Origin of the sequence: Sorangium sp. So ce693 (assembly GCF_051521375.1) — a bacterium.
Taxonomy (GTDB): Bacteria; Myxococcota_A; Polyangia; order Polyangiales; family Polyangiaceae; genus Sorangium; species Sorangium atrum.
This window is the reverse complement of record NZ_CP150347.1, coordinates 10,790,172-10,847,842: the sequence shown is the minus strand read 5'-3', so window position 1 is coordinate 10,847,842 and position 57,671 is coordinate 10,790,172. Positions and strand designations below refer to the sequence as shown.

Annotated in this window: 42 protein-coding genes and 1 pseudogene (2 of these 43 cut by a window edge); 27 read left to right on the top strand and 16 right to left on the bottom strand. The window is 70.4% G+C overall.

What is annotated here, in order from left to right:
* From WMF14_RS40420 to WMF14_RS40360, 13 genes are all read left to right on the top strand, one after another.
* A protein-coding gene (locus WMF14_RS40420; protein WP_437795297.1) for a methyltransferase crosses the window boundary here: on the top strand, nucleotides 1-1,651 show its 3' portion. Its footprint begins 512 nt before the window's first position; only the last 1,651 of its 2,163 coding nucleotides appear in the window; its start codon lies beyond the left edge, outside the window; it ends in the stop codon at nucleotides 1,649-1,651.
* 20 nt (nucleotides 1,652-1,671) lie between these two features.
* Nucleotides 1,672-3,984, top strand: a complete 2,313-nt coding sequence (locus tag WMF14_RS40415; protein ID WP_437795294.1) for a methyltransferase — start codon at nucleotides 1,672-1,674, stop codon at nucleotides 3,982-3,984.
* A complete protein-coding gene (locus WMF14_RS40410) occupies nucleotides 3,981-5,171 on the top strand; it encodes a cytochrome P450 (RefSeq protein ID WP_437795291.1) in 1,191 nt (396 codons plus the stop codon). The genes WMF14_RS40415 and WMF14_RS40410 overlap by 4 nt, the downstream gene beginning before the upstream one ends.
* Nucleotides 5,168-6,313 (top strand): Gfo/Idh/MocA family oxidoreductase, encoded by a 1,146-nt coding sequence (locus tag WMF14_RS40405; protein WP_437795288.1) that lies wholly within the window; start codon nucleotides 5,168-5,170, stop codon nucleotides 6,311-6,313. Before WMF14_RS40410 ends, WMF14_RS40405 begins: the two co-directional genes overlap by 4 nt.
* A gap of 30 nt (nucleotides 6,314-6,343) precedes the next feature.
* Complete coding sequence (locus WMF14_RS40400) at nucleotides 6,344-7,075, top strand: VOC family protein (RefSeq protein WP_437795285.1); 732 nt, start codon at nucleotides 6,344-6,346, stop codon at nucleotides 7,073-7,075.
* 36 nt (nucleotides 7,076-7,111) lie between these two features.
* Nucleotides 7,112-8,728 (top strand): (2,3-dihydroxybenzoyl)adenylate synthase, encoded by a 1,617-nt coding sequence (locus WMF14_RS40395; RefSeq protein ID WP_437795283.1) that lies wholly within the window; start codon nucleotides 7,112-7,114, stop codon nucleotides 8,726-8,728.
* 66 nt (nucleotides 8,729-8,794) lie between these two features.
* Entirely contained in the window at nucleotides 8,795-9,604 is an 810-nt protein-coding gene (locus tag WMF14_RS40390; RefSeq protein ID WP_437795280.1) for a thioesterase II family protein, read from the top strand.
* A gap of 177 nt (nucleotides 9,605-9,781) precedes the next feature.
* Entirely contained in the window at nucleotides 9,782-10,111 is a 330-nt protein-coding gene (locus WMF14_RS40385; protein ID WP_437795278.1) for a hypothetical protein, read from the top strand.
* A gap of 161 nt (nucleotides 10,112-10,272) precedes the next feature.
* A complete protein-coding gene (locus tag WMF14_RS40380) occupies nucleotides 10,273-11,508 on the top strand; it encodes a TolC family protein (protein WP_437795275.1) in 1,236 nt (411 codons plus the stop codon).
* Nucleotides 11,505-12,806: an efflux RND transporter periplasmic adaptor subunit gene (locus tag WMF14_RS40375; RefSeq protein ID WP_437795272.1), complete on the top strand. Its 1,302-nt coding sequence runs from the start codon at nucleotides 11,505-11,507 to the stop codon at nucleotides 12,804-12,806. Before WMF14_RS40380 ends, WMF14_RS40375 begins: the two co-directional genes overlap by 4 nt.
* Nucleotides 12,807-12,816: 10 nt before the next feature.
* Nucleotides 12,817-16,059 (top strand): efflux RND transporter permease subunit, encoded by a 3,243-nt coding sequence (locus WMF14_RS40370; RefSeq protein WP_437795269.1) that lies wholly within the window; start codon nucleotides 12,817-12,819, stop codon nucleotides 16,057-16,059.
* A 40-nt stretch (nucleotides 16,060-16,099) separates the two neighbouring features.
* Nucleotides 16,100-16,291 carry a hypothetical protein gene (locus tag WMF14_RS40365; RefSeq protein ID WP_437795267.1) on the top strand — a complete coding sequence of 64 codons (192 nt, stop codon included), beginning with the start codon at nucleotides 16,100-16,102 and terminating at the stop codon, nucleotides 16,289-16,291.
* Between the two features lie 194 nt (nucleotides 16,292-16,485).
* The gene (locus WMF14_RS40360) at nucleotides 16,486-17,313 is read left to right on the top strand and encodes a hypothetical protein (protein ID WP_437795265.1); all 828 of its coding nucleotides are present in this window, start codon (nucleotides 16,486-16,488) and stop codon (nucleotides 17,311-17,313) included.
* Nucleotides 17,314-18,126: 813 nt separating this feature from the next.
* Here the strand turns inward: WMF14_RS40360 and WMF14_RS40355 are convergent.
* The 3 genes from WMF14_RS40355 to WMF14_RS40345 are packed head-to-tail and all read right to left on the bottom strand — an operon-like array spanning nucleotide 18,127 to nucleotide 21,079.
* Nucleotides 18,127-20,457, bottom strand: coding sequence for a heavy metal translocating P-type ATPase (locus WMF14_RS40355; RefSeq protein ID WP_437795263.1), 2,331 nt, complete (start codon nucleotides 20,455-20,457; stop codon nucleotides 18,127-18,129).
* Between the two features lie 50 nt (nucleotides 20,458-20,507).
* Entirely contained in the window at nucleotides 20,508-20,801 is a 294-nt protein-coding gene (locus tag WMF14_RS40350; protein WP_437795261.1) for a hypothetical protein, read from the bottom strand.
* Nucleotides 20,801-21,079 carry a hypothetical protein gene (locus tag WMF14_RS40345; RefSeq protein WP_437795259.1) on the bottom strand — a complete coding sequence of 93 codons (279 nt, stop codon included), beginning with the start codon at nucleotides 21,077-21,079 and terminating at the stop codon, nucleotides 20,801-20,803. The genes WMF14_RS40350 and WMF14_RS40345 overlap by 1 nt, the downstream gene beginning before the upstream one ends.
* 200 nt (nucleotides 21,080-21,279) lie before the next feature.
* Here WMF14_RS40345 and WMF14_RS40340 point away from each other — a divergent pair, with 200 nt between their 5' ends.
* Nucleotides 21,280-21,666, top strand: coding sequence for a hypothetical protein (locus tag WMF14_RS40340; RefSeq protein ID WP_437795256.1), 387 nt, complete (start codon nucleotides 21,280-21,282; stop codon nucleotides 21,664-21,666).
* A 13-nt stretch (nucleotides 21,667-21,679) separates the two neighbouring features.
* On the opposite strand, the gene WMF14_RS40335 is transcribed toward WMF14_RS40340, so the two are convergent.
* A complete protein-coding gene (locus tag WMF14_RS40335) occupies nucleotides 21,680-22,918 on the bottom strand; it encodes a YncE family protein (RefSeq protein ID WP_437795254.1) in 1,239 nt (412 codons plus the stop codon).
* A gap of 648 nt (nucleotides 22,919-23,566) precedes the next feature.
* Between WMF14_RS40335 and WMF14_RS40330 the strand changes: the two genes are divergently transcribed.
* Nucleotides 23,567-24,412 carry a hypothetical protein gene (locus WMF14_RS40330; RefSeq protein ID WP_437795253.1) on the top strand — a complete coding sequence of 282 codons (846 nt, stop codon included), beginning with the start codon at nucleotides 23,567-23,569 and terminating at the stop codon, nucleotides 24,410-24,412.
* 285 nt (nucleotides 24,413-24,697) lie between these two features.
* Here the strand turns inward: WMF14_RS40330 and WMF14_RS40325 are convergent.
* The 5 genes and pseudogenes from WMF14_RS40325 to WMF14_RS40305 all read right to left on the bottom strand — a co-directional run.
* Nucleotides 24,698-24,931, bottom strand: a pseudogene (locus tag WMF14_RS40325) (heavy metal-binding domain-containing protein); the annotation flags it as partial.
* A 6-nt stretch (nucleotides 24,932-24,937) separates the two neighbouring features.
* Nucleotides 24,938-25,810, bottom strand: coding sequence for a CAP domain-containing protein (locus tag WMF14_RS40320; protein WP_437795251.1), 873 nt, complete (start codon nucleotides 25,808-25,810; stop codon nucleotides 24,938-24,940).
* A 75-nt stretch (nucleotides 25,811-25,885) separates the two neighbouring features.
* Nucleotides 25,886-26,359 (bottom strand): hypothetical protein, encoded by a 474-nt coding sequence (locus WMF14_RS40315; protein ID WP_272102621.1) that lies wholly within the window; start codon nucleotides 26,357-26,359, stop codon nucleotides 25,886-25,888.
* 48 nt (nucleotides 26,360-26,407) lie between these two features.
* Nucleotides 26,408-26,932: a hemerythrin domain-containing protein gene (locus WMF14_RS40310; protein WP_437795247.1), complete on the bottom strand. Its 525-nt coding sequence runs from the start codon at nucleotides 26,930-26,932 to the stop codon at nucleotides 26,408-26,410.
* 181 nt (nucleotides 26,933-27,113) lie between these two features.
* Nucleotides 27,114-27,344 (bottom strand): hypothetical protein, encoded by a 231-nt coding sequence (locus WMF14_RS40305; protein WP_272102623.1) that lies wholly within the window; start codon nucleotides 27,342-27,344, stop codon nucleotides 27,114-27,116.
* A 414-nt stretch (nucleotides 27,345-27,758) separates the two neighbouring features.
* On the opposite strand from WMF14_RS40305, the gene WMF14_RS40300 reads away from it, so the two are divergent.
* Nucleotides 27,759-29,042 (top strand): hypothetical protein, encoded by a 1,284-nt coding sequence (locus tag WMF14_RS40300; RefSeq protein WP_437795244.1) that lies wholly within the window; start codon nucleotides 27,759-27,761, stop codon nucleotides 29,040-29,042.
* 32 nt (nucleotides 29,043-29,074) lie between these two features.
* On the opposite strand, the gene WMF14_RS40295 is transcribed toward WMF14_RS40300, so the two are convergent.
* From WMF14_RS40295 to WMF14_RS40285, 3 genes are all read right to left on the bottom strand, one after another.
* The gene (locus WMF14_RS40295; RefSeq protein WP_437795241.1) at nucleotides 29,075-29,953 is read right to left on the bottom strand and encodes a class I SAM-dependent methyltransferase; all 879 of its coding nucleotides are present in this window, start codon (nucleotides 29,951-29,953) and stop codon (nucleotides 29,075-29,077) included.
* A gap of 209 nt (nucleotides 29,954-30,162) precedes the next feature.
* Nucleotides 30,163-30,672, bottom strand: coding sequence for an AAA family ATPase (locus WMF14_RS40290; protein WP_437795239.1), 510 nt, complete (start codon nucleotides 30,670-30,672; stop codon nucleotides 30,163-30,165).
* An 85-nt stretch (nucleotides 30,673-30,757) separates the two neighbouring features.
* A complete protein-coding gene (locus tag WMF14_RS40285; RefSeq protein WP_437795237.1) occupies nucleotides 30,758-31,468 on the bottom strand; it encodes a TVP38/TMEM64 family protein in 711 nt (236 codons plus the stop codon).
* Between the two features lie 68 nt (nucleotides 31,469-31,536).
* Here WMF14_RS40285 and WMF14_RS40280 point away from each other — a divergent pair, with 68 nt between their 5' ends.
* A complete protein-coding gene (locus WMF14_RS40280; protein ID WP_437795234.1) occupies nucleotides 31,537-32,289 on the top strand; it encodes a TetR/AcrR family transcriptional regulator in 753 nt (250 codons plus the stop codon).
* Between the two features lie 134 nt (nucleotides 32,290-32,423).
* On the opposite strand, the gene WMF14_RS40275 is transcribed toward WMF14_RS40280, so the two are convergent.
* A complete protein-coding gene (locus tag WMF14_RS40275) occupies nucleotides 32,424-32,696 on the bottom strand; it encodes a DUF2277 domain-containing protein (RefSeq protein WP_272102630.1) in 273 nt (90 codons plus the stop codon).
* Between the two features lie 550 nt (nucleotides 32,697-33,246).
* Here WMF14_RS40275 and WMF14_RS40270 point away from each other — a divergent pair.
* The 3 genes from WMF14_RS40270 to WMF14_RS40260 all read left to right on the top strand — a co-directional run bounded on the left by WMF14_RS40270 (nucleotide 33,247) and on the right by WMF14_RS40260 (nucleotide 40,543).
* Nucleotides 33,247-36,138, top strand: coding sequence for a trypsin-like serine protease (locus WMF14_RS40270; RefSeq protein WP_437795231.1), 2,892 nt, complete (start codon nucleotides 33,247-33,249; stop codon nucleotides 36,136-36,138).
* Between the two features lie 3 nt (nucleotides 36,139-36,141).
* Nucleotides 36,142-37,503: a hypothetical protein gene (locus WMF14_RS40265; protein ID WP_437795228.1), complete on the top strand. Its 1,362-nt coding sequence runs from the start codon at nucleotides 36,142-36,144 to the stop codon at nucleotides 37,501-37,503.
* A 265-nt stretch (nucleotides 37,504-37,768) separates the two neighbouring features.
* Nucleotides 37,769-40,543, top strand: coding sequence for a hypothetical protein (locus tag WMF14_RS40260; protein WP_437795226.1), 2,775 nt, complete (start codon nucleotides 37,769-37,771; stop codon nucleotides 40,541-40,543).
* A 95-nt stretch (nucleotides 40,544-40,638) separates the two neighbouring features.
* Here the strand turns inward: WMF14_RS40260 and WMF14_RS40255 are convergent, their stop codons facing one another.
* A complete protein-coding gene (locus tag WMF14_RS40255) occupies nucleotides 40,639-42,063 on the bottom strand; it encodes a PAS domain-containing protein (protein ID WP_437795224.1) in 1,425 nt (474 codons plus the stop codon).
* Between the two features lie 722 nt (nucleotides 42,064-42,785).
* Here WMF14_RS40255 and WMF14_RS40250 point away from each other — a divergent pair.
* The 7 genes from WMF14_RS40250 (at nucleotide 42,786) to WMF14_RS40220 (ending at nucleotide 51,260) form a co-directional block, all read left to right on the top strand.
* Nucleotides 42,786-44,000: an ATP-binding protein gene (locus WMF14_RS40250; RefSeq protein ID WP_437795221.1), complete on the top strand. Its 1,215-nt coding sequence runs from the start codon at nucleotides 42,786-42,788 to the stop codon at nucleotides 43,998-44,000.
* Between the two features lie 319 nt (nucleotides 44,001-44,319).
* Nucleotides 44,320-45,870, top strand: a complete 1,551-nt coding sequence (locus tag WMF14_RS40245) for a cation:proton antiporter (protein ID WP_272102636.1) — start codon at nucleotides 44,320-44,322, stop codon at nucleotides 45,868-45,870.
* Nucleotide 45,871: 1 nt separating this feature from the next.
* The gene (locus WMF14_RS40240) at nucleotides 45,872-46,576 is read left to right on the top strand and encodes a potassium channel family protein (protein WP_437795219.1); all 705 of its coding nucleotides are present in this window, start codon (nucleotides 45,872-45,874) and stop codon (nucleotides 46,574-46,576) included.
* A 17-nt stretch (nucleotides 46,577-46,593) separates the two neighbouring features.
* Complete coding sequence (locus tag WMF14_RS40235; protein ID WP_437795216.1) at nucleotides 46,594-47,928, top strand: c-type cytochrome; 1,335 nt, start codon at nucleotides 46,594-46,596, stop codon at nucleotides 47,926-47,928.
* An 82-nt stretch (nucleotides 47,929-48,010) separates the two neighbouring features.
* Complete coding sequence (locus WMF14_RS40230) at nucleotides 48,011-49,000, top strand: DUF2169 family type VI secretion system accessory protein (RefSeq protein WP_437795214.1); 990 nt, start codon at nucleotides 48,011-48,013, stop codon at nucleotides 48,998-49,000.
* Nucleotides 48,993-50,228 carry a hypothetical protein gene (locus WMF14_RS40225; protein ID WP_437795211.1) on the top strand — a complete coding sequence of 412 codons (1,236 nt, stop codon included), beginning with the start codon at nucleotides 48,993-48,995 and terminating at the stop codon, nucleotides 50,226-50,228. The genes WMF14_RS40230 and WMF14_RS40225 overlap by 8 nt, the downstream gene beginning before the upstream one ends.
* 846 nt (nucleotides 50,229-51,074) lie before the next feature.
* Nucleotides 51,075-51,260 (top strand): hypothetical protein, encoded by a 186-nt coding sequence (locus WMF14_RS40220; protein ID WP_437795209.1) that lies wholly within the window; start codon nucleotides 51,075-51,077, stop codon nucleotides 51,258-51,260.
* A 276-nt stretch (nucleotides 51,261-51,536) separates the two neighbouring features.
* On the opposite strand, the gene WMF14_RS40215 is transcribed toward WMF14_RS40220, so the two are convergent.
* Nucleotides 51,537-55,622 (bottom strand): DUF6531 domain-containing protein, encoded by a 4,086-nt coding sequence (locus WMF14_RS40215; protein WP_437795206.1) that lies wholly within the window; start codon nucleotides 55,620-55,622, stop codon nucleotides 51,537-51,539.
* 34 nt (nucleotides 55,623-55,656) lie between these two features.
* Nucleotides 55,657-57,671: the 3' portion of a hypothetical protein gene (locus tag WMF14_RS40210; protein ID WP_437795203.1), read on the bottom strand. 439 nt of this gene lie beyond the right edge of the window; the window shows 2,015 of its 2,454 coding nt (coding positions 440-2,454); its start codon lies beyond the right edge, outside the window — the gene reads right to left on this strand; it ends in the stop codon at nucleotides 55,657-55,659.

Here is a 57,671-nt window from a genome sequence, read left to right as displayed (position 1 = left end):
CCTGCGCCCCTGGCAGGTCCGTGAGCCGACGCCGCTCGGGAGCGGGCTTGTCGTGCTCGGAGGCAGCCTCGCGGGTGTTCCCATCGTCCTGCGCGTGCGCAACGAGGTGTCGTCAGAGGCGCAGATGGTCATCGAGCTCGCCATGGGCAGCGACGCCGGCGAGCTGAGGTTGACCGGGGTTCACGGGGACGTCCTCTGGACCGCGCGCTCCGCGGGGTCTGGCGTGCTGCTCGGCGGAACGGACGCGCCGGCCGAGCGTGAGACCGTGAGCTGGCTGCGCGCGACCCGCGGTGAGCTGGCGGCGTTCGCCAACGCGGTGGAGAGCCCGGGCGCAGCCGTCAGCGAGGCTCAGGTTCAGCTCACGTTGTGCCGCCTCCGGCACGATATCCTCGCCGCGCTCGGCTCGGCCACGGCGCGCCCTGACGCGGAGGTCGTCCCCGCCGCGGATCTGGCCGCTGCGGCGGTGGAGGCCGCCGCCGATGACGCCGACGGTGAGGCTCCCCGCGTGCCGACGGGCGATGAGACACACGAGGCTGGGCTGAGGCTCACTCGGCTGCTGGAACCAGCGCCGGGGAGAGATCCCCTGGCGCACCTCCCGGGAGCGATGCAGCGACTCGAGGCGATCAGCCTGCGGGCCCTGGGGGAGCTGCTCGTGGCGAGCGGCGCCGTGCATCCGGGAGGTGAAGCGCGCACCGCGGAGGAGATCGTCTGCGCGCTGGGCGCGGCGCCGCGACACGCATGGCTCGTCCGGCGGTGGCTCGCCGCGCTGTGCGACCACGGTGTGCTCGGCAACGTGGGGGATAAGTACGTGTGGCGACGGGCCCTGCGGGACGCCGGCGCGGCCGCCGACCTGCCCGATGCGTATGCCTCGCTCGGCTTCCCGCCGGCGATGGCGGAAGTCCACCAGGCTGCTCTGCTCCGCCTGCACGCGCTCGTGCGCGACGAGCTCTCGATTCAGCAGCTCCTGTTTCGCGAGCGGCAGGACCTCTCCACCATCGCCGCCTACCAGGACAATGTCTTCACCGCTTACCTGAGCGCCGCCGGCGCTCACCTCGTGCGCCGCTGCGCGGAGCTGCGGCACCGGCCGCTGCGCGTGCTCGAGCTCGGCGGAGGCGCCGGCCTCACCACGACAGCCGCGCTGCGGGCCCTCGACGGCGCGCCGGTCGACTATCTGTTCACCGACATCGCGCGCGCGTTCACGGCCGCGGCGCAGGAGCGGTTCGGCCGCCATCGCGGGGTGCGCACTGCCGTGCTCGACATCAACGTCGATTTCACGGCGCAGGGGGTGGAGCCGCACGCGGCGGACGTCGTGCTCGCCGGGAATGTCCTCCACAACGCCGCGCATACGGGCCGGACGCTGCGCCGCATCCGGCGCGCGCTCGCCCCCGGCGGATGGCTCATCTTCACGGACTCCACACGAGAGAACTGCGCGATCCTCACGGCGATGCAATTCCTGCTGTCTCCCGCGGCCGGCTCGCCGCTGCTGGGCAGCGAGGACCGGCGCGCCGGGACAGATCAGGTGTTCGTCGACGCGCCTGGCTGGAACGAGGAGCTCCTGGCCGCAGCCTTCGTGCCGCGGTTCGTCCTTCCTTCGCTCGAATCACCGCTGGCCGTGGCAGGCCAGCGCCTGTTCTTCGCTACCGCCGGCTGACGACCACCGGACGAGGTGCCATGACAGTGAGACAGATCATCGATGGGCTGGAGCGCCTCGGGAGCCGAGCGGCGCTGGTGTCGAGCGGGCGAGCGTGGACCGGAGCAGAGGTCCTCGACCGCACGTACCGCGCCGTCACGGCGCTGCGCCAGCGCGGAGCCATCGCGGGCCGCTCGCTGAGCTGGAGCGCCGGAGACGCACCGCAGGCCCTGCCCGTCCGGCTGGCCGCGATGCTGCTCGGCGCGCGGTTCTCCGCCGAGCAGCCAGCGGGCGACGGCGGCGATGTCCTGAAGATCACCGACGCCGACCTGCCCGCGCTCGACGGGGCGAGCGCCTGCGAGCCCCGCCTGGCGGACGACGCGCCGTTCTCCGTGGTCCGCGGATCGTTCGTGTGGTCGAGGTCCGTGTTCTGCGAGTCGGTGGCTGCCCTGCGCGACGCGCTCGGCCCTTCGCCTGCGCGCACGGCGGTGCTCTCGCCGCTGGCCGGGTTCGGCGGGGATGCGGTGTTCGCGAGCTGGAGCGCCGGCGCCGCCGTCCACCATCACGTGGTCGACGCGAGCGCCGCGAGCGCCGCGAGCCCGGCCAAGGCCCTTTCGTTCCTCGAGCGAGCGGCCCCGGACTGCGCGATCGTGTCAGCGGCGCTGCTGCGCAGCCTCCTGGCTCACCCGGCGGCCGCGCTTGCCGATCTCGGGGCGCTGCGGCGCGTCGTGTACGACGCCGGCGCAGGCGCCGGTGGAGCGCTGTCCGCCGAGTCGTCTGCGGCCGTGCGGCGCGTCTTCGGCGCAGAGCTCGTGGACAGGATCGCCGGTGAAGCCGGGCTCGTACCGGTGGAGCGCGAGCTGCGCAGAGCCGAGCAAGAAGCGGCGCGCATCGCGGAGCTCGTGATGAGCCATCCGAGCGTGGGGGCGGCGGCGGTGATCCCCTCCGACGGCGACGGCTGGGCGATCTTTGCCGTCCCCGCGAAGCGTGCCCGCGACGACGCCGACGGGGACGCGAGCGGACAGCGCCTGATCGCCAACGTGACCGCCGCGCTGGACGCCGAGCTCGCCGGGACCGACGTCAACCGGGCGATCGCGGCCGTGGAGCGCCTCGGACGAACAGCGCTGCTGTCGATGCTCAACGCGCTGGGCCGCAGCGGCCTTTTTACCGACACGGCCGCCGCGCACACCGTGGACGAGGTGCTCGCGCGGGCGCGGGTCGCCGCCGCGCATCGGCCGCTCATCCGCCGCTGGCTCAGGGTGCTCACGGAGCAGAAGCTGCTGCGCCGGGACGGAGACCTGCTGAGCGCCGTGGGCCCGATCGGCGACCACTCGGACGCCGCGCTGGCGCGCGCATGGGACGAGCTCAAGGGCGAGTGGCTGGCCACGGTCGGCGCGACCGGCACGATCGACTATGCGGTCCGCAATTCCGACCGTTTGCCTGACCTGATCTCCGGCGCGGTGCGGGCCGTCCACCTCTTGTTCCCGGAAGGGCGCACCGACCTCGCCAGGGCCTTGTACCGCGAGAGCATCGCGGCCCGGTACCAGCACCGCGCCGTCAGCCTCCTCGTGAGCAGGATTGCCAGGGAATGGCCCGGGCAGCGGCCGGTCCGGCTGCTCGAGGTCGGCGCCGGCACGGGGGCGACCTCCGAGTCGCTCTTGCCGGAGCTCTCGGGCGCCGAGGTCGACTACCTCTACACCGACGTCTCCAGGTACTTCCTTGATCAGGCTGCCCCGCGGCTCGCCGGGCACCGGTGCGTGCGCTTCGGCCTCTACGACATCAACGTCGCGCCGAGAGACCAGGGCTTCGTCCCGAACTCGTTCGACGTGATCATCGGCGGGGGCGTTCTCAACGCCGCGCGGAACACGGACGCCTCCCTCCGCTGGCTCAACGAGCTGCTCGGCCCCGGCGGCTGGCTCGTCCTGACCGAGCCCACGGTCGAAGAGTTCTGGGTGATGGCGTCCCAGGCCTTCATGCTGGACGACGCCAGCGACGGAAGGGCCGAGACGGAGTCGACCTTCCTCTCGCTGCCTCAGTGGAACGCAGCGCTGGACGGCGCTGGCCTGCAGCGCGTCCTCGGGCTGCCCCGGGACGGCCACCCGCTGGAGCGGCTCGGCCATCGTGTATTCGCAGCCCGGACCAAGATGGATCGGACGCTGCTGACCTCGGAGCGCCTCTCCGAGCATCTCGGCGAGAGCCTGGGAGCCGCCGCCAGGATCGAGATCGTGGATGAACTGCCGCTCGCCGCAGGCGGCGCGCTCGACCGCGAGCGGCTGCGGGACTGGGCCGCGCGCCGCCGGCGCTTCGATTCCCGCCCGCTTCCCGCGGCGGCATCACAAGGACGAACGCAATGACTACCGCGACGAATCCCCCCATCCAGTATCCGTTCAACCTATTCGAGGGCATCGCGCTCGCCTCCGCGTACTCCCGAGCTCAGCAAACGCCGGGGCTGCTCAAGGTCAAGCTGCCTTACGGCGAGCCGGCGTGGCTCGCGACCCGCTACGAGGACGTCCGCTTCGTGCTGTCCGACCGGAGGTTCAGCCGCGAGGAGGCCACGAAGCGCGCGGACGCTCCGAGGGCGCTCCCGCGCATCGCCGGCGGGATCGTCATGATGGACCCGCCCGAGCTGACCCGCATCCGCAACCTGGTCACCCAGGCGTTCACCAACCGGCGCGTGGAGCAGCTGCGCCCGCACGTCCGCGATCTCGCCAACGAGCTGATCGACGGGATGGTGGCCAACGGTCCCCCTGCCGATCTCGTGCGGGACTACGCGCTGCCGATCCCGATGTCCGTGATCTGCGAGCTCCTGGGCGTTCCGGTGGCGGATCAGTCCAAGTTCAAGGAGTGGAACGACTCCCTGCTCTCGACCAACACGCAGACCGCCGAGCAGACGCAGTGGAACCTCGGCGAGCTGTCCCAGTACATCATGGGGTTGGTCCGCCTGCGCCGAACCGAGCCGGGCGACGACCTGATGAGCGCGCTCATCGAAGCCCACGATGTGGACGACCGCCTGAACGAGCGCGAGCTGGTCCAGCTCTGCATCGCCATCCTGATCGCGGGGTACGAGGCAACCTCCTCGCAGATCCCGAACTTCATCTACACGCTCCTGACCCATCAGGAGCAGTTCGCGCGCCTCAAATCGGATCCTGGCCTCGTGGCGCCGGCGGTCGAGGAGCTGCTCCGTTTCGTGCCGGTCGCGTCCGCCGCGATGTTTCCGCACTACGCCACCGAGGACGTCCAGGTGGGCGAGACGCTGGTGCGCGCCGGGGAGCCCGTGTTTGCGTCGGTCGGCGCGGCCAACCACGACCCCCGCAAGTTCTCCGATCCACACCGGCTCGACTTCGATCGAGACGCGCGGGCGCACTTCGCGTTTGGCTGTGGGATGCATTATTGCATCGGCGCGTCGCTGGCGCGGGTCGAGCTCCAGGAAGCGCTGAGAGCGCTCGTGACCCGCTTGCCGGATCTCCGCCTCCACGCCGACGTCCAGTGGAAGACCGCGACGTTCTTCCGCGGGCCGCTCACGATGCAGGTGACCTGGTGAGCGCCGGCGGCGGCAAGAAGAAGCGCGTCGTCGTCGCCGGCACCGCCTTCGGGCGCATCTACCTCGATGCGGTCGCGTCGGCGCGGGACTCGTTCACGCTCGCCGGCGTGCTCGGGCGCGGCAGCGAGTTCTCCAGGAAGTGCGCCGAGCGCTACGGCGCGCCGCTCTACACCCGGGTGGAGGACATCCCCGGCGACATCGACGTCGTCTGTGTGGTGGTTCGCTCGGGGGCGACTGGCGGCCCAGGCTCCGATCTGGCCAAGTCGCTGCTCGAGCGCGGGATCCACGTGCTGCAGGAACACCCCGTGCACGCCGCGGAGATCACCGCGTGCCTGAAGGCCGCAAAGCGGGGCGGCGCGGCGTACGCGGTCAACACGCTGTACCCGAACGTGCGTCCGATCCGGCAGTTCCTTGCGGCGGCCGAGTACATCAGGCAGCGCCAGCGCATCCAGTTCATCGACGCCGCTTGCAACAGCCAGGTCGCCTATCCGTTGCTCGACGTGATCGGCCGCGCTGCAGGCGATTTGCGCCCATGGTCGTTCTCGGAATGCGGGCCGCGAGGCGACCGGCCCTCACCGACCGCGGGCCAGCCGTTCCAGAGCCTGAACGCGACCATCGGCGGCGTGCCCGTGACGCTTCGCGTGCAGAACCAGGTCCACCCCGAGGACCCAGACAATCACTCCCTGCTCATGCACCGGATCTCGCTCGGATGCGACGCCGGCGTGCTGACCCTGGCCGACACCCACGGCCCCGTCCTCTGGAATCCGCGCATGCACTCGCCGCGCGACCCGACCGGGCGCCTGATCATGAGCGGCCCCGGCACCGACCGCCTCGCCGTGGAGAGCACGTTGATCCTGGGCGACCAGCGCACGCGCAGCTATCACGACGTGTTCGCGCGGACGTGGCCCGACGCGGTGGTCGTCGCCTTGCACGACCTGTGCGACGACATCGCCGACCCGGCCCGCCGTGTCCGCAGCGGCCAGTGGGCCCTGGGCGTGACGCTCGCGTGGCGTGATCTGACGGAGCGGATCGGGATGCCCGAGCTCATCCGTCCAGAGACCCCGGAGCCGCTCCCTGTCGACGAGCTGCGTGCGGCGGCGCGCGCTGCCGCCTTCGATGCGGCAGCGAGCGGCGCGCATTGAACGAGCGCCTGGTGCTCGGGAGAACTGAACATGGCGACTTCTTGCAGCCACGTATTGGTATGGGTGCGCGACATTCATCAAGCCGTGCGCGACTACAGAGAGCTCGGGTTCAATGTCGATTACGCGACGCCCGAGAGGAAGGCCCAGCACGCGCACATCTGGTTCACGGAAGGCCCCATCGTCGAGCTGCTCACGACGCCGCGCAGCGCGAGGTGGTTCAAATGGCCGATCGAGCTGATGGCGGGGCGCGGCTCGGGCCGGCGGATGATCCGCTGGTCCGAGGGCGGTGAGGGCTTCTGCGACGTGGCGGTCGTGGTGGACACGCACGCTCTCGACCGTGAGCTCGCCGCGCTGCGGGGAGCAGGGGTCCCCGTCGGCAGAGCCATCGGGTGGCGACGGACGAAGCCCGATGGCCAGGAGATCCGCTTCAAGTTTGCCTATCCGGCGAACGATCGTCTCCCGTTCATCGTGACCCCGTACGACCCGCCTCAACATCCAGGGGAGAACCGCCATCGGAATGGGGCCAGGAGGCTCAGCCGGGTGCGCATGGGTGTCCGCGCGGAGCATCGAGAGGCGGTGCGCCGGATCGTCGGTGACGACCCGACGTTCGCGCTCGATCCCGCCGAGGTGACGGGGGTCCGCGCCATCGAGATCGCCGGCCTGACCGCCGATCTCGACCCGACCCTCCTGCACGGCGCGGCCGTGCTGCCCGCCCGCCCGAACGCTGACCCGAGCCGCGCGCACCGAAGCGCAGGACAGTGAGCGCCGACGAACGTCGGTGGAAGCGAGGGAGCTCCTATGTTGACTGGATGTGTCGATTGGCCCGCTGAATTCGTGGATCGTTATCGAGGAGCGGGGTACTGGCGAGGCGAGCGCCTCGGAGAGATGCTGCGCACGCGGGCCCGAGCGACGCCGGCGCGCGTGGCCGTCGTCGACGGAGCGCGTCGCTGGACCTACCATGAGCTCGACGAGCGCGCGGATCGCATGGCCGCGGGGCTGCGCCGGCTCGGTATCGCGGCGGAGCAGCGCGTCCTGGTTCAGCTGCCCAACATCGCCGAGTTTCTGCCCCTGTGCTTTGCGCTGTTCCGGATCGGGGCCATCCCGGTGCTGGCGCTGCCGGCGCATCGAGAGACGGAGATCGTGCATCTGGCAGAGCTCTCCCAGGCGGTCGCGTACGTGATCGCCGACATGCATGTCGGCTTCGATTACCGGGCGCTCGCCCGTTCGGTATGCAAGCGGGTGGCGAGCCTCCGGCATGTCCTCGTGGTGGGCGATGCGGAGGAGTTCGTGCCGCTCTCCGAGATGGACGCGCCGGCGGAGATCATGGCCGGGCCGGACGCGCGCGATGTGGCCCTGCTCTTGCTGTCGGGAGGCACGACCGGCGCTCCCAAGCTGATCCCGCGCACCCACGACGACTATGTCTGCAATGTCCGCCTCAGCGCCGATGTGACAGCCCTCGACGCGAGCACCCGGTACCTGGTGAGCCTCCCCATCGCGCACAACTTCGCCCTGGGGTGCCCAGGCGCCCTCGGCACCCTGTACGCCGGCGGTACCGTGGTGTTCTGCAAGGACCCGAGCCCCGAGGCGGCTTTTCGATTGATCGAGCAGGAGAAGATCACGGTGACCGCCCTCATCCCGCCGCTCGTCCTGCTGTGGCTCGAGGCGGCGGAGTGGGTGCAGGCCGATCTGAGCAGCTTGAAGTGGATCCAGGTGGGGGGCGCTCGCCTCAAGGCCGAGACGGCCGCGCGCGTACGACCCGTCCTCGGCTGCGGGCTGCAGCAGGTCTACGGCATGGCAGAAGGGCTGCTCAACTTCACGCGGCTCGACGACGGCGAGTCCGCCGTGATCAACACGCAAGGCCGGCCGCTCGCCGAGGACGACGAGGTGAGGATCGTCGACGCCTCGGATGTCGAGGTGGCGGACGGCGAGGTCGGTGAGCTGCAGGCCCGCGGTCCTTATACAATCCGAGGATATTATCGCGCGGAGGAGTACAATCGTCGGGCGTTCACCGCCGACGGCTTCTATCGGAGCGGGGATCTGGTGCGGCGGCTCGCCAGCGGACATCTGGTGGTGGAAGGCCGGAGCAAGGACGTGATCAACCGGGGAGGGGAGAAGGTCCCGGTCGAGGAGCTCGAGAACTACCTCATGGCTCACCCGGCGATCCGTGACGTCGCCATCGTCGGCGTCCCCGACGCCACCCTGGGGGAGCGCACCTGTGCCTGCATCATCGCGCGCGGTGAGGCGCCCACGCTCGCCGAGGTGAACGCCTATCTCAGCCGTCTGGGGGTGGCCGCGTTCAAGCTTCCCGATCGTTTGAAGGTCCTGGAGAGCTTTCCGCAGACGAGCGTGGGCAAGGTCAACAAGCGGGCCCTGGCCAACCAGGTCTGTGGCGCCTCGCCCGCCATATCCACCTAGTGGACGGCTTTGCCTCGGTTCAGATGCCGATCGTTCCTCGAGACATCAACACCGACCCGAGTGACCATGAACAGATCTACCCGAAGTTTGCGCCGCATCTTGAGCGCGTCTGCGCAGTCCAGCCCGCACCTGATCCTGTGCCCCTTTGGTGGTGCGAGCCAAACGGCCTTCCGCAGCTGGAAGGCGCTGTCGCATGTGGACGTCTCGGCGTCCCTCGTGACCTACCCGGGGCGCGACCATCGCCTGCACGAGCCCGGCATGAAGAGCGTTCAGCACAGCGCGTCCGAGCTGGCGCACGAGCTGTGCGCGGAGCCCCCGAGCGGCCAGTGGCTTCTGATAGGCCACAGCGTGGGGGCGCAGATCGCGTTCGAAGCATGCCGCCTGCTCGAGCAGTGGGGCCGGGCGCCCGCCGGCCTCGTCCTGTCCGCTTGCCACGCTCCCCATCTGATCCCACGCCGCATGCTCAGCCCGCTCGATGACGAAGGGTTCGTCGAGGAGCTGGTCCGCCTGGGAGGATGTCCCGCGGAGTTCCGCACCGACGCGCAGCTCAGAGAGGTGTTCATGCCGATGCTGCGCGGCGACTTCCTTGCCTCGGAGAGCTACCGCCTCGCGCTGGATCGCTGTACCAGGCGCCTCCGGACGCCGACGCTCTTGCTCCACGGATCCGCCGACGATGAAGCTCGTCAGGACGAGGTGGAGGCGTGGAAGCACTGGCTGGAGGGGCGGGTCGAGCAGCGCGCGCTGGCTGGCGATCACTTCTACATCACGCAGGATCCACGGGCGTTCGTCGCGGAGGTGCTGCGCATGTTCCGGCTCCCTTCCAGGTCGACGGCGCCCCTCGGACAGGCGCAGATGCCCTGGAGCTATTTCCCCTGAGATCTCTCCAGGCCGGTGGCAACGTGGGTGAACCGTTGAACCGCGCCGCCTCGCATCTCCTCGGCGAAGCAGGGGCTTCCTTGACGGTTGCCCTGGTTTCCTCCAATCTCGCGGAAGATGTCCCGCGTCCGGCGACCCCACCGTCCACGCAGCGCGATCCTTCGCTGGATCTGCGCCGTGCTCCCGGTGTTCCTCGTCGTCGGCCTCATCGCTCAGGGCCACACCCTCCAGGCGCTCGGCATTGCGATCGCCTGCGAGCACCCGATGCTCGCGTCGTCCTCGGCGGAGGAGCGTCACGACGAGGCGCCGGATCGCCCGCACCGCGAGTGTCCGCCGAGCTGCCACGACTGCGCTTGCGGGCGCATCCCGATGACCCTGCCCCTGGCCGAGGTGCTGCCCTACGTGCTCCTCGAAGCCTTCGAGATCGTCGCATCGACACCGCCGGAGATGCCAGGGCGATCCCTCACCTACCGCCTCGAACGGCCACCCCGACGCCCGCGCGCTTGAGGCGCCCGCGTCAGGTTCGCATCCACGAGCACGGCCGCAGCGCAGGCGCGCGTGAGCGCCTCTGCGCCGCGCGGGCGTGGCTCGGCCCCCTCACGCGATCCTGACCGGGCAGAACCGCGGTTCTTCGCGCGAGCGCTCGAAGCGCTCGAGGGCTGCCGTCCATGTTCCGTACGCATTTACGTCGTCTGCTGGTCATTTCCTCGACTGCTCTCCACCTCTTGATGCCGAAGGCGGCGGCCGCCGAGGCCCCGCTCACGCGCGCTCGGATCGCCGAGCTCGTACGCGCTGCGCCGGCCGCGCGCGCCGCCGCTTCCGAGGCTGCGGTCGCCGGCGCCGCCGTTACCGCCGCCGGGGTCATTTCGCTCGAAAATCCGGTCCTGTCCGGGATGGGAGGGATCCGATTCAACCCCGACGGGGGCAGGCCGGCCGCCGCCGTGGCCTCGCTGTCGTGGCCGCTGGAGCTGGGCGGCCGGCGCGGCACGCGCGTCGAGGCCGCGAAGGCGGAGCAGCGCGCCGCGCTGGCCACCGCCGGCGAGGCGCAGCGGCGCCTCCTGCTGGCCGCGCTCCTCCAGCACGCGCTCGTGCTGCGCGACGAGGCGCAGGTCGCCCTCGCGGCCGAGCGCCGCGCGCTCGCCCAGCGGCTCGTCGCCGCGTCGGAGAAGCGCAAGAGGGCGGGGGAGGTGCCGGAGATCGACGTGGCGCTCGCGCGCCTCCAGGAGGGGCGCGACGCCGCCGCCGAGGCGACCGCCCGGGGAACGCGCGAGGCCGACCTGCTGGGGCTCCGGTCGATGCTGGGTCAGGCGTCGAAGGACGGCGCGGTCACGGGCGCGCTGGTGCCCGAGGAGGCCCCGCCGCCGCTCGCGACGCTGCTCCGCGAGGCCGATCAGCGGGCCGACGTGCGCGCCGCCCTGGCGACGGTGGAGGCGGCCAGGGCCAAATCGGATCGAGAGCAGGCCGGACGATGGCCGACCGTCAACGTGGTCGCCCAGTACGAGCGGGACGACCAGGCGAACATCGGGATGATCGGCCTCGCCTTGCCGGTGCCGATCCTGAACGCGAACCGGGCAGGGGTGGCGACGGCCGCGGCCGAGGTCGACGCCGCGACCGCCCGCCTCGCAGCGAGCCGGGCCAGCGCGGCGGGGGAGATCCAGGGGCTCTACGCGCGCTACGAGGCGACGAGGAGCGCGCTCGCCCACCTCGCGCCCGCCGCGGGTCTCTCGACGCAGGCCGTTGCGCTGTCGACGAGGGGGTACGAGCTCGGGGAGAACGACCTCGCCAGCGCCCTGCTCGTGCGCCGCGAGGCGCTCGATGCCCAGGCGGCGCTCCTCGACGCCGAACACGCCCACGCGAACGCCAAGATCGAGCTCCTGGTCGCGGCGGGGAGGTCTCCGCAATGAGCGCCGCGAAGGTGAAGATCGAGCTGACGCGCGCGAAGATCGCGGCGCTGGTCGGGGGACTCCTGCTGCTCTTCGCCGCAGCGGTGAAGGGGGCGCTGCTCATCGACCACGCGGTTCACGACCACGGCGCCGACGAGCACGAGGGACACGACCACGGCGAGCCGGCAGAGGCCGCCCATGGCCATGGCGAACACGACCACGGCGAGCACGGCCACGGAGAGCACGAAGAGGGCGAGCACGAGGAGGGCAAGATCAAGCTGTCGCCCGAGGCGCTCGACAACGCGCGGCTCGAGATCCTCGCGGCCGGCCCGGGCCAGGTCGCGGAGACCGTGTCGCTCCCGGGAGAGGTGGCGCTCAACGCCGAGGCCCTCGCCCACGTCACGCCTCGGGTCTCCGGCACGGCGCGCGAGGTGAGGAAGCAGCTCGGCGACACCGTGAAGAAGGGCGACGTGCTCGCGATCCTCGATAGCCGCGAGTTCGCGGAGCTCCAGCGGGAGCTCCTGACCGCGAAGGAGCGGCTCGAGCTCGCGGAGGCCAACTTCAACCGCGAAGAGGCGCTCTGGAAGGAGAAGATCGCCGCCGAGAAAGAGTTCCTCGCCGCGAAGCAGGCGCTCGCCGAGGCGAAGATCGAGCACCGCAGCGCCGCCCAGAAGCTCCAGGCGTCGTCCGGCGCGGGCTCCGGGGCCAAGGGGGGCGCGTACGCGCTCATCGCGCCGATGGACGGCACGATCATCGAGAAGCACATCAACGTCGGCGAGGTGCTCAAGGACGACACGCAGACGTTCGTCGTCGCCGATCTCTCGACGATCTGGGTCAACGTCACCGTGTACGCGAAGGATCTCGCCCGCGTCCGCGCCGGCCAGACCGCCCGCGTGCGGGCGGAGGGCATCGAGGAGCCCGCGGACGGCGAGATCACGTATGTCGGCCCGGTCGTCGGCGAGAAGACGCGCTCGGCGACGGCGCGCGTCGTGCTGAAGAACCCTGGCGCGGCATGGCGGCCCGGCTTGTTCGTGACGGCCGACGTGGCCGTCGATCGGGTCGACGCGCCGGTCGTCGTCTCGTACGAGGGGGTGCAAAGGGTCGAGGGGAAAGACGTCGTGTTCGTCCAGGAGGGCGACGCGTTCGAGGCCCGCGCCATCAAGCCTGGCCGCCAGGGGAAGGCTCCAGGCGCTCCGGGCGCCGAGCTCGTGGAGGTGCTGGACGGCATCGCCGCGGGGGAGCGCTACGTCGGCAAGAACAGCTTCATCCTCAAGGCCGAGCTCGGGAAATCCGAGGCAGGCCACGACCACGCGCACTGAGGAGGAAACGATGCTCACCCTCCTCGCGAAGATCCTTGCGTTCTCCGTCCGCCATCGCTGGCTTGTGGTGGTCCTCACGCTCGCGGTCGGGGCGCTCGGCGTCTACAACTGGAGCCGTCTGCCGATCGACGCGGTGCCCGACATCACCAACGTCCAGGTGCAGATCAACACCTCGGTCAAGGCGCTGTCGCCCGTCGAGGTCGAGCGGCGCGTCACCTTCCCCATCGAGTGGGCGATGGGCGGCATCCCCAGCGTCGAACAGGTCCGGTCGCTCTCGCGTTACGGCCTGTCGCAGGTGACCGTCATCTTCAAGGACGGCACCGACATCTTCTGGGCGCGCCAGCTCGTGGGCGAGCGCCTCGCGGCGGCCAAGGAGAGCCTGCCACCGGGCCTCGGCGAGCCGCAGATGGGCCCGATCGCGACCGGGCTCGGCGAGATCTACATGTGGACGCTCGAGGCCTCGCCCGAGGCCCGGCGGCCCGACGGCAAACCCTACGAGCTCACCGATCTGCGCACCATCCAGGACTGGATCGTGCGCCCGCAGCTCCGCACGGTGCCGGGCGTCACGGAGATCAACTCGATCGGTGGTTATGAACAGCTCTATCAGGTCTCGCCCGATCCGGCGAAGCTCGTCGGCTACGGCCTGTCGTTCCGCGACGTGCTGGAGGCCGTCGCGCGCAACAACGCCAACGCAGGCGGCGGCTACATCGAGCACAAGGGCGAGCAGTACCTGATCCGCGCGACAGGGCTCGTTCAAGGCGAGGACGATATCCGTCGCATCCTCGTCGGCCATCACGACGGGGTCCCGATCCGCGTCGGGGACGTCGCCGAGGTGGGCGTGGGCCGTGAGCTCCGGACCGGCGCGGCGACCGAGGACGGGCGCGAGGTCGTCATCGGCACGGCCATCATGCTCGTCGGCGAGAACAGCCGGTCCGTCTCGCAGCGCGTGAGCGAGCGGATGCAGTCGGTCAACAAGTCGCTCCCTGAAGGGGTCACGGCCAAGACCGTCTATGACCGCACCTACCTGGTCGAGGCGACCTTGAGCACCGTGCAGAGGAGCCTGCTCGAGGGCGCGGCGCTGGTCGTCGTCGTCCTGTTCCTCTTGCTCGGCAACGTCCGCGCCGCGCTGATCGCCGCGCTCGCCATTCCCTTCTCGATGCTCATCGCCATCACCGGCATGGTCGAGGGCAAGATCAGCGGCAACCTGATGAGCCTCGGGGCGATCGACTTCGGCCTCATCGTCGATGGCTCGGTGATCATCGTCGAGAACTGCGTCCGGCGCTTCGCCGAGGAGCAGCACCGGCTCGGGCGGGTGCTTACCAGGGATGAGCGCATCGAGCTGGCGTACGAGGCGTCGCAGGAGGTCCGGAAGGCGACGATCTTCGGCGAGATCATCATCGCCATCGTCTATCTGCCGATCCTGACGCTCACGGGCATCGAGGGGAAGATGTTCCGGCCGATGGCGGAGACGGTGGTCCTCGCGCTCGCCGGCGCGACGATCCTGTCGATGACGTTCATCCCCGCGCTCGTGGCGCTCCTCCTGACCGGCAAGGTGTCCGAGAAGGAGAATTTCCTCTTCCGGCACGCGAAGCGCGGCTACGAGCAGATCATCGGCTGGGCCCTCGCCCACCGCAGCGCGGTGGTGATTGGCGCGACCGCCCTGCTCGCGGTCTCGGGGCTCGTCGCGACGCGGCTCGGCAGCGAGTTCGCGCCCAAGCTGAGCGAGGGCGCCCTCGCGCTCCAGCCGGCGAGGATCCCGTCCATCGGGATCACCACGAGCGTCGAGATGCAGATGCAGCTCGAGCGCGTGCTCAAGGAGCGGTTCCCCGACGAGATTGAGCACATCTTCGCCCGGACCGGGACGGCCGAGGTCGCGACCGATCCGATGGGCCCGAACGTCTCCGACACCTACCTGATGCTGAAGCCACGGAGCGGGTGGAAGAAGGCGAAGACGCAGGAGGAGCTCGCGGAGGCGATCGAGGAGGTGATCAAGGACCTGCCCGGGCAGAACTACGAGTTCAGTCAGCCCATCGAGCTCCGGTTCAACGAGCTCATCTCGGGCGTGCGGAGCGACGTCGCCGTCAAGGTCTTCGGCGATGATCTCGACGTCATGCTCAAGCAGGCGCAGAAGATCGGCGGCATCCTCGGAAAGACGCCGGGCGCCGCCGACGTCAAGGTCGAGCAGGTCACCGGCCTGCCGGTGCTCACCATCGACGTCGACCGGGACGCCGCCGCCCGCTACGGGCTCAACATCGCCGACGTGCACGCGGTGATCGAGGCAGCGGTCGGGGGCATCAGCGCAGGCGAGGTGTTCGAGGGAGACAAGCGCTTCGACCTCGTCATCCGCCTCCCCGACGCGATCCGCGGCGACATCCGCGCGCTCCAGAACCTGCCTGTTCCGCTCCCGGAGGCGGACCGCCCGGAAGCCGCCACGCGGACCGTCTCGGCGACGGACCGGCCGGAGCAGCACGCGGCGTTCGTTCCGCTCGGCTCGGTGGCGAAGATCGCCGTCGAGGAGGGGCCCAACCAGGTGAGCCGGGAGAACGGCAAACGCCGGGTCGTGGTGCAGGCGAACGTGCGCGGGAGGGATCTCGGGAGCTTCGTGGCCGACGCGCAGCAGCGGATCGACGCGGAGGTGAAGCTCCCGGCCGGCTACTGGACCGCGTGGGGCGGGCAGTTCGAGAACCTCATCGCTGCACGCCAGCGGCTCGCCCTTGTCGTGCCGGTCGCGCTCGGGCTCATCTTCGGGTTGCTCTTCCTGTCCTTCGGGACGCTGAAGAACGCCTTGTTGATCTTCACCGGTGTCCCGCTCGCGCTGACCGGAGGCATCTTCGCGCTCTGGATCCGCGGGCTGCCCGTCTCGATCTCCGCGGCGATCGGGTTCATCGCCCTCTCGGGCGTCGCCGTGCTCAACGGGCTGGTGATGGTGACCTTCATCGAGAACATGCGCCAGCAGGGCGAGTCGCTCGACGATGCCGTCTTCCATGGCTCGATCGCGCGGCTCCGCCCCGTGCTCATGACGGCGCTCGTCGCGGCCCTCGGCTTCGTCCCGATGGCGCTCGCGACCGGCACCGGCTCCGAGGTGCAGCGGCCGCTCGCGACGGTCGTGATCGGCGGCATCCTCTCGTCGACGGCCCTCACGCTTCTGATCCTGCCGACCCTCTACCGCTTGTTTCATGCGAGGGAGGCGACTGCCGCTCCGGCGCCTCCCCTGGCCGAACGCATCATCGAGAGAGGAGATCCTCCTGCTTGAGCAACATCGGTATCCCCTCGTGCTGGCGGTCATCGTCGCCATGGCATCGGCTGCGAGCGCCGTCGGCTGCGGCGGCGACAACTGCCATGAGGGCCATGAATGCGAGGAGGTCGAGGGAGGCGGGCAGGAGGGCACCGGGGGGGCCGGTGGTGAATCGAAGGATGCCAAGGGGCACGATCACAAGGAAGGCGACGGCCACGACCACAAGGAGGGCGACGGCCACGACCACTGAATCGTTGCTCATGGCCCGTCCAGAACAAGCGCCGATACTCATCCGCCCCGACCGGCACCAGGCCGCCTCAACCGCGATCGAGGGCGACTCGCCTACGCCTGGAACGGCGCTCTCCTGACGCCGCACCCTCAGCGCTCGTCCCGCGCTTCCCATCCCAGCTGCGATGCACAATGGATCGGCGCTGGGGGGCATCCATGTCGCTCACACTCGGCATTTTTCTCCTCGTGCTCGCGATCGCGCTGGGCGGGTTCCTGGCGGTGCTTCGCGGCTGGGACAGCGGCCTCATGCCAGCGATACGCACATTCGCGGTCGTTGCCGCGGCGTCGATCGCGTTTCTCCACCTTCTGCCCGAGGCGCTCGGCGAGCTGGGCTGGCGCGCGCTGCTGCCGGCTGCGGCCGGATTGCTGGCGCCGACGGTGATGGAGCGCCTCGTGGCCGGGGAGGACTCTGCCCATCGTGCACCGAGGATGGCGCTCGCGCTGGGATACGCGGCGGTGCTCGTGCACCAGTTTGGCGATGGCGCGGCCGTCGCGTCGCTCGCTCGGGCCGGGCTGCTGTCCACGCCGGTCGTGCTGGCTCTCGCGGCGCACACGGTGCCGCTCGCCATGGTGGTCTCGCTGCTGACGCGCGAGACCAGAGCGGGGGCCGATGGCTTCCACGTCACGTGCGCTGCGCTCACAGGCGTAGCGCTCGCCACCGTCCTGGGTTCCCTGACGCCGCGGCTCATCGGTCAGCATCGCTTCGAGAGCGCCGAACCCTGGGTGCTCGCCACGATCGCAGGGCTCCTCGTCCACGCGGTGTCGCATGAGGCGCTCGCGAGCCGCGCGGTGACGCCCGCGAGCCGCGCCGGCGAGGCCGCAGGAGGGCTGCTCGGCCTGGCGCTCGGGGTGCTAGGCATCGACGACGAGGCGTGGGTGCGACGCTTGCCGTCCGGCTTCAGTGGCGCTGGGCTGGTCCTCGTGGCGGCGCTCGTGCTGCTGCGCAGCTACGGCCCCCGGCGCGCCGTGCAGCCTCGCCTCTGACATCGACCCTTGCGGCCGGGTGGACCGTTCACGACATGACCGCGGCGCTGGAGGGATTGGGGCCTGAAACGGGCATGTCTCAGGAGCGTTGAGCCGGCGATGCCCGCGTGGAAATCACGCTGTTACCATCGCCACGGATTCCCGCCTTGACACCCATACGGCGGGCGGCCGCCATAGTAACCACCGAAGGGCGGACGGCCACCGCCACCGTAGTAACCGCCGAAGGGCGGGCGGCCACCTCCACCGTAGTAACCGCCGCCCCAGCCCCAAGGGGCGTTGTAGCCGCTTCCCCAGGGCCGGCGACCGGGGTAGCCAGGCCTACAGCCTCCGCCTGGACGCCCCCAGCTGCGCGCCCCGCTCGTCGCGGTCAACCCGCTTCCGTCGCTCTCTCCACCATGCTGCTCCGACGTCGGTCCCGACGCTTCGAGACCGGCCTGGTCGGCGTCCCCATCGTCCGCATCGCCGGCTTCGACGGCGCACCCCATTGCCAGGGCAGCCATCATCGTTGCAGCTCCCATGATCCACTTGCTCATCGACTTCTCCTCTGTCGCCCTGGAGTGGTCTTGGTCCCCAGCGCGATCCAGCCCTGCATCGAGAGCGAAGCGTGTGCCGTAGGCCTGTGTGCATGTGTTGCCGCAAAAGGCCCACACAGGAAGACCAAAACCGTACGGATCGGGAGATGCGCGGCGAGACAGAGGATATCGCGCCGGCAGAACCACCGGGTAGTGGCCGATCCGCCCCGATGCCAGTCGCCGCGGTGCGGGCCTGAGCAGCACGCCCCCAGGACGCGGGCCGCAGCCATGCGACCGGCGCTCAGGACCCCGCGGTGGCCGGCGCGCCGCGAGGTGCGCACGGGTCGCCGCGCTCGGCGTCCGGCGGACCAGGCGCGGGCCTCGCGCTTCTCCGCGACGCGCGCCGCGGTCGCGCGGTGGCCGCGCTCGCGCCGGCGGGGAGCGTCGGCTCGTAACCGATGAGGCGCGCCGAGTTGAACACGACGAGGAGCGTGCTCAGGTTGTGGAGCACCGCCGCGATGAACGGGTTGAGCGCTCCCATCGCCCCGACCACCAGGCCCCCTGCGTTGACGCCCAGCGCGATGCCGTAGTTCTGGCGGATGACGTCGAGCGCCTGGCGGCTGAGCCGCAGCGTCGTGACGACGCCGGCGATGTTGTCGGCCGCCAGCGCGATGTCCGCCGCTTCGATCGCGACATCGGAGCCGGCCGTGCCCATGGCGATCCCGACGTCGGCCAGCGCGAGCGCCGGCGCGTCATTGATGCCATCGCCCACCATCGCGACGTGGAACCCCGCCGCCTTCAGGTCGCGGATCCACTCGTACTTCTGCTCGGGCAGCAGCTGGGCACGCCACTCCGTGAGCCCCACCGCGCCGGCGACCGCGCGGGCTGACTCCTCGATATCACCAGTCAACATGGCGATCCGCTGCACGCCCTCCCGGCGGAGCTGCGCCAGCGACGACGCCACGTCCGGACGGAGCTTGTCGCGCACGCCGATCAGCCCGACGAGGCGACCCTGGTGGGCCACGTACATCTCGGTCTCGCCCTCGGCCGCGTGCTCCGCGTAAAGGGCCTCGGCCTCGGCGGACACCGCGATGTCGAACTGCTGCATGAGCCGACGGTTGCCCACCAGCACGATGTTGTTCTGCCAGTCCGCGCGCATCCCCCGCCCGACAAGGATCTCGCATGCGTCGTGGGGCTGGACCGTGATCTCACGCTCCGCCGCGTGGCCCACCACGGCCAGCGCCAGCGGGTGCTGGGAGTGCAGCTCGCCGGTCGCCGCGAGCGAGAGGACCTGCTCGGCGGTGTAGTCGTCCACGAGCGAGATCACCCGCTGCACGGAGGGAACTCCTTGCGTCAGCGTCCCCGTTTTATCGAAGACGATCACATCCAGCTTCGCCGCGGCCTCGAGGTGGGTGCCGCCCTTGATGAGCACACCGCGACGCGCACCGTTCCCGATCGCCGCGCTCACCGCGGTGGGCGTCGCGAGACCCGCCGCGCACGGGCATGCGATCAGCAGCATGGTCAGCGCCCTGGTCGCGTCGCCCGTCAAGGCGAGGACCGCGATCGACAAGGCGAACGAGGCAGGAACGAACCGTCTGGAGAACCGCTCCCCCACGGTGTGGATAGGGGCTTGCAGCTCGCGCGCCTGCTCCACGCGCTGGATGAGGCGCCCGACGGCCGTATCGCTGCCGACCCGCTCCACACGCGCGCGCAGGCCGCCGGAGAGGAGCACGGTGCCAGCGTAGACGGTATCTCCGCTCACCTTCATCACGGGCACGCTCTCGCCGGTGATGGGAGCCTCGTTGATCGTGCCCTGGCCCTCCACGATGACGCCGTCGATGGGGATGCGCTTGCCCGCGTAGACCGCGATCAGGTCTCCTGGCTGGAGCTCTGCTACGGGGCGGCGCACCTCCTGCTCGCCGAGGACTTGCCAGATCTCCTCGTCCGGCATCTCGAGAAGATCGCGGATCGCTCGCTCCGTGCGCCTCAACGTCAGCGCCTGCAAGTACTCGCCCAGGTTGAGGAGCCACAGCACGGTCAGCGCGGTGACGTTCTCGCGCAACAGGAGGCTGGCGATCGTCGCCGACCCGACGAGCGTATCCGTGTTCATCCCCGTCTGGCCGGAGATCGAGCGCCACCACCCCTTCAGGAAGGGATACCCCGAGATCAGCGTGGCGGCGATGTTGATGCCGCCGACGATCGGACTCGACGCCAGCGCGCCGGCGCCGAACGCGAGCCTCTTGATGCCGAGGCCGAGGAGGACCGAGCCGCCGAGGACGAGGTTACGCACCTGCACGTCGAGATCCCCGTGCTCGTGGTCCTCGTGCTGATGATGCCCGCCTCCCTGGCGCGCCTCGCGTGTGGCCGCCCGCTGCTCCCGCCACTGCCGGTAGGCGTCGTCCTCCAGCGCGGGAGACGAGAGGGCGGCGCAGAGCTTCGCCCGGATAGCGGTCGGGGTGAGCCCAGGATCGCAGCGCAGAAGCAGGCGCCCCGTCACGGGATTGGCCTGGACCTCCTCGATGCCCGCTTCTTCCTGCAGCGCGGACTCGACGGCGGCGGCATAGCGGAGATTGTTCTTCAGGCCCCGCGCCTCCCACCGCATCCGCCCCCCGACGACAGAGCGCAGACGCAAGCGAGCGTCCCGCTTCGTGCTGGGAGGATGTGAGCTCGCTCCAGCAAGGCTCACGCGCCTGCCCGCTGGTGTGCGTGGGCATGGTCATGAGCATGCCCGTCGTCGCCCGAGGCCGGCTCGGACAGATCGCCAAGCTGAGCCTTTGCCTCGGCGACGATGTCCTGCAGCTCCTCGCGGAGCCCCTCCACGATGCCCACGAGCTCCCGTTGCGCGACAATGCCGCCCTTGACGGCGAGGAGCGCCAGGGGGCGCACAGCGCGCCCCACGAGAGGGGCGAAGAGGGCACCGGCGGCGAGGGCCGAGAGGGCGACGATCAGCTTCGATTGAGCCAATTGCAGCGACATCAGGGGTGCCTTTCACTCGGCAGGTAGCGGTTCACCAGAACACCGCCGTTCGGCTTGAGCTGAGCAATAGTCGTCGCCGCTCGCTCTGCAAGCCGTTCACCGGAGATATATTCCCCATCTTCGTCGTCCTTGAGACCATCCTGATTGAGCCGCGTTTCCAGCGCTTCGACGCGTCGATAGGAGGAGAGCGACGCGGCCGCGGGAATCACACATGAGCGGGTGACAGAGCATATGAGCTGAGCTTCGGAGCGCACCTGGAAGCGCGGATGTTCATCCAAACACTCCCATTTCGCGCAGCGCGCGGCGCCCAGCTGGCGTCTCCGACAGAGCGCGCCTGTCGGGCTCGGCTGCCCCGGCGCCGCGTCCGCCGCGGATGCCGCCGGAGCCCTACGCCGCCTACAGCGCGAAGGTGGGGCGCTTCCTGCCGGGCCTCGGCCTCGCTCGAAAATAACTAGCAATTCCAGTGGCTTACGCGTTTGTGTGCGCGCTGTCCCGATCGTTCGCCGAGCGGCCTAAAGGGGGAAAGGAGCTCGAGATGTCCACCGTTCTTCCGAGGCGCTGGCCGCTGCCAGCCATTACATTGGGTCTCGGCGAGGCCGCTCGCGCCGCCTGCTGCGCGATTCCTTTGCTGGGCCTGAGCATCGGCGCTGGCGGGCTCGGCGCCTCGTCGCCCTCGGAGAGCCGCTCGGCTAAGCAGCGGCAACGTCGCCGCGAAGCGGCCAGCGTCGAGCTGGGCTCCGTTCAGGACCCGGCGCCGACCCAGGAAGAGCAGATCGTCGCCGACGATCTTCGCGCCGCCGTCCGCGCCGTCCTGGGCGAGCTGCCCGAGCGAGACCAGGCCGCGCAGGCGAGCGCGGCCGCGTGACCTGCTCGCGCCCTCATCGCGCCCCCGCCGCGACGCGGGCGAACGCGTCGGGATAGAGGCCCACCTCGGCCTCGCTGCGCATCTCCAGCGTCTCGGGATCGAGCCGGAGCACCTTGCCCGGCGTCACGGTCTGGTCGCCCTCGCAGACGACGAAGAGCCCGTGCTCCTCGTCGAGCTCCGCGAGGTGCGGCCTCATGCATTCATCCCTGATGTTCTGGGAGATGGCGCCGTTGTCGTCCGGGTTCATGCCGATCCGCGCGATCATGTCGGGCACCTGCGTCGGCACGTAGACGGCGCTCCCGTCCGGCGCCCACGCGGCGAAGTAGGGCGCGCCGATCGTGAGGATCGTCTTGGACTCGTCGAACGTCTCCGACTCGACATCGAAGAAGCGCACGTCCCGGCTCGCCGTATTGCTCACGGCGATGGTCTTCCCGTCGGGCGACATGACGGCGGTGTAGGGCCCGTAGCCCGAGGAGTGGGCGTCGGGCGCCAGGGGCGGGCCGACGGGGACGAGCTTTACCTCGGCGTCTGGGTCCGTCAGGTCGACGATCGCGAGCGCGTCATCGCCATAACAGGCGACGTAGGCCCGGGCGCCGTCCGGCCGCGAGAGGGCGATCCCATGCGCGGCTTTGCAGACCGGGATGAGCCTCGGCGTGGCCGAGCCCTGAAGCAAGACCGCGTCGGGATCCACGACCGCGAGCGATGAGCGCGCCGCCTCGGGGTCCTTCGGGTTGTCGAGCGCGCGCTTGAGATCGAAATGAGAGACGACCACGCGCCTGCCGTCCTCCGAGATCACGATGTCGGCCGGGTTGGGCTCGACGCGCACCTGCCCGAGGAGGCGCAGGTCGTCGAGCGCGAGCTTCTGGACATAGCCGGCCACCGAGCTCCCGCCGTGGACCGAATGCGAGCCGATCGCGCCCGCGGTGGCAGGGTACGACAGCGTGATGTAGAGCGCGCCGCCCGCGGCGTCCACGGCCGCGCGGTGGGGCCCATCGATCGTCACGGGATCGCGGCCCACGGGGCGGGCGCCGAACCGCTCCCCGGTCGCGAGCGCGACGAGGGAGATCGTATCGGAGAGGCTATCGGTCACCACGCCCATGCCGCCTTCCGGAATCACGATCTCCGGAAGCCGGTTCGGATAGGGGTCGCCCTCGTAAGCACTGTAACGGTATTCGATGAGGGTATCGGGATCGCTGCAGCTCGCCAGCATCGCCGCCGCGAGCGCGCAACCCAGGAATCGCGCAATGACCATGGATGACCTCGAGACGAGCGTCGCCTGCCGGGGGACGCCGCATCCTAGCATCCGCCCGCGCTGGGCGAGGCGATGAATCGATTAGGCGTCGGCCGGAGGCAGAAAATTCCAAACTGACAGCTTTGCCCGATGGACCTTCCGGTGGTGCCTGCTGCGTCCGTGGCCCGCGGTTCTTACCGAGCAAGCTTGTCGGTGATGAGGAGGGGCGAACCAGCGGTTGACCGCGCGCGGTCGATCTCCGCGAGCCCGCTGCCGTGAACCGTGAAGATCTCGTGCGTCTCCATCCGACGATCGGTCATCCCCACATTGCCGACCTCCGAGGTTCGCCCGGAGATCCGGGATGACCAGCCTCGGCGTTCGCCGGGGTACGCGCTGCGGCCACCCCGGTGACCCCTACGGTCACCGCGCCGTGACCGCGCCGGTCAGAAGTCAGGAGCACCGAGCCGCGCTTCGATGGACGAGAACTGATACCGCATCAGGATCGTCTGTGACCGTGGAAGGCACAACGAGGCGGTCGCTTCGTTCCTCCGCCGGGGCCATCGAACCTGGCAATGGGATTTTCGTGCTACCGGCGGCCTTGGAGCCCTGGCATGGCGCTTGCGCAGTAATGGGTAGTTGGCCCGGATCGGCCCGAGCAAGGAGCTCACCATGTTCATCCCTCCATCTATTCACCGTTCTCTCCTCCTTTTGTACGCCTCCGTCCTCGCGGCGGCGGGCTGCGTCGCTGACCCGTCGTCCGATGCGGGCGAGCCCGTCGGTGATACTTACGAGAGCTTCGATGAATGGAAGGCCAGCCTCCCGCGCGATCCGAACGACGGCGCTTATCTCGTCGACGGCGACATCGGCGTTCACGATGACGTGACCCTGAAGGAGCTCTCCGCCGAGTACCAGCAGCCGGGGGCGCTCATCGTCAACACGCGCGACGACGGGAGCGATGACCGCTGGAGCGACGAGCAGAAGATGAACCTGACGTATTGCGTCTCTCCGCGCTTCGGCGACGATTACGACGCGGTGGTCGCCGCGACGGGGGCGGCTGGGTCCGCCTGGGCGAGCGCCGCCGCCGTGCGCTTCGTCTACGAGCCCGACCAGGACGAGGCCTGCGAGCACGAGGAGCATCCCGCGCTGTTCGAAGTCGTCCCCGCCAGCGGCACCACGTACAACGGGCGAGCTTTCCTTCCGAGCATGGTCGCGCGGGGGTATCACCAGGTCTTCATCGATCTAGAGAACATCGCGCGGGCCGCCTCGAAGACCCTGACCGGGGTCCTCCGGCACGAGCTCGGGCACGTCCTCGGCTTCCGGCACGAGCACGTCCGGCCGGAGAGCAACGGCGCCTGCACAGAACGCCCCGGTTGGCGGGCGCTCACGCCTTATGATCCGGGGTCGGTGATGCACTACAACGCGGAGAGCCGGTGCGAGGGCACCAACGAGGGAGACTACGTGCTGACCTGGCTCGACGAGGCAGGGGCGGCGAAGCTGTATGGCGAGCCTCGATGAGCTCCTCCGCGGCGGGTGACCGCCCGCGGCCGGTCTCCACGTCGCGCCGTCCGCAGCGCGAAGGATGTAATTATTGCACGCGTACTCTCCCACCGTGCAGTCGCTGCCTCTCTTGGGGGGGCGAATCGCGGCGGGCATCTCGCACGTGGAGACGTCGCCGGTTGGCGGGCATGACAGGGCGCTGAGAGGCCAGGCGCCGCACAGACTCAGCAGCTCTCTGGCTTCCCGGAGGGTGATGCCGAATTCCTGGGCGCGCTTGATGAACGCAGCGAACCCCACGGGCGCGAGCTCCGGGTTCGGCGCGTCCTCGAGCGTCACCGTGCGCGGCTCGAGGGCCATCCCGCAGATCGGGCAGGAGCCCGGCTCCGTGCGGACGACCTCGGGGTGCATCTGGCAGGCGTACTCGACACGCATCGCCTGGGCCGGAGCGAGCGGCTCCAGGGCCATTCCGCAGGAGGGGCATGTTCCCGGTCCGGTCTGTCGGACCTCGGGGTGCATCGGGCACGGACGAATGCTTCCGAGTCGTCACCGGAAGTTCTGCACCGCCCACACGCTGCCGTCAGGGAAGGTGTGGAACCCGCAAGCCACCTTCGTGTACCGGGTGCTGCTCATGTTGATGTAGTGGCCGTGCTTCTCGAAATCCTCGCCCGGCCCCTCGTCCCACATGAGCTGCAAACACGGGACGATCATCGAGTCCGGTGGGCCTCCCCACCCGGGGCACTCGTTCTGGGCGTTCTCGTCGCACGTGCCGAACGCGCCGTGAAACTCGCCGGTGTTCCCATCGGACTCGGCCTCTTCATCGGAGCACGACTCCGCCTCGACCCAGCGCGCGAGGGGCGGCAAGCCGAGCGTGGCGCGGTGCTCGTTGATCGTATCGACGCACAGCTGCGCCGCGCCCGTGGCGCCGCCCGAGCCGCCGGCGCCGCTCCCGGAGCCCTCGCCGCTCGAGCCTCCGGTGCCGGCCGTGGCCGACCCCCCGGCGCCCTGCGCAGAGGAGCCGCCGGCACCCTCGGCGGACGAGCCTCCGGCGCCTGCCGTGGCCGAGCCTCCGGCGCCGCCGGCGCCTGCCGTGGCCGAGCCCCCGGCGCCCTGCGCAGACGAGCTTCCGGCGCCGCCGGCGCCTGCCGTGGCCGAGCCGCCGGCGCCTGCCGTGGCCGAGCCGCCGGCGCCTGCCGTGGCCGAGCCACCGGCGCCCGCCGTGGCCAAGCCGCCGCTGCTGGTGCTCGGCCCGCTGCCGGAGTCTCCGTTGTGGACCTCGACCCCGGCGCCGCTCGACGGCCCGCCGCCTTCGCCATCGATCGACGCGTCGCCCACCTCACCGACGCAGCCCGACAGCACAGAACCGATGAACGCCGCGGCGAGCGCGACGACGCATGAAGGCGTCCAAGTGGTAAGCATCCGTCGAGTCTATGGGGCATTCGACGCATGCTCAACATCGACCGATCCTGCTTCACTTTTGCATGCTTGAGCTGTTCAGGCTCGATTGGCGGGCTTCCCGCGCGCCTGTGCGGAGAGAAGCGCGCGTGTCGCATGGAGTTGTGTTCGTTTGCTTCGAATTCCACTCGTGCGAGACAGGACACCGCACGCCAGCGAGCGGCGACCGCCTCTCAGATGTCGCCCCCGCGGGCCGGCGGCGCGCGGAAGCTTGAACGCCCGCCGGGCCCTGGCCTCGTCTTCCGCCGATCGAGGCGCGCCGCGCCTCCGCTGGAGATAGACGATCGTCGCGCCGGCGAGCGCGTTCGCGACCATGAGCGAGTTCGTCGCCACGAAGACCCAGCTCTCGAGCATCCAGCTGTAGACGACGAACCCGATCGACGCGGCCAGCTGGCCGACGAAGAGCCACCTGGAGACGCCCTGGCTCGTCTTGCTCTTCCACTGCTTGTAGACCTGATTGCCGACTGTCAGGACGAGGATGCCAGAGCTGACCCAGCCGATCGCGTCTTCCATGTCTCACCGCCGGACCGTCGCTCGACCTCTCCCCTCGAGCGGGCCTCGTCAGGCCCGGGCCACGCCGTTCGCGTGGCCCTCGTGGATCGTGTGGCTCGCCTGGTCCGCGGACGTCTTCTTGTAGCCCGCCGGCAGCAGCGTCTCGTAGCCCTCGGCCCGCCGCTGCTCGAACTCCGCCTTCATCGACTTGCCGAGCTCGGTGAGGCGCTTCTCGTCCACAACCTTCTCGACCGCCGGGAAGAGCTCCCCTTCCTCCTCCTCGACGTGGTGCTGGATGAGCTCCTTCAGCGTCGTCACCCGCGCCTTGAACGAGAGATCCTCCGGGGAGGTCGAGAGCAGCCGCTTCAGCGCGAGCTCGGCGATGGCGTGCTCCTCGAAGCTCTCGAGGATCACGTCCTCCTTGATCTGCTGCACGGCGGGATAGAACGTCTCCTGCTCGATCGCCATGTGCGCGGCGAGCTCGTTGGCGAGCTCGGCGAGGACGAGCGCCGGATCCGATCTGCCGCTCTCCAGCTGCTTGAAGAGAGACTCCACCTTGCGATGCTGCTTCTCGAGCAATGACGTCGCTTTCATCTTCCTGCCTCCATGGTGCGCCGCGCCTCCGCGCGGCCGGGGTCGTCCGGGTTTCATCGCCGGGCGGGGCGATCTCGCGCGCGAGGCGCTCCGGCCAGCCTTGTTCATGGTTCGACGCGCGATGAGGGGCGAGCGCGCGGGCTCGCCCCTCATCGCCCGAACAGCCCGAGATCGCCTCGGGCTACTTGTCCGTCTTCTCCTCGATCTTGTCCCCCGCCTTCTCGGCGGCGTCGCCCGTCGACTCCGCCGCGTCCTTCGCCTCGTCCTTGACGTCGCGCGCAGCGTCGTCCACGGCCTCGCCCGCCTTCTCGGCCGGTCCCTCCGGCTGAGGCTTGCTGCCTCCGCAGCCGATCACACCGACGCAACCGATGACCATGCTGCCCAGGAGCAGCGACCGAATCCCTGTTTTCACGGTATCCTCTCCTCCGCGCTCGACCACGCCCAGCGGCTCTGCCCCCTCGGCGCGCCCGGCGGTTTCTCGACGACTCTCTGCGCTGGCTTCGAGCTGTCTTGTCCAGCTCCCAGCTTCATCCTGCCTTCAGTCAACGATGTCCGTTGGCCATGTTGGTCAGCAATGCCCGGGCCAAACCGCGCCGAGCGCCCGCGCGTGCTCCTCGTCACCACATCCTCGGATCCCGGGGATCGCTCCCCCTGAGACACATTGCCTCGACCGTGGCGTCCTGCGACGCGCGTTGGCCGCCCGGCAGGGATCCCCGGGCGGGAGGGGGCCCGTGGCGCAGGCGCAGGGGAGGCGCCGCCTCGCGACGCTGGCGCCTCCGCTTGGCCTCCGCGGCGATCGGAGCAAGAATCCGCCCGGAACCGCGACATGATCCACGACTTCGCCAGCGCGCTCAGCGCCATCTTCACGGGCGAGCGAGCCCGACTGCTGCACGTGATCGTGCCGCCACACGTCCACGGGCACACGCTCGCGCTGCTGCGGGCGCTCGGCGAGGCGGGCCCGGCGCCCCGTCCCGTGTGGGTCCTGGCAGATCCGGTCTACGGACCCAGCCGCGGCTGGGCGGCCCGAGAGCGCTCGCTGTCGCGTGAGCTCGGCGCCCCGGCGGCGCTCGCGACGCCCGAGCAGGGCCCGCTGCGCGAGCCCCTCGACACCTTCGCCAGCGCCCTGGCGGCGCACGTCGCCGCCAGCGCCCCGGACGGGACCGCGGTCGTCGTGCTGGCGCCACAGCACATCGACGACCCGCGCGCCTATGCCCGCGACCTCTTCTGGCTCGCGCATTGCCCCGACCTCGCGCTCGTGCGCTGGGTCCTCGTCGACCCTGTCCACTCGAGCGTCGGCGATCTGCTCGCGCGCCTCGGCGAGGGCGCGTCCCGCGTCGTGTGGCCGGAGGCCGACGGCCCGGCCATCGCCGATCTCGAGCGCGTGCTCACCGATCTCTCGGCGCGCGGGCGGCGCCTCCCCGCCGATCTGGAGCTGCGCATCGCCGCCGAGTCGCCCCTCCGCGCCCCGGAGCTCCTCCCCGCGCGGCGCCTCCTGCACGAGGCGGACACGTGTTTTCACGCGGGGCGGCACGCCGAGGCTGCGCGGCTCCAGCAACAGGCCGAGGAGATGCTGGCGAGCCGGGGGCTGGGCGAGGAGGCCGTCCACATCGCCATGCAGCGCGCGCGCTCAATGATCGCGGCGGGCGTGGTCGAGGAGGGGCATCGGGTGTTCGTCGCCGCGCTGAAGGAGGCGGAGCGGCGCGGCCTGCTCGCGATCATCCCCGAGGCCTATGCCTCGCTCGGCAGCCTGCACAGCAAGCAGCGCCGCTTCCTTGACGCGTCGGAGGCGTACGCGCGCGCCGGAGAGCTCGCGAACCGCCGCGGGAGCCACGAGTTCGCGGCGGACATGCACCGCTGCTCTGGCCACGCGGCGCTCAACGCCGACATGCCGGACGCCGCGGCGATGGCGTGGCGGCGGGCGTTCGAGCTGCTGGGCTCCGTGGCCCCGGCCGTCGGCGCGCTGGAGAAGCCCCAGCAGATCGTCGTGCTCGGGCTCTCCCTGGCCGACGTCTTCGAGGAGCATGGCAACCTCCCGGCCGCGCGCGGGCTGCGGGGGCACGCCGAGGCCATCGAGACCCGCCACCCTCGGCGCTCCGCGACCTGGAGCTGAGGCGCGGGGGCTGAGGCGCGCCGCCGGCCGGGTCAGGTCGGCGGGGCAGCGCCCGGGCCGGGCCGCTCGGCGACGAGGAGCCGCGTGTTCGCGGCCGGGTTGGACGGCGCGAACGGGACGCCGAACTGCCGGGCCCAGTCCGCCGCGCCCGTGTCGCGCACCACGCGGAACCCGGCCCGCTCGACCTCCGCGAGCATCACCTCGCGCCGGCGCAGGCCGATGAGCGGCTCGCTCCAGAGCCACGTGAGCAGGCGGAAGACGCGCTGCTCGCGCCATGGCATGGGGGGCTCCATGTAGTTCACGAGGAGGACGCTGCCCGGCGCCGAGGCGTCGGCGAGCGCCCGCAGCGTCGACCGGAGCGCCTCGTCCGACAGGTACATCACGACCCCTTCCCAGATCCACGCGGTGGGCTCGTCGGGTCGATGGCCGGCCGCCGAGAGGCACGCGGCGAGCGCGTCGCGCTCGAAGTTGACGGGCACGTAGGTCAGCTGCTCCACGAGCGGCGACAGCCCCGCCGCCTTGCGCCGCTTGAAGGCCTGCGTCGCCGGGTGATCGATCTCGAAGAAGCGGGTCGCCGAGAGGGCCTTCATCCGGAAAGCGCGCGTGTCGAGCCCCGCCCCCAGGCACGCGACCTGGCGGCACCCGAGCTCCACCGCGCGCTCGAGCTCGATGTCGATGGCCATCACGCGCAGCGGGACCGCGGAGAGCCGGGCGAGGGCGCGCGCGCGCTTCGCGGGGTCCAGGCTCCGGAGCCGGCGCGCGAGCAGCGCCAGCGCGGCGCTCCACCCGCGCGACAGCAGCCGGTGGGCGACGGGATCCTCGAAGCCCGGGACATCGGTCAGGCCCTGGTCTGCGAGCGCCCGGAGGAGGGCGACGGTGGATGCCGTCTGGCTGGGGCGACGCTCACGCATGCCTGGTGCATAGCCTCCGACGGCGGGCTTTCAACGCGAGAGGGCCTGGACAGCGGCCCGGCGACGCGCGGTGACGCACGATGACGCGAGGAAATTTCGTCGATTCCGGTTCATCGACCCCGACTCGGCAGCTTCGAGCAGCGCCGTCGCCGTCCAGGCCGGACACGGGGTGGAACGGCTCGGCGGCCGCCGGGACTCTCGTGCTCGGATCAGCCGCCCGTGGTGTCGATGAACCGCATGTCGCGCCCGCTGCGCTCGGGCTCCTCGGGCGGCTCCCACATGTCGCTCGCCAGCTCGAACATGTCCGGTGGAACCACCATGGAGAACGTCTCGCCCTTCTCGTGGTTGCGCTGCTCGACCCGCTCGCGACGCAGCTCCCGGGGGGCGTCGAGCACATAGACGGTGAGCTCGTACCCCGCAGCGTCCACCCGCTTGTACAGCCGCTCGCGGTCGCGCCGGCGGATCAGGCCGATCTCCAGCACGACGTTCGTGCCCACGTCGATCGAGCTCCTCGTCAGGCTCCAGATCTGCTCGATGCAGCGCGCGGTGCGCTCGTGATACCATTCGATGATCCCCGTGTCGGGCCGGTCGGGGCGGAACAGCCGCGCCATCCATTCATCCAGGTTCAACCGGAGGGCGGCGTGGTCGCGGTGGAGCCGCTGTGCGAACGTCGATTTCCCTGCGCCCACGGGGCCGATGATCAGGTGGATTCGCGCCATTCCCCGACGCTATCCGGCCGCGCCTCCGGCGAGCAAGCCGCGCGCACGCTCGCGCGAGACAGCGCCTGTCGCGATGCCGAGATCCTCATGAGGGGACGACGTCCCGCCTGGAGCAGCGCCTGGCGAGCCACAGGAGGACCATGACGGCCACCGCGGTGGCGCCCATTCCGGCCCACGCCGACGGGGGCGCGTCGCGCAGGGCGTCGAAGACCCGTTGACCGAAATAGGCAGTCGCCAGGAGCGGCAGGGTGTACCCGGCCAGCGAGCCCCAGAAATGCGTCCAGAAGCGCACCCCGGAGAGGCCGAAGAAGACGTGGAGCATGGGCGGCATCCAGAGGAGAAGGCGGAGCAAGAACACCGTCAGGAACGCCCGCCGCTTCAGGGCCTCGTCGTAGGCGCGGAAGCGCGCCGGCACCCGCGCAGAGACCCAGTCGCGGGCGACGAAGCGCGCGAACGAGAAGCCCACGACGCTCGCCGCCATGGTGCCCGCCATCGAGAGCGCGAACGCCACCGGCCAGGGCCAGATGAGCGGCGCCGCCAGGATGAACACCGTGCCCGGCACGCCGAACGGCTGGAGCGCGGCGTACGCCAGGACGAACGCGACATACCCCCACGGCCCGAGCGAGAGCAGCGCCTGCTTGATGCGCGCGGGCTCTCCGAAGAGCTCGAACAGCCCCATGCGCTGGGCGACGACGAGGAGCGTGGCGGCCGCGGCGACCACGCCGATCTTCACCCCCCGGCCGGCGCGGGAGGGGGAGAGCGCGGGAGGATCGGCCGGGGAGGCGGGCTGGCGCACCCGACGTTATTGGCAGTCCACCTGCGCACCGTCAAGGTTCCTGTTGACAATCTGGTCTTCAATTGTCAATGCTGACCAGCGTGAACGAGGGCGAGCCGCGCTCCACCGACAGACCCGCCGAGGATCTGCGCCGCCGCAGGCTGATGGACGCGGCGTTCACGGTGTTCCTGCGCTTCGGCTTCCGGAAGACGTCGATGGACGAGGTCGCGCGCGCGGCGGGCGTCTCGCGGCAGGGCCTCTACCTCCACTTCGCCACGAAGGAGGAGCTCTTCCGCGCGTCCGTGGGGTACTTCCTCGACACCGCGCTCGCCGCCGCCGCCGCCGCGCTCGCCGACGCGGAGCGCCCCCTGGAGGACCGGCTCGTGGCCGCGTTCGACGCATGGATCGGCCGGTTCGTTGGCGCGCTCGGGGCCGACGCGGCGGATCTCTCGACCGCCGCGAACGAGCTCGTCGGCCCCCTCGTCGCCGAGCACGAGGGGCGGTTCGTCGAGGCCGTGGCCGAGGCATTGCGCGCCTCCGGGCTCGCGGCCGCCTACGAGCCCGCGGGGGTCACCGGGCGCCAGCTGGCGGACACCCTGGTTTCCTCGGCGCGCGGCCTGAAGTACGGCGCCGCGACGCGCGAGGCCTTCCTCGAGGGCATGGCCATCGCGGCGCGCGTCGTGTGCTTGCCAGAGCGGCGAGCCCGGGAAGCGCGGGTAGGGCAATCACCGCAATCACTGCAGGCGGCGCAATCACGGCAAGGAGAGCCCTCCGCGCCGAGCCCTCGCCGCGAGGGCAAGGGGCGCGCAATGGCGCGCAAGGCGCGCGGCACGACACGATAGCCGGAGGGCCGGCCGAGCGCGGCGCGGGCGAGCGCGCGCCGGGGAACGCCTCGCTCGGCGCGCTCTCCCGGGCGTGCGCGCGCCCGGACGGCGCGGCGGCCCCGCGCCTCAGCACGGCGCGGCGGCCCCGCGCCTCAGCCCCGGCTGAAGCGCAGCCGCGAGCGCTCGCGCGCCTTGACCGCCTCGACCTCGCGGTCCCGCGGCGCGGCGGTCGTGGACAGCGACGCCATCAGCACGCGCGCGGCGGCCGCGACGTCGTCCACGGCTTGCGCGAAGGCCGCTTCGTTGGCCTGCGACGGCCGGTTGAAGCCGCTCAGCTTCCGCACGAACTGCAGCGACGCCGCCCGGATCTCCTCCTCCGTCGCCGGCGGCTCGAAGTTGAACAGCGTCCTGATGTTCCGGCACATGGCGATCTCCCGAGGCTCGATGTGTACGGGGGACCATCCTAGTCTCGAGCCGCGCCGTCGGTCCAGGCGCTCTGCGCGGCGGTGTCCACGTCGCGGCCGGCGGCGCCGCCTGCTCCTCGGGAGCTCGATCGTGACATGTCACGGCCAGAGCGTGACATCCGCCGTGACATGTCACGGCCAGAGCGTGACAAGCGCCGCTCCCACCCACGAGGCGCCGCCGGGGCCCCGGCCGGGCGTGTGGCGTGGAACGCGCCGCATCGGCCGATATTCCTCGTTTCCGCGGTGCGCGACGCCGTGGGCCGCGCGGAGACCCGGAGCGCACCGGCCGGCACGGTCATTGCGGAGTCCGGTTCAGGCAGCGGATTTACCGGTGCTCACAGCGGGAGCTCAGACGGACGCTGGCCGGTGTCGTGCGGGCCACGCTCGGCGAGATGCCGCCTGAGCCCACCATGGCAGCTAGACCGCTTTCGAGGGGATCTACCGGCGAAGCCGCGATCTCCGGGGTACGGCGCCCGAGCGCCCGGCTGCCGGGAAGGAAACAGCGCAGTCCATGAGAACGAGCTTGAAAAAGATGTCGGTCGCCGGCGCGCTCGCGGCGCTCGGCGTGTGCTTCAGCGGTCCAGCGTACGCCGTCGGAAACGGCATCGTGGACACCGGCAACCAGTATCCTTACGTCGTGAGTCTGACCAACCTGGGGGCGCCACGCCCCTTCTGCAGCGGGACGCTGATCACGCCGCAGTGGGTGGTGTCAGCGCAGCACTGCTTCATCGACGGGAACGGGAACCCCATCAACCGGAACTTCATCGTCGAATTGGCCGCGGACCCCCAGAGCGCGCAGCTCAGCTTCGCGCACACCACGGCGGTGTCGGGCCCGGTCTTCGTCCCGTCTACCGTGCCGATCGACTGGATCGACGACGACCTGCTGTCTCGTGACATCGCCGTCTTTCGCCTGGACACGCGCGTCCCGCGCACGCTGGCCAGGCCTCTCCACCTCCCGGATGAGGATGCGTGCGGCTCGAGCTTCGACGGTACCATCGTGGGGTTCGGGAGCGGGGCGGACGATCTGATCGTCTGCTCCGATGTCCCTCCCTTGCGCAGGTACAGCCATAGTCCGCTGGAGTACGACCGCTCGCACGAGGACTATGGCGACATCTTCTATGACGAAACGATCTGGACGCTGATCAACTGGCCGTTCATCTGCGACGAGTACGACGGGAGCTACGACGGAGACTCCGGCGGAGCTCTCCTCGACGAGGAAGGTAGGCTGTGCGGCGCGGTCAGCGGCAAGACGACGGCCTCGGTGTGGCCGGGCACGTACATCATGGAGAACGTCTTCGCTGCGCTCGACAGCGGTGAGGCGCGGGGCTTCATGCTCGGCGCGACGACCCCTGCCGGCAACCGGATCATCGACGCGAAGGGCAACTTCGACGGCGAGTGCCCGAGGTTCGTCGACCAGTGCGACAACTTCGGCCAGTGCGACGAGACGGACACGGACGTCGACGGGATCATCGACGTGTGCGACAACTGCCCGACGATCGCCAACCCGGAGCAGGCCATCGGCGCCGGCGACGACCCTGATGGCGACGGCCTCGGCGCCGCGTGCGACCTGTGCCCAGGCACGGTGTCCGTCGAGGGGCCAGGGCCGCTCTCCAACTGCAATTTCGAGGCGGAGCTCGCCGTCGGTTATCGGACCGAGTCCGAGCCGCCGATCATTCGCGCGGACTCGCCGACCCTCGCCGCCGATCTGCAGCTCTACAAGGACACGTTCCGCCCCAACGCGTGCGATCCGGTGCCTTGCCCAAGGGCGACCCTGACCGACGGCGGCTCGCTGCCCGCGGCCGAGATCCCCCCCTTGCCGCTCACCTCGCCCACGTGCACCGCTGTGGGGGGCTGCCGCTGGGAGATGCGCAACCAGATTACCCTGAAGCCGACGATAGGAATCGGCGGCGACGTCCTGGGGACGCCCGGAGCGCTCAGGGCGAGGTGGTGCGAGTGCCCGTTCTACGACACGAGCACCCTGGAGGGGCGGCTCGAGTGCGACACGGACGCGACGACCGGCTGCGGCCGACTGTCGAAGGACTTCACCTCGCTGCCCAACTGGCACCCGCTCTCTACCCGCGCGGACGGGCCGAGCTCCGCCGACGGCGGGTGGGCGAACGGCAAGACGCTCGACAAGCTGCACTCCGTGCAGTTCACCGGGGCGCCGGATATCTTGTACAGGACTGTCTACTGGGACTTCCTCGATCTCGGCACCAGCTTCGTGCACACGAGCCCGACGAGCCGCTGGGTCCAGGGGGTACTGTTCGTTCACGCGACCGGCTACCTCCCGCAGGTGGCCGGATACGACACGGCCCAGGCCCTCAAGTACGGCAACTATTACCTGTCGGGCGACGCGTCCATCGTCGCGGGGGACAGGCCGCCGGTCCAGCCAGGCGCCATCACCCTGGATACGAAGAGGTTCTGCCCCGAGTGTCCGCTGAGCTTCGCCGACACATTCCACATCAATGATCCGCATGATCCTACGCGCCGGGTCTACCAGGCCACGCCGAATGGCTTGAAGCTCGCGCCCGGGATCACCACCGACACCGAGAAATTCTACCGCAATGTCGCCAACGGGACCTTCAAATACATCGCCGCCGCCGAGCCGCTCCGGCGGTTGATTCGGGACCGCCTCCCTGGCGAGACGATCCTGAGAGGCGTCGCGCTCGACGCCGCGGGGGACAGCCAGCTCGCAGCGCATGTGTTCAGCGCCCAGCACGACGGGGCGCCGTTCGTCGTTCCTTTCGCCGGCGTTCAGGGCAGCACGTGGCCGTTGAACGGACCTGAGCTGCAGGGGAATGAGGGGCTCGTGCTCTCGGCGACCAATCGCCGGCTCTTCGTGATCGGCGGGACCACAGAGGGTCAGGCAGGGTCGCAGCCCAACCCTTCGGCCTGGATGCTCGACGTGGACTCGGCGCTCTGGTCGGAGATCGAGATTCCAGGGAACGCCCGGCCAGGCGCCGTGCTCGGCGCGACCTTTCGCCTGGAAGACCGCTTCGTTTACCTGATCGACAACGGCGGCAACTTCATCACGCTGCGGCGGTGGAAACCGAACCACGAGGTCGAGACGCTGGCGGAGCTCCCCGTCTGGTGGAACCATTTCGAGCGATACTGGCTGGTCCCGGGCGAGGCCGGCGACCTGGTCCTCGCCGCGACCGCGCCCGCGAGCTCGACGAGCACGGACCCGGAAGCGGCGTTCGCCAGGTTCACCATCAGCGCGACGGGGGCCCTCTCGTTCGCTGGGCACAAGGAGGCGGCGCACCACCTCATCGGCGCTCCGATGGTGGGGGAACACACCATCGCCCTGACCCGCGCGGCCTCGGTCGACGTCGCTTCGACGGCCCAGGTGTCGCTCGCCAGCTTCGGGACGCCCGCCAGCAACAAGATTCCCACGATCTTCTGAGCCATGCGACACGACCTCCTTGCCAGTCTCGCGGCGCACGCGGCGCCGCTCTTCTTCTCCCTGTCGGCCCTGGCGGCGAGCTGCTCTCCCGGCCCGCCAGAGCCTCCGTTCGCCGACGGCGCCGGCGGGCACCCGACGACCGATGGCGCGGCTCAGGGCGGCATGCGCGGGTCGGGGACGGCAAGCGAGGCGGCGACCGGCGCTGGCGTTCCGGGAGACGCCGGCCCGGACGCCACGTCCGACGCGCCCGAGCATCCAGCCGACAGCGCCTGGAAAGCGGTGAGCTGGCTCGATGGGTGCCAGATCGACGTCGCCGACGAGCCGGAGAAGGCGCTGCCCCCGTTGCGCTGGGAGCCGTGCTCGGGGGGCGCTCCGGGGTGCACGTCCCTCGCCATCGACTGGGATCACGACGACTATCCGCGAACCGCGTCGCCGAGCGTGGTGCGCTGGAACGACGGCTACCGCGTCGGGTTGTACATCAGGCGCCTGGGGGAGCGACGAACGGGCGTTTACGAGACCGACGGGAGACCGCTCGCCGCCTGGCGGCACAAGACCTGCATTCCGACAGTGCCCGCGGTGGGCCATGAACGGGTATGGCTCGGCGCGCAGAGGGTGAGCGTCGAGGCGCCCGCCTCGGCCTACCTCGTCTCCGCCTACGGCGACCTCGCCACCGCGAGCCAACCCATCCCGGTCGATATGCCGAGCCATGGTCTCGAGGCGAGCGACGACACCCTCGCCCTATCGGGTCTCGATGGCGGCACGATCACCATCTACGACAGGAACAGCAATCAGGCCGGGGTGTTCGGCCTGACAAAAGGCGGCGATGCGCCGTCGCTCGGTCAGATGTTTCCGGTCGGCGATAGCGCGGTCGGCGTGGCGTTCTTCGAGGTCAACACCCCGGAGGCGTGGATCTGGAACCGACAGACCCGTGCCGCCGAGCCGCTGCTCCGGGCGCCCTCGCCCCGGGTCATCGCCGACATCAAGAGCGACGGGCAGACGCTCGTGTGGCTGGAGGCGGGGCCGGCTTCGGACGGCGAGCTCTACGGGCCGTCGACCCTCTGGACCAGCCCTTTCGCGGCGGCGAGCGAGGCCCTCGTCCCGAAGCGCCGCCGGCCAGGTCCCCGCATCGGACACCGGATCTCGGCCGCCGGGGAAGGCTTCTACGCGGTCTATGCGATCGGCGAAAATTTGATCCATGTCTATCGCCTGTCCGACGCCCATCACTGGTCGTTCACGACGCCACCCGAGCTCTCCACCATCCTGGACATCGCTTACGTGGACGCCCGCGAGGTCTGGGTCTGGGTCCGGGGCGGGGTCGTGCGCCAGGCGATCTCGGAGCTCGGCCCGGGCGATCCCGCCCCCTGAGTCCAGCGCCTCCGCTGGTGCACACCGCAGTCGTCGACGCGGCCACTGTGTAGGCAATTCGCCCATACACACGACGAAACACACGACGCGACATGCGGCTGGACACTCGACGAATGCGACACGGCCGCATCACGACGTCACCCTTGTTGGCTGCACAACAGGGAGCACACCAACGGCATCAGGAAGTTCTTGATTCCTCAAGGATAACCGTGCACTCCTACACTGAGGAGTCCTTTTGCCAAAGCCCCCTGGCAAGGAGGTCGGTATGCGCCCACATCGTGCACTGCGCTCCCAGAATCGCCTGCTCTTCACCGCCGCCACGCTCGTCTGCCTCGCTGTCGGACCCCCCGCGGAGGCGGCTCCGTCGTACACCCTCTTCGAGAGCGGTCAGGTCCGACCGCTCGCGCTCTCACCAAGTCGTAACCTGCTCTTCGCGGCCAATACACCCGACGGCCGCCTGGAGATCTTCTACGTCTCGTCGGGTGGTCTGACGCACATCTCTTCCGTGAGCGTGGGCCTCGAGCCCGTCGCCGTCGCGGCGCGCAACGACGGCGAGGTGTGGGTCGTCAATCACCTCTCCGATAGCGTCAGCGTCGTCGACGTCTCGTTCCCCTTGCGGCCGCGGGTCGTGCGCACGCTCCTCGTCGGGGACGAGCCGCGGGACATCGTCTTCGCTGGTCCCGGGCGTTCGCGCGCGTTCATCACCGCCGCCCACCGGGGCCAGAACGCGCCGTTCGATCCGCAGCTGACGACGCCCGGGGTCGGCCGCGCCGACGTCTGGGTGTTCAACGCGAACGCCGTCGCGACCCAACCGTCGCTCGGGGGCACGCCCCTCACGATCCTCTCCTTCTTCACCGACACGCCGCGGGCGCTCGCGGTCAGCCCGGACGGGGCCTCGGTGTACGCCGCCGGCTTCCACACCGGCAACCGCACGACCGCCGTGCACCGCGCGATCGTGGAGGACGAAGGCGGCATGCTGCCGCCGTTCACCAACCACCTCGGGGAGCCGCAGCTGACGACGTCGCTCATCGTCCAGCACAACGGCGCCCACTGGGTCGACGCCGGGGGCAACCCCTGGGACGACTCGGTCATGTTCTCGCTGCCGGACAAGGACGTCTTCGTCATCGACGCCACGGCCAATCCCCCTGTCCAGCGGCCCGGCAGCGCCGGCTTCTTCACCGGCGTCGGGACCGTCCTCTACAACATGGTCGTCAACCCGGCGAACGGGAAGGTCTACGTCTCCAACACCGAGGCGTTCAACCTCGATCGCTTCGAGGGCCCGGGCACCTTCGCGGGCACGAGCGTCCGGGGACACCTGCACGAGAGCCGGATCTCCGTGCTCGGCAGCGGCGGCTCGGTCCTGCCGCGGCACCTGAACAAGCACATCAATTACTCGACCTGCTGCGCTCCGGTGCCCAACGCCGAGAACGCGAAGAGCCTGGCCACGCCGGTCGACATGGCGGTGACGAGCGACGGATCGAAGCTCTACGTCGCCGCGTTCGGGTCGAGCAAGGTCGGGGTCTTCCAGACGGCTCAGATCGAGAATGACACCTTCACGCCGAGCCTCGCGAGCCAGATCCAGGTCACCGGCGGCGGGCCGAGCGGGCTCGCGCTCGATCAGCCGCGCGGCCGGCTGTACGTGCTCACGCGCTTCGACAACTCCATCTCGATCGTCAACACGGCCACGCACGCCGAGACGGCCCACATCGCCCTCCACAACCCCGAGCCGGAGAGCGTGGTCCGCGGGCGCAGGTTCCTCCATGACGCGAGCTTCTCGTCGGCCCACGGCGACTCGTCGTGCGCGAGCTGCCACGTCTTCGGCGACCTCGATAGCCTGGCATGGGACCTCGGCAACCCCGACGGGGAGACCGTGACGAACCCTGGGCCGTTCACGAACATCAACCCGCCGTTCCCCGCCGATACCTCGCTGAAGCCCATGAAAGGGCCCATGACGACCCAGAGCCTGCGCGGCATGGCCAACCACGGCCCGATGCACTGGCGCGGCGACCGCACGGGCGGCAACGACGCGTCCACCGCGCAGCCGGACAGCGGGGCCTTCGACGAGCGCGCAGGGTTCAAGAAATTCCAGGGCGGCTTCACCAACCTGCTCGGCCGGCACGCGCCGATCCCCGACGAGGACATGGAGGCGTTCACGGACTTCATCCTCCAGCTCTCGTATCCGCCGAACCCGATCCGGAACCTCGACAACTCGCTGAACGCCGATCAACAGGCCGGGCGCGATCACTTCTTCCGCGAAGGCGGCGCAGGGACCTTCTCGTGCAATTCCTGCCATACCCTGGACCCGGACGGGAACGCCGGCACCAGCGATTTCCCTGGCTTCTTCGGGACGGACGGCGCGAGCATCGGCCAGGAGAATGGCCAGAGCTTCAAGATCCCGCACCTGCGGAACATGTACCAGAAGATCGGCATGTTCGGCATGGCCCCGGTCCTGAGCCTCTTCCACCCGGGAGACAACGACTTCAAGGGTGACCAGATCCGCGGCTTCGGGTTCATGCACGACGGCGTGATGGACACGCTGTTCCGCTTCCACCAGGCGATCGGCTTCGAGCAGAGCGAGTTCTCGCCGAACGGCTTCCCGCCCGGCGCGCCCGGGGAGCTCCTCCGCGAGCAGGCCGTGGAGTTCATGCTGGCGTTCGACACGAACCTCGCCCCCATCGTCGGGCAGCAGGTCACGCTCGGCTCGCACAACGCCACGGCGGCCTGGCCGCGCATCGACCTGCTGCGCCAGCGCGCCGAGGCCGGGGAGTGCGACCTCGTGGCGAAGCTCCCGTTCCTCCTCGAGGAGACAGGCCTGCTCTATATCGGAGGTGGCCAGTTCACCACGGCGCGCGCCGCGGCCCCGCCCTTGAGCGATCTCGTCCTGCGCTCGCTCGCCGCGCTCACCGGGCACCCGGTGACGTACACCTGCGTGCCGCCGGGCTCGGGCACGCGCGTCGGCATCGACCGCGACGGCGACGGGTTCCTCGACGGCGATGAGTGCGACGCGGGCACGGATCCCGCGGATCCGACGAGCCACTGAGCCGGCTGCGTCGAGCCAGCGACGGCCGCACCGCGTGGAGCGCGGTGCGGCCGGCGCGGCGCCTCAGCCCGCTCCAGGCGGTGCGGCGCGGCGCTTCAGCGGCGCTCCAGGCGGTGCGGCGCGGCGCCTCCGCCGCGCCGGGCGCCCATGCACCAGCGCAGCGCCTCCTTCAGGCTGCGCAGCGTCTTGACCTGCGAGAGATCGAAGCCGAGGCCGACCATCGTCTGCGCGACCGGCGGGCGGATGCCGGTGACCACGCCCTTGCAGCCGAGCAGCGTCAACCCATTGATGATCTTGATGAGGTGCTGCGCCGTCGTCGTGTCGACCGAATCGAGCCCGGTGAGGTCGAGGATCGCGAAGGCGGATTGCTTCTCCACCACGCTCGCGAGCAGCGACTCCATCACCATCGCCGCGCGATCCGCGTCGACAGAGCCGATCAAGGGGACGATGAGCACGTCCTGCCAGACCTCGATGATGGGGCTCGACAGCCGCGCGATCGACTCCTGCTGATCCTGCGTCAACCGCAGCTGCTCCCGGAGCTGCTGCTCGACGCGGAGCTGCTGCGTGATGTCCTCGCAGATGGCGCCGACGCCGGTGGTCTCCCCGAGGACGTCTTTCTGGGGAACGAACCTGGTCCGCCAGATCCTGTCTCGCCGGACCTGCTCGACCTGCGCGATCTCCCCGGAGAGGGCCTGCTCGAAGGCCGCGCGAACATCCTCGGTGTCGCCGCACAGCTCGCGCATGTGCTTGCCCAGCTCGCCTCGCTCCGTACAACCGATCTGCGCGAGCGCCCCGCCCTGCGCGATCACGCAGCTGCCGGTCCTGTCGAACGCCAGGATGGCGATGGGCATGCTGTCGATGCAAGCGCGGAGCAGCTCCCCCTTCACCGCGAGCCTGACATCGTCGGCCAGGTTGATGCCGAACGTCTGGACGCCCACGATCTCGCCGTCATCGTTCCGGCGGGGCGCGTAGTGCACGATCCAGTGCACGCCCCCGGCCACGGTGTCCGTGCGGACCGGCTCCCCCTCGAGGACGCGCTTGCACAGGCCCATGATATCCGCGTCCGCGCCGTAGAGATCAAACATGTTCATTCCGACGAGCTGACCTCGTTTGAGCCCCATGCTCTCGAGCCCGTTGCCGTCGGAGACGTGGAGCATGCCCGCCCGATCGCACCACCAGACGATCGCATCCATCGTCTGGAACACGTCGACGAGGATGCGCGCCTGAGCCTCCCACGCCCCGCGATCGGGCTTCACGGCAGCCCAGAGCGCCGTGTCGTCGGCGCGCCACAGCGTCCAGTGCAGCTGGACGATCTCCCCGCGGGCGCCCACGACGCGCGCCGCGGCGGAGACGCTGCCCGCGGCGGAGACGCTGCCCGCGGCGGCGCGCGCGCCCGTGATCCGGGCGGACAGCTCTGCCCGATCGTCCTCGTGGACGCGCTCGAGGAGCCGCCCGGACGGGCCAACGCAGCTCTCCCAGGCCGCGTTGCAGGCGACCACCTCGCCGGCGCTGGAGAGCAACGCCAGCGGTGTGGGTGTGCCGTCAAGCAGTGTCTTACATGAGAGCGAAGCGAGCCTGTCGTCCATTGAGTCCTTGCAAGAGGCCAGAAGCGACGATCCTCGGCGCGCCAGCCCCACGCCTCTCACGGTGGGTGAACAAACGCGCTGTGAGCGCCGTCAGGGCACCGGGTGCGAAGAGGTGGGATGCTGCTCTGATCCTCGGCGCTGGGGTCATCGAGCCTGGCACCATGGCGAACCGTAACCTGGTGATATCATTTGGGGGCGTCGAGGCGCCAGCCTCATCGCTAGCCGCGCCGCGGCGGATCGAGGCGCGCGCGACCCGGCCCGACGGCGAGGGCCCGCTGCCCCACCACATCGCCCCTCGGCGCTCGGCATGAAGCGATGGCCGACACCGGTTGTGGCGGAAGGTGGGTTCTGCTGTTTGTGCGAGGACGCGAGCGGGCGCGGCGCTCGGAGACGCGCGTGATCCATCGAGAGGTCGGCCTCGGGCTCGCCTCGTGGAGAGCGGCCGCCGCTGCACGGCCGCCGAGCGCGAGGCGGGCGCGCGGGCGCTGGCGGCGACCCGCGCCGGGGAACGTCGTTTGACGCGTCGCGCTCGCCTTGTCGTGCGCGCCAGCGCGCGTTAGACATCGTACGGAATGGAACCCGAGGGCCACGAGAGTTTCGCTGACTCGGACCCGAGTTTCCGACAACTCCATCCTTGCGGGCGCCTCATCAGCGCCGTGCAAGACCTCTCGCTGGCCCGCGACCTCCAGACGATCATGCAGATTGTCGATCGGGCCGCCCGCGACCTCACGGGCGCCGACGGCGCGTCCTTCGTGCTCCGCGACGGTGACCTCTGTTACTATGCGCAGGAGGACTCGATCGCCCCCCTCTGGCAGGGGAGACGGTTTCCGATGTCGGCGTGCGTCAGCGGCTGGGTGATGCTGAATCGGAGGCCGGCGGTCATCGGCGACATCACGCGCGATCCCCGCGTCCCGATCGACGCCTATCGGCCGACCTATGTGCGGAGCATGGTGATGGTGCCGATCCGCGCGCGCGCTCCTCTCGGGGCGCTCGGGGCCTACTGGAGCTCCATACGAGAGATCGCGCAGAGCGAGGTGGCGCTGCTCCAGGCGCTCGCCGGCAGCGCCGCCGTGGCCCTGGAGAACGTCGCGCTCCACGACGGCCTGGAGAAGGGCAAGGCGCGGGCGCGCGAGGTCGAGGCGGCGAACCGCGATCTCGCGGAGAGGCAACAGGCCCTGGAGGAGCTCCAGCGGCAGAGCGAGGCGCTGAGCGAGTTCCTCGCGCACGATCTCAGGAGTCCCGCCGCCGGTATCATCCTCGCCGCGCAGGCACGCCTGAAGAAGCAGGATCTTCCGGAGCCGGAGCGGCGCCGATGGAATGCCGTCCTCACCTCGGCCGAGGTCATCCAGCGCACCGCGCTGAACCTGCTCGACGTGGCGAGCCGCCAGCACGGGATGTTCGTCCTGCGGCTCACCGAGCTCGACCCTGCGTCGCTGTTCGAAGGTGTGGCCGAGATCCTGGAGCCGCTCGCTGCGTCGCGCGGGCAGCGCATCGAGCTCTGCCCCGCCATGCCGAGCTGCCTTCTCCGCGCCGATGAGGAGCTCGTGCGGCGCGTCCTGCTGAACCTCGTCGACAACGCGCTTCGCCACAGCCCGCCGCACGGCGCGGTGCGCCTCGAGGCGCGGTGGCTCGGCCCGGGCTGGGTCGAGCTCAACGTGTGCGACGAGGGCCTGGGGATCCCGGTCCACCTGCGCGACCGCATCTTCGACAAGTACGCGCGGCTCGACGACGGGGGCGCGATCACTTCGGCCGGCCGCGGCCTCGGGCTGACGTTCTGCCGGCTGGTCGTCGAGGCCCACGGCGGCAGGATCGACGTGGCGGACAACGGGGGGCGGGGGAGCCGGTTCTGCGTTCAGCTGCCGGCAGGCTGACAGAAGAGCATCGAGAGCGCTGAGAGCCGGTGTCGGGGATCGCTCCACGACGAGGAAGCGATGATGTCGCCGGTGTCGCGTCGTGTGATCTATCGATATCGCACCTCTTCCCGCGCGGCCGAGCGAGAGGCGCGCGCACGCGGCGCCGCGCGCGCCTCTCGCTCGGCCGCCCGGCGATGCGCTCTCGCGTCTTGCGATTCCGGAGGCGATCAGGTAGCGCAGGATCCACGGTGAGCTCTCACGCGGACTCCGTGCACATCGCGACGCGCCCGCCGCGGGCGCTCTCCCTCGTGCTCGCGCCGCCGCCGCGAGGTGCCCCGTGAGGGAGCGGCTCGAGAGCCTGCTCCTCGTCCTGGCCGTCGGCTCGGGCGTCGCGATCGGCGCGAAGCGCGTCGCGATTCCCTACAACGTCGCGCTCGTGCTCGTGGGGCTGCTGCTCGTCGTCGTCGACGTGCTCCCGAAGGCGCCGATGGACCCGGAGGTCATCCTCATCGCGTTCCTCCCGGTGCTCGTGTTCGAGGGCGCCCTGTTCGCCGACGCGGACAGCCTGAGGGGCGCGAGCCGGCCGATCCTGGCGCTCGCCGTGCCGGGCGTGCTCATCTCGCTGCTCGGCACCGCCGCGGTGGCGACGCAGCTGCTCGCGCTCCCGTTCGCCGCGGCGCTCCTCCTCGGCGCGCTGCTCTCGATCACCGACACCGTGAGCGTGCTGCTCGCCTTCCGCAGCGTCCGCGTGCCGCACCGGCTGGCGGCCATCATGGAAGGCGAGAGCCTCTTCAACGACGGCACCGCGCTCGTGCTCGTGGTGCTCGCGTCGCAGGTCCTCGTGAGCGGCACCTTCGATGGTGCCGAGTCCTTCCGCGCCCTCGCCCTGGCCATGGCCGGCGGCGCGGCCGTCGGGGGCGCGCTCGGCGCGGTCGGCGCGTCCCTCCTCCGCCGCACGCCGGATCACCTGACCGCGATCCTCGCCTCCATCGTGCTCGTCTTCGCCACGGCCCTGCTCGCCGAGCGGCTCCACGCCTCGCCGGTCATCGCCGTCGTGGTCCTCGGGGTGATCGTCGGCAAGGCCGCGCGCCGCATCCTCGAGCCCTCGCGCGTGCTCGCGCTCCAGGGCTTCTGGGAGACGAGCGGCTTCTGCCTCAACGTGGTGCTCTTCGAGCTCGTCGGCATGCAGATCCAGGCGGATATGCTCGTGCGCGAGGCGGCGTCCATCGGCCTCGCGCTGATCGCCCTGCACGGGGGCAGGGCGGTGGCCGTCTACGGCTGCTTCGGCGTGCTCCGGGCGCTCACGGGCGAGGTCGTGCCCTTCCGCTGGCAGCACGTGATGCTGGTCGGCAACATCAAGGGCGCGCTGTCGATGGCGGCGGTCCTCAGCCTCCCGAGCAGCCTGCCCTACCGCGACCGCCTGATCACGATCGTCTTCGGCGTGACCTTCGTCACGCTGGTCGCGCAGGCGCTGCCGTTCGCGCGGCTGCTCAAGGTCCTGGGGGTCGCGATCCCGACGGCGGACAGCGTGCTCGACGCCGCGAAGGCCACGCTCATCGCGGCGCGGCGCGGCCAGTCCGAGCTCGACGATCTGCTCGCGGCGGGCCTCGTGTCCCGCAAGGAGCACGCCGAGCGCCGCGCCTCGTTCCAGCGGCAGGTCATCCAGGCGGAGGTGGCGCTCCAGACGCCGCAGGGCGAGGTGGTCCGCGACCACCTCACCGATCTCGCCCTCCTCTCGGCGCAGAAGGCGGCGGTGCTCGACGCCGCGAGGCGCGGCCTCATCGCCGCCGACACCGCGCACGCCCACGTGAACCGGATCGACAGGGCCATGGTGGAGCTCCCCGGCGGACACGCCGCGCACCCTCACGAGCACGAAGGAGAGAGCTGACATGCGCGTTCTCATCGCGGGCGCCGGGCGCGCAGGGCTCAGCGTCGCGGTCCACCTCGCGAAGATGGGCCACGACGTGACGATCGTCGATCGCGACGAGTCGATCGCGAACAGCGCCTTCGAGCGGCACGGCCTCGTCTCGCTCGTGGGCGACGCGACCGACGCCGGGCTCCTCCAGGAGGCCGAGGTGGCGCGCGCCGACGTGGTGGTGGCGATGCTCCGCCGCGACGCCGACAACCTCGCCGTGGCGCTCCTCGCGCAGGCCGCGGGGGCCAAGCGCGTGATGGTGCGCATGCGGGACCCCGCCTATCGGAGCGTGTACGTCCGCGCGGGCGTCGACCGGATCCTCTCCGAGATCGACGTCTTCATCGGCGCGATGGCCACCGCGATCGAGCACTCTGGCGTCCGCCACGCGATGGTGCTCGGCACCGGCGAGTCGGTCGCGTTCGAGCTCGACATCCCGGTCGACTCGGTGGTCGCGGGCCGCACGGTGAGCACCATCGCGGGCAGCGCGAGCTTCCCTTCGTCGTGCGTCTTCGCCGGCGTCTACCGCCCGGATGGCCGCGTCGAGGCGCCGCGCGGCTCCTCCGTCGTCGCGGGGGGCGCCACGGTGCTCCTCGTGGCCGCGCGCGACGAGCTCGCCGAGGTCATCGCGTTCTTCCTCCAGCGCGAGCCCGCGGGCGGCGGGGCCCAGGAGCGCCGCTGACACGGGGCAGGTGTTCTATGACGAGGTGCGCGAGGTGCGCGGGGACCACGGGCTCATGGGCACGGCTTGCGGCGGCGCTGGCCGCCCTCTCCGCCTGCGGCGGCGATGACGCCGGGGCCGCTGCGGGAGGCGGCGTCCAGGCCGCCGTCTCGTACTACCGGGACGTCAAACCCATCTTCGACGCGCGGTGCGCGGGGTGCCACAGCGACGGCGGCGTCGCGCCGTTCTCGCTCGAGCGCCACGAGACCGCGGCGCCCTGGGCCGCGTCGATCAAGCGGGCCGTCGTCGAGCGCACGATGCCCCCCTGGCCGGCCGACAACGCCTGCGCCGAGTACGTGGGCGACCGCTCCCTGTCCGAGCAGCAGATCCAGACCATCGCGGCGTGGGTCGACGGCGGCGCGGCCCTGGGCGACCCGGCGGACGAGGGCCCGCCGATCGAGCCGCCGGCGAGCGCCGCGCTCGCTCGTGTGGACCGGACGCTCGAGATGCCGGTCGAGTACACCCCGCAGACGGGGCCCGACGAGTACCGCTGCTTCGTGATCGACTGGCCGGAGGAGGCCACGCGTTACGTCACCGGCTTCGGGATCAGGCCCGGCGAGCAGCGCGTCGTCCACCACGTGATCGCCTTCATCGCGGCGCCGGACCAGCTCGCCGAGCTCGACGCCCTCGACGCGTCCGACCCGGGCCCGGGATATCCCTGCTACGGCGGCCCTGGGCTCAAGCCGCGCTGGCTCGGCGGCTGGGTGCCCGGCGGCGGGAGCATGATCTTCCCGCCGGGGGCGGGGACCCGGATCGAGCCTGGCTCCAGGCTGATCCTGCAGGTTCACTACAACACGCTGACGGCGGGCAAGCTGCCGGATCGCACCGCGATCGACGTGACGCTGGAGAGCTCCGTCGAGCGGGAGGGCACGATGCAGCCGTGGGCGAACCCGGCCTGGCTCAGCGGCGACTCCATGATGATCCCTGCCCTGGAGAGCGACGTCGTCCATCGCTGGGGGGCCGATCCCTCCCGGGCGCTCGCGGACAACGCGCCGATCGAGATCCACTGGGTGGGCCTCCACATGCATACGCTCGGCACGCGCGCGCGCCTCGAGATCGAGCGCGCCGGCGGCGGCTCGGAGTGTGTGCTCGACATCCCGCGCTGGGACTTCCACTGGCAGGGAAACTACAAGCTCGCCGAGCCCAAGGTGCTCGAGCCGGGCGACAAGCTGTCGATCGAGTGCCACTGGGACAACACGCCCGAGAAGCAGCCGATCATCGACGGACAGCCGCGGGTCCCCAGGGATGTCGTCTGGGGAGAGGGCACGACCGACGAGATGTGCCTCGGCACGTTCTACATGACCGGGCGCTGAGCGCCGGCTTCCCTGAAGCGATCTTCGGTGTCTGCGGCGTGCCTGCGTATAGGATGCAAGACCCACCGTCGGATCCTCGCCCGTGAGCATCGCGAACCAGACCCCCTTCGCCGTCCAGCCCGTGCCGCTCCTCGATCGCGAGGGCAACGATGTCCTGGTCGCCATCGTCAAGGGCACGTTCGTCCTCGATCGGAGCGGGGGCTCGAGGCTCGCCGACGATCCCGCGCCGGTCCGTGTCGCCGACGAGCCCTGGGAGCCCGAGAGTCCGCGGAGCAGCCTCCGCTTTCCGTCGGATCTCGGCGTCGCCAAGCTGGGCACGGACGTGGTGGTGACCGGCGACGCGATCGCCCCCGAGAAGGTGAGGGTGCTCGACGTCGCGGTGCGGGTCAGGCAGCGGCTGACGCCCCTGCGCGTCCACGGGCAGCGCTTCTTCTTCAAGGGCGTCCTCGGCGTCGGGATCGGGCCTGCTGCGCCGTTCGAGCGCGTGCCGATCGTCTACGAGCGGGCGTATGGCGGCATGTCGGAGGATCTCTCGGTGGTCGATCTCCGGAACCCGGCCGGCGTCGGCGCGGCGAGGAGCGCGGCGGACCTCGTGGACACGAGGGCTCCGCAGATCGAGCACCCGGAGCGGCCCCACGCGTCCGCGTCGGATCGCCATGCGCCGGTGGGCTTCGGCGCGATCATGATGCACTGGTCGCCGCGCCTCGAGCACGCTGGCACGTTCGACGAGCGGTGGAAGGCGACGCGGATGCCGCTCCCGCCTGAAGATCAGGACATCCGCTTCGGCAACGTCGCCCACCCTTCGCTCCAGTTCGAGGAGCACCTCGCGCCCGGGGATCCGGTGGGCATCGCCGGCATGTCGCTCGAGCCGTTCGTCTTCGCGCTGCCGGGGTTTCCGGTGGTGGCGAGCGCGCGTTACGACACGGGGGAGCGCGTGGTCGTGCGGCCGCCGATCGACACCGTGCTGATCCAGCCCGAGGCGCGGCGGGTGGAGCTCGTGGCGCGCGCCGTCTTCCCGATAGGCCGCGGCCGGCGGGTGCTGCGCGAGGTCGTGGTGCGCGGCGATGGGTGACGCGGCGGGCGGCTCCGGAGGGCCTGTGGACCCCGAGATCGCGGGCGTGCCGCTCTCGGCCTATGCGGCGGTGCTGGCGTACACGGCCGAGGGCGTCTCGCTCGAGGCGAGCCTGGAGCATGCCGCGATCGCCGCCGGAGCCTGGCCGGCGGCGGAAGAGGCCTGGTCCGCGCGCCTCGCCGAGAGCGCGATGGGGGATGGGGCGCTGATCGCGGCGTGCGACGAGCACCGCCTCGCGGCGCAGGCGCACGTGGAGCGCAAGGTGCCTCCGCTCGACACGGACCTGCGCGCCTGGCTCGATTTCTTCCGCGCGTTCACGGCGTCGGAGGACCCGCTCGGTTTCCTCGAGGCGCGCGGGCTGGGCGAGGGCGACGTGTTCCGGCTGCTGGGCGCCTGGCAGGAGCGGATCGTGGCGGAGGGGGGCGTGCGCGCCGAGGCGACGGCGATCCTCGCCGCAGCGCCCGGGCCGGCGCCGGAGGTGCGGCCTGAGGCGCCGGCGCTGAGGGCGGCGACGCGGAGGCCGCGTGGCGGCGGGGCGGCGGCCGTGAAGAAGGCGCGGGCCGTGGTGGCGGTGCGGGGCGAGACGGCGGATTTGCCGCGGGATTTATCGAAGCTGATCTTGCCGTTCGTGAAGCAGCCGGGGGGCGCGGGGAGGGCGGGGCCGCCTGCGCCGGCACCGGCGGCGAGGCCCGGGCTTTTGCCGGCGCTGGCCGCGCCGGAGCTCCCGAAGCCGGTGCTCGCGCCGAAGGAGATCGCCGAGACGGCGCCGGTGTTCCCGGCGCCGAGCCGGCCGGCGCTGCCGTTTGGGGCGCGCGTGGGGGAGCGCGTCGCGGTGAGCTTGCGGTCGCCGGTGGCGGAGGCGCCGCCGGCGAGTGGCGGGGCACTGGAGGAGTCGATTGCAGGGACGGCGCCGGTGATGTTCGAGGCTGCGAAGCCCGCGCTTCCGTTCGCCGGATCACCGGACGCTCCCTCGTCGGGCGGCGGAGCGCGCTCGCCTGATGCCCAAGGGCCCCGGCTCTCGCTGGAAGACTACGCTGCGATGCTCGCGGACATCGCGGCGAGCCCCGCGACGGCGACGGAGGCTATCGCGCGCTATGGGCTCACCCGCGAGGCGAAGGGGGCCGAGGACGCGGCGTGGCAGGCGAGGTTCGCGACGGAGCCCGGGCTGCGGATGAAGTGGATGCGGGAGCTGGTCGCGGCGGGAGAGCGGGTTCGCGCGAAGCGGTGAGGGAGCGCGCGACCGAAACGAGAAGGGGTCGAGCACGCTATGTTCACGGCCATCGCGCACTCGCCGCAGCCCATCCGCTTGCACCAGCTCCAGGGAACGATCCTCGCGTCTACCGGGCCCTACATCGCGCGGGCCCAAGGCGGGCAGCTGCTTGATCAGCGGAAGACGGAGGTCGTCGGGCCGCCGAACGCCAAGGGGGAGTACTCGTCGCCGTTCGCTACAGAGTACATTCGCTCCATCGATGGCCGGTGGCCAGACTCCGCGTGGACCTCGACTCAGGTGGGATGGGCATTCTCGCACAAAACGCCCTATCCGAGGGAAGGGATGGTCCGCTGGAACGAGGAGCGTGGCCAGTGGGTCGAGCAGCCAGACATCGCGTGGGCCCGTGGTTGGGCGGATGGGGTGCTCGCCGGGAGCGTCGACGGCGAGCTCAGATGGGTGGATGGTTCGGACCGACCCATCCCTCCAGTGCTCGCCGAAGGCCTCGTCCCGGACTTCTTGAGCGTATCCCGGTGTCGGGTAACGAAGGCCGGCGACGTTCTCCTCGAGATCCAGCGGTCTCCCCATTTGGCGCCTGGGTGGTGGACGTTCCCTCGCGGAGAGTGCAAGCCGGAGAGGGTCGTGTTGCCGCCCGATATGGACGAGACATGGGTCTCGCTGGAGTTCGGTTATTCACCCTGCGAATTGGTCGTCTATGGCAGAATGAAATCCGGGGAGCCGTTCTGCGCCTATCGCGACCAGGGGGTATGGCGCCCACTGCCATCTCTGCCAACCCATCCTACATGGACTAGATTGATGAACACGCCGTCTGGCGATTTTGTCATCATTTCATTGGACTGCTCGTCCTTGTTCTCCATGTATCGGCTGGTACGACAAGAGGTCTGGGAGCCCATGCCCGTCTTCTTCTATGCGAACAGGTGCTTTCCATCCATGTATGACTTCAAGAACGGCGAGGGGGGTGAGCTATGGCTCGCTCTCGAGTTCAGCACCTCCGGTATGCACGACGCGATCCTCTATCATGCGCGCATCTAGCACTACCGCAGGGAGCTGCCCTGGATCGGCAGACAAACCGCCATGCTACCAAGGCCACCAAGGGGAGAGAAAGTGCTGCCTCGACATCCCCCCTCCCATTCCCCTGGTTTTGGGGCGCCCTTGGCGTCATGGCGGTTCGCCCCCTCGTCCGACTTCCCGCAGTAGTGCCAGGCTCTGTTGAACGGGCGTCGCCAGTCGCCCGAGCGCGGGGAGCCTCCTGGCGCAAGCCTGAAGGTCTTTTCGTGCTCGAATGTAAGCTCTGGTTCAAGCGCGGGTTTAACTCGACGGTGGCTCTCGGAAGGGGAGCCCATTGTTCGGTGGGGAAACGTTCAGAGGCTGCGTGTTCCCCAGCGGCTGGTACCGATTTCGGTCCTCGGCGGGGATGCCACTGCGCCAAAAGTTCCACTGTCCGAGGCGTGTTTCGTCATATTTGGCCTCGCTCACTTCCTTGGCGGTAGGTCTCCATTGTACGCTGTTGATGACCCCGATGGGTGGAGCGACGCGATGGCCATCCCCCCAGACCATATCGTTCGGGGCACGAATGTCGCGGTTGGGCAAGGCGGCGGAGACCTGCTGCGCGACGCCGTTGTGCGTACGCCCAGTGTTGCACGAGTTGAGGCTGATAATGCGCGCGTTGTGGTAGTTGTCGGCGGCTTTGATCATGGCCACGAGCTGAGATGGCGCGAAAGCCGCACTCATCCCGTTCACATCATCCGCTTCCACGTGGTCGGGCGTCCCGTGGACCATGACTCGGTAAATGTCCGGGTTCGGCTTGATGTACAGCATAGCCATACGAGGGCCGCTGTCGTGCAAAGGATTGCCGATGATGACACAGGACAGGCCCAACGGATCGGCGTGGGTGGCGGGGCTTCCGTCAAAGGCGAACAGGTTGCGGCCGCCGAAAAGCTCGATTGGATCCGGGCTCAGGAAGCGCGCCGTCTGCGGATCGAAGTAGCGATAGCGGACATAGCAGAGTCCGGTCTCTTCGTCGTGGTACTGGCCGAGCAGGCGGAAGGGGGACATCACGGGAGGGCCGCCGGTGGGCTGCATGGTCTCCAGGACGATGCCGAACGCCGAGTGGCGTGCTGACCACGCGACCTCTCCATCCGACCCGATGAGCTCCGTCGGGGTGCCGATGTGATCGGTGATAACCGCGTAGATGGCGGCGCCCTCCTGTTGGAGGAGCGGGCACATCGTCCCAGGCTCGTACACGAAGATGCGCGTGCCGCGCTCCGAGTCGATCTCGGCTGCGAGGCAGAGGCCGTCCCACAGGTACTCGACCACGCGGGGCCTCGGCGCTCCTGCGGGATCGAGCGCGCTTGGGGAGGAGGGCGGGACGACCTCCTTCCTGATGCGGCGGCTGAACGCATCGTAGGAGAGGCGGATGCGCGTTCCGTCGGGGCGCCGGACTTCGCGGAGCTGACCGCGGCAGTCCCAGAGGTACTCCGTCTCACCATCTGAGCGCGTCTCGTGAATGCGTCTGTTCCCGGCGTCGTAGGCATAGGCGGCCTGCTCGGTGCGGAGCAAGATGCCGCCCGGCCCAGTCTCCCAGCCCGAGCCCGCCGGTTTCAGCGAGCCTCCAGCGTCGTACGTGAAGGACTCGCGACCTTGCGGAGAGATCGCCTCGAGCAGCATCCCGAGCCGATCGTGTCGGTAGCGCGTGAGGCCCCAGCGCAGATCATTGCGCTCCACGAGCGTGCCGGATGCGTCGCGAGCATAGTAGCGATCCACGAGCGTGCGCTCAGCGCAGCCGACCCAGTCCCGGGTTGGGCGCGCCATCGGGTCGACCTCGCGCCGCGCTTCCACGCCCGCGCCCGCGAATATCTTGCGGACCACCGAGCCGGCGAGATCGCGCTGAATCTCCACGCGGTAGCCGTCGTGATCGAGCGACGAGACGTGACCTTCCTCGTCGTAGGCGTAGCGGGTCACATGCCCTGTCGGGAGGATGCGCGCGGTGCAGCGGTGCTGCGCATCGTACGCGTAGCGGATGGTCCGGCCGTTTTGCGTCTCGGCGACCACGCGGCCGAGCGCATCGCGCTGCACGCGCAAGCGGGCCTCCCCTGCAGGATCCTCGTAGATGTAATCGACAGCGAGATCTTCGGGCGTCTCGACCTTCACGGCTCCGTGTGGCGTCTCCTCGGCGACCAGCCCCCCCGCCCCGTCGTACCGGAGCGCGCGGAAGGTGCCGTCGGGGCTTTCCACCCGAGCCAGGCGGCCGTTCTTGCCGTGCTGAGCGCGGCAGATTCGGCCGTCATACGAGCGGTATTCGCGGAGGTTGCCGGCGCGATCATAACGGAGATCGAAGGTATCCCCCTTGGGGTTCTTCACCTGCTGGAGGCGCTCGTTGAGGTCGTACGACCAGGACCAGATCGAGCCGTCAGGCTGGATTAACTCGATCGGGGATTTCAAGCCTGCGTAATGGAAGGTCTCGACGCGCCCGAGCGCATCGGTGCGGCGGGTGAGGCGTCCGAGCGCGTCGTGCTCGAAGCGCAGTGAGGTCCCGTCGGGCAGGTAGACGGCGAGCGGCTGTCCGACGGCGTCGAGTTCGCGACGCGTGACCCGGCCGAGGGGATCGGTGTACGCCACGGGCCGGCCGAGCGCGTCGTGGCGCCAGCGACGCGCCCCACCGCGAGGCGTGCGCTCCTCGATGACGTTATGCTGCTCGTCGTAGGCGAAGCCGGTGCAGAGCCCGTCCGGCCCGTATACCGCTGCGAGGCGTCCCTGTTCGTCGTATGTCAGCGTGAGGAAGGCGCCAGGCGCGTATTTCACCGAGGTGAGCCGGTGTTGAATGTCGTATTCGTACTCGGTGGTCATGCCGTTGGCGCGGCGCCGTACCAGGAGATCGTCCGAGTACTCGAGGTCGATGGCCCGGCCGAGAGGATCGGTGATGCGCGTGACGTTGCCCCGTCCGTCGCGGGTGAACACCAGAGTGTCGCCGGCCGCGTTCTTCGTTTTGAGGAGCAGGCCGTCGGCGTCGAACTCGCGATCGCGTGCGGAGAGGCCGTCGGTCGAGGCCTCGCGTACCACCGAGCCGTCTTCGGGCCGCCACGTGAAGACGCGGGGCTCGGGATTACCGGTGAGGTGCGTGACCCCTCGGTCGAGATCGTAGGTGAGGTCGCCGGCGTGGAGATCGCCGTCGCCCCAGGATCGGATGCAGCGGCCCGTCTCTGGATCGTAGAGGTAATGAAACGAAAGGCCGGTCGGCAGCGTCTTGCGATTCAGGCGGCGCTGCTCGTCGTAGCCGTACGCTTCGGCGTGGCCGAGCGGATCGGTCACTCGCACGAGCTCCCCGCCATCACTGTATGCGAACGCGACGGTGTAGACCGATGCGCGCCCCTCGCTGCTCGTGGGGAAGACCTCGAGGCGCACGATGTGCCCGTCGCCGTCATGAGTGAGGGCGATCGTGCGACGCGCCGTGTCGACGATCCGGGCGAGCCGCTCCGCCGCGTACTCGAGGACAATCTTGTGCCCGGATTCGTTGCTGATCTGGCGGAGAAACGCGCGTCCGCCGCCGGTGGGGATAAAGGTGCGGGTGAGGCGGGTATCGAGTGAGAAGACCGTGGCACCGCCCCGGAGGTCGCGGGTGATCACGAGGCGCCTGCCGCGGTGGAAGGCCGGCTCACGTGGCTTCGTGTCGCGCAGGGTTACGGTCGTCCCGTCCGCGTCGCGGAGGCGCAGCATGTCGCCTTCGATCTCGATCCACTGGTGATACGTATGCGTCCAGCCACAGCGCCCTAGCGGGGTACTCTCGCGGTTACGTGCGGAGCTGTAGAGGCGCTTCCACTCGACCGGAATGAGTCCCGGGATCGAGATATCCATTTTCTCGTCGACGGTGGCGCCCGATGCGACGGAGATCGGATCGAGTACCAGGTGTACGTTTGTGGTGGTGTTATTGGCCGTGGTGACCTGGACAGTGTCCGCAGCCAGGAGCACCCCGTCGATCTGACTTATGCCGTGCTTGATGCGCTCGATCGCCCCTTTGGTCGCCGCTACGTTGAGCTTCACCAGATCGCCGGTGCATGCGATTCCATGGCCGGCAGCCATCACCCTTGACGACGAGGTGTCGACGTAGCACCCCCCGTTCACGAAGTGTGTCACGACGTCGCCGCCGGTCGCGCGGCAAGGAACGTTGCCCGGCGCTTGCAGACCCATCGCGCTGCCGTGAACGAGCACCGGCGCGCCCCCGATCTGGAACCGCTCGTCGGTACCCGTCGCCGTTGCTGAGAGTGCCATATACACGAACGGGGTTGGCACCGGACCGATGGGAGGCACCGGCGGCGCATGGCTCAGGGCCGGCACGAAGCCGGGACAGAAATGATTGCTCCGCGTCGTCGCGATATATTTGTAATTGATCGTCGCCACGGCGTTCTCTCCCTCTCTCGCTCGCCCCCAGCGCTCAGCCCCGGCTCCGCGCCACCTTCAGAAACGCCACCAGGTTCGCCTCCGCCCTCGCCCAGAACCCGCTCACGTCGACCGCGTCCGGCAGCCTCAGCCGCGCGCGCAGCTCGTCGACCCGCGCCTCCACGGCGAGGCGCGACAGCCTCCCCGACGCGCACTCCTCCACCGCTCCTGCGATCGAGAACTCGCGCCCCCCGCGGTAACGCCTTTTCGGATCGAGCCGCTGCGCCGCGATCGCCTCCCGCCACGCCCCGGCCTCCAGCTCCCGCGCCTCCTCGACGACCGGCCCGAACAGCGTGCGAAGCGCCTCCGCCGCATCGTCCGCGAGCGCCTCGTCGTCGAGCTGCTGGATCATCCACCCGGTGCTCGCCGGGCAGCCGAAGCGCGCCACGGCGGAGAGCGCTGCACGCGTCGGCCGGTGGCGGCCGAGCAGGGCCTCCAGCCGGGGCCAGTCGCCCGGCTCTCCGGCCAGCGCGAACAGCTCCGCTGCGCGCAGGCCCACCCGCGCGCTCAGCCTCTCGTCGCGCACCAGCTCCACCTCGCCACCGATCACGAGCACCCGCGCCGCCGACCAGGCCACGTCGGGGGATGCCCCTCCACACAGCCCCCGCAAACGCTCGACGAAGCGCGCACGCTGCGCCGGCGGCAGCCGCTCGCAGCCCCAGATCCCTGCGCGCACCACCGCGTCGTGCTCGTCAGCGAGCGCGGCGCCGAGCGCCTCGACCGGCAGCTCGCCGCGCATCGAGCGCAGGCTGACGCCGACGGCGCGCGCGATCGGGTGCGCCGACGCGGCGAGCGCGCGCGCCAGCCCCGCGAGGCCGGGGCGCTCGACCAGCGCGAGCGCCTCGGCCACGGCGATCGCATGGTCCTCGGCGTCCTGCGGGAGCAGGTGCGCCGCCCGGTGGATCGCGGCGAGCGCGTCGTCGCCCGCGAAGGCGGCGAGCGAGATCGCGCCCGCGAACGATTTCCACGGGTCGTCCATCCAGCGCTCCCAGAAGGCCGCGACCTCGATCAGCGCCCGTGGCCCCGCGGCCACGATGGCGTCGATCTGCCGGAGCATCCGCGCCTCCGTCTCCGGCAGCCACGAGCGCCGCCCCTCGACGCGATCCCGAGCGAGCGCGGCCACGAGCTCCGCGCAGTGATCGACGACCGACGCGTAGAACCCCGCCCGCGTGACCTCGAGCACGCGCCCCGCATCGAGCCGCACCGCCGGCGCGGGGGCGCTGTCGCGCGGCAGCGCCGGGAGCGCCGGCGCCACGTCGTTCGCCGCCCCGCTGGTCGCCGCGCCCACCCCCCCGGCGCCCTCCTCGATCCACGCCTCGTCTCCCGGCTCCTCCGCCTCGACCGGCGGTGGCACGAACGCCTCGCGCTCCACCCCCCGCGCGATCACCGCCCCCGAGAGCGGAATCATCACTGGAAGCGCCCCCTCCGCTCCCGCCGCGACCTTGCCCGCTCCCGTCCGCGCCGCGGCCCCGAGCGCGATCCCGCGGGTGCCGTCACGGGAGATCGCCCAGGCCACGAACGACCTCCCGGCCTCGGCAGGCGCCGCCCCATGGCGGACCGTCGCGAACGCGCACGCGAGGCCCATCACGCCCGCCGCGGCGCCGAGCTCGCCGATCTCCGCCTCGAGGCAGCGATCGAAGTAGGTCGGCGAGAGCCGCTCCGCGCACCGCGCCGTCGTGAACTGCCACTCTCGGCACCGGAGCGCGCCAACACGCCCCTGCCCGAAGACGGCCTGGATCGACCCGGCAGCGGCAGGCAAGCCGCGCAGGAGCGCGGTCATCGCCGCCGCGTCGACGGGCTCGTCGTCCTCGTCGGTCGCGCGCCCCGGCGCGTGCCGGCTCGCCACGATCTCTCCCACGGCCGCCACCCCCCACCGCGACGCCTGCTCTGCCGAGGCCACGAGCAGCGCCCCCGCGCCCTCGGACGGCGGCGGCGGCGCGAGCAGCCACGGGCTCTCCGGCCTCCGCCGCCGCTCGGCGAGCGCGTCCACCCCGGCGAACGAGTCGACGC

Excerpts from the sequence above, each read along its gene's own strand:
- WMF14_RS40415 (WP_437795294.1), top strand. The coding sequence starts at position 1,672 with ATGACAGTGAGACAGATCATCGATGGGCTGGAGCGCCTCGGGAGCCGA.
- WMF14_RS40410 (WP_437795291.1), top strand. The coding sequence starts at position 3,981 with ATGACTACCGCGACGAATCCCCCCATCCAGTATCCGTTCAACCTATTC.
- WMF14_RS40400 (WP_437795285.1), top strand. The coding sequence starts at position 6,344 with ATGGCGACTTCTTGCAGCCACGTATTGGTATGGGTGCGCGACATTCAT.
- WMF14_RS40395 (WP_437795283.1), top strand. The coding sequence starts at position 7,112 with ATGTTGACTGGATGTGTCGATTGGCCCGCTGAATTCGTGGATCGTTAT.
- WMF14_RS40390 (WP_437795280.1), top strand. The coding sequence starts at position 8,795 with ATGAACAGATCTACCCGAAGTTTGCGCCGCATCTTGAGCGCGTCTGCG.
- WMF14_RS40380 (WP_437795275.1), top strand. The coding sequence starts at position 10,273 with ATGTTCCGTACGCATTTACGTCGTCTGCTGGTCATTTCCTCGACTGCT.
- WMF14_RS40375 (WP_437795272.1), top strand. The coding sequence starts at position 11,505 with ATGAGCGCCGCGAAGGTGAAGATCGAGCTGACGCGCGCGAAGATCGCG.
- WMF14_RS40370 (WP_437795269.1), top strand. The coding sequence starts at position 12,817 with ATGCTCACCCTCCTCGCGAAGATCCTTGCGTTCTCCGTCCGCCATCGC.
- WMF14_RS40365 (WP_437795267.1), top strand. The coding sequence starts at position 16,100 with ATGGCATCGGCTGCGAGCGCCGTCGGCTGCGGCGGCGACAACTGCCAT.
- WMF14_RS40360 (WP_437795265.1), top strand. The coding sequence starts at position 16,486 with ATGTCGCTCACACTCGGCATTTTTCTCCTCGTGCTCGCGATCGCGCTG.
- WMF14_RS40350 (WP_437795261.1), bottom strand. The coding sequence starts at position 20,801 with ATGTCGCTGCAATTGGCTCAATCGAAGCTGATCGTCGCCCTCTCGGCC.
- WMF14_RS40335 (WP_437795254.1), bottom strand. The coding sequence starts at position 22,918 with ATGGTCATTGCGCGATTCCTGGGTTGCGCGCTCGCGGCGGCGATGCTG.
- WMF14_RS40330 (WP_437795253.1), top strand. The coding sequence starts at position 23,567 with ATGTTCATCCCTCCATCTATTCACCGTTCTCTCCTCCTTTTGTACGCC.
- WMF14_RS40320 (WP_437795251.1), bottom strand. The coding sequence starts at position 25,810 with ATGCTTACCACTTGGACGCCTTCATGCGTCGTCGCGCTCGCCGCGGCG.
- WMF14_RS40315 (WP_272102621.1), bottom strand. The coding sequence starts at position 26,359 with ATGGAAGACGCGATCGGCTGGGTCAGCTCTGGCATCCTCGTCCTGACA.
- WMF14_RS40310 (WP_437795247.1), bottom strand. The coding sequence starts at position 26,932 with ATGAAAGCGACGTCATTGCTCGAGAAGCAGCATCGCAAGGTGGAGTCT.
- WMF14_RS40300 (WP_437795244.1), top strand. The coding sequence starts at position 27,759 with ATGATCCACGACTTCGCCAGCGCGCTCAGCGCCATCTTCACGGGCGAG.
- WMF14_RS40295 (WP_437795241.1), bottom strand. The coding sequence starts at position 29,953 with ATGCGTGAGCGTCGCCCCAGCCAGACGGCATCCACCGTCGCCCTCCTC.
- WMF14_RS40290 (WP_437795239.1), bottom strand. The coding sequence starts at position 30,672 with ATGGCGCGAATCCACCTGATCATCGGCCCCGTGGGCGCAGGGAAATCG.
- WMF14_RS40280 (WP_437795234.1), top strand. The coding sequence starts at position 31,537 with ATGCTGACCAGCGTGAACGAGGGCGAGCCGCGCTCCACCGACAGACCC.
- WMF14_RS40275 (WP_272102630.1), bottom strand. The coding sequence starts at position 32,696 with ATGTGCCGGAACATCAGGACGCTGTTCAACTTCGAGCCGCCGGCGACG.
- WMF14_RS40270 (WP_437795231.1), top strand. The coding sequence starts at position 33,247 with ATGAGAACGAGCTTGAAAAAGATGTCGGTCGCCGGCGCGCTCGCGGCG.
- WMF14_RS40265 (WP_437795228.1), top strand. The coding sequence starts at position 36,142 with ATGCGACACGACCTCCTTGCCAGTCTCGCGGCGCACGCGGCGCCGCTC.
- WMF14_RS40260 (WP_437795226.1), top strand. The coding sequence starts at position 37,769 with ATGCGCCCACATCGTGCACTGCGCTCCCAGAATCGCCTGCTCTTCACC.
- WMF14_RS40240 (WP_437795219.1), top strand. The coding sequence starts at position 45,872 with ATGCGCGTTCTCATCGCGGGCGCCGGGCGCGCAGGGCTCAGCGTCGCG.
- WMF14_RS40235 (WP_437795216.1), top strand. The coding sequence starts at position 46,594 with ATGACGAGGTGCGCGAGGTGCGCGGGGACCACGGGCTCATGGGCACGG.
- WMF14_RS40225 (WP_437795211.1), top strand. The coding sequence starts at position 48,993 with ATGGGTGACGCGGCGGGCGGCTCCGGAGGGCCTGTGGACCCCGAGATC.